A 57,671-nucleotide genomic window follows, 5' to 3' on the forward strand; every position below is an offset into this window, starting at 1 on the left:
TGGCACGTCGCCCGCTTTGCCTCGATGGCGCTCCCATCGTGTCGATGCATGTCAATTGGGCGGCATTTCTTGAAGAAGATCGGTATGTGAGAAGGCGCTGAACCCATACCTCCCACTCATCCCTCCACCGCGATATCTGTAGCTAGAAATCTCTATAGCTACAGATAATCGATTATCTGTAGCTATAATCATCGGTAGCTACACATCCGAACGCAGAAAGATGCCCACCATGGTCGAATGGCATGTTCCTGCACTTGGCCATGAAGAGCACGTATGGCATATCGCCGACGGCGACTATGTTTCCCGGTCGCAGCGCATGAAGGGCAAAGGTCCATACGAATCAGTCGTTCCCATTGCGTTGCGTGACCTGGATGTCAATCTGCCGTCAGCATTGGGCACTGTGATCGACGAGGCGAGTCAGGCATTGGCTAGATTCGATGCCTATGCACTGTGGAAACTTGGCGAACAAGTGCAGTCCCTCGGCCCGATGAGTGCGGTCCTGCTGCGTACGGAAGCTACGTCATCCTCGCAGATCGAACATCTCACCGTTGGTGCGAAGAATCTGGCGTTGGAGCTCCTTGATGAGGGAGACAGCCAGAATGCGCAGATCGTCATAGGTAATGTGCGGGCGATGGAATCGGCGTTGGAATTCAGCGGAGACATGACGCAGGAGAATTTGCTGCGCATGCATAAGGCATTGCTCAGCGCACAACCCGGCTGGGACGAATACGCCGGCAAGTTCCGAGAACAGCTCGTGTGGGTGGGAGCCAGCTCAAACTCACCGCGAGGGGCTTCGTTCGTGGCTCCACAGCCAGAACTGGTGCAACCGGCGATTGACGACCTGCTCACGTTCCTCCGGCGCGACGACATTCCGGTGCTTGCGCAGGCCGCTCTGGCCCATGCGCAATTCGAGACGATTCACCCATTTGCCGACGGCAACGGTCGAACGGGTCGTGCGCTCATCCACGCCGTGCTGCGCAGCAAGGGTCTCGCCGCACATCTGGTACCGCCGGTTTCCGCCGGCCTTCTCCGTGCTGCCAACACCTATTTTGATGCCCTTACCGCATTCCGTGAGGGGAATGCGGCTCCTCTGATTGCAGTGTTCGCTGAGGCGAGCCTTTTCGCCGCGCAGAGCGGCATCGATCTGATTGATCGTCTCGATGGGCAGATCGAAGCCGCCAAAACCGCTCTGCGGGGCACGCGCAGGGATGCAGCTGTGTGGAAGGTGTTGCCGTATCTGATTGCGCAGCCGGTGATCAACTCGCAGTATCTGCGTTCGACCATCGGATTGTCCAAACCGCAGGCCGAGCGTGCGCTGCGCGCGCTCGCCGATGCCGACATCCTCACTCCTCGCAACACCGCCAAACGCAATATCGTGTGGGAGCACCGCGGCATCCTCGATGTGCTCGACGGCTATGCGTCATCGCTGCGTCGGCAGTGAGTTTGCTCATCGCTACGGGAAGGCATGCATGTCGCTTTGGTCGAATGCATCGGCATGTTGTGTCGGAGAATGCACGATGCGGTTCTTCATGCTGGCGTATTCTCAGAATTCTGGGATTACAGAATGCCGACGTGATGATATCTCTATCGAGGAATCCAAAAGACAGAATTGGATGTAGTTCATAATGGTCGAATGATTAAGCTATCTTCATTTCCGCTCTGGCAGTCATAGCTTCGCTGTGTCTGAATAGGTGTGTGCACACCTATTTCCCGTTGCGTATGCAGTCCCTAACATCGGAAGAAGCCGTCGAGGTCTCGCTATGCGTTTTTGCTATGCTGGAACCACCAACGGGGACGTGATTGGCGAAGGAGCCGGCATGAAGGATACGCGTAACGCCTATGACGGCACGACCATCAGCGATCCCTTCGCGCTGCCCGAATTCGTCAACTGGCTGCGCAGGTCGACGCGCGACATCCCCTGCGTGCTGCTGTCCGAGGATGCGCAAGGCAAGCCGTACGTTCCTCTCGACCAGGTGCGGGCGACCGTTGGCTCGCGTGCGGTGACGGTGCTGCTCGCCAACGCCGTGCAGCAATCGGCGCGCAATCAGCTCGACACCGTCGATCCCTACCATGGTGCGACGCGCATCTTCCCTCCCGGCGACCAGTGGCGCGACGACTACCGGCTCGTTCCCTGCGTGCTGCCATCGGTGTCCAAACCGGCATATCTGGCGCGCATCGACGAGAAACTGAACGAGGTCATCGACGCAGCGCGCGAGCCGCGCGCCACGCATGCCGCTCGACCTGCCGCGCCGTCGTCCGTGCCGGTTTCGCGGCCGCCGAACAGTCGCGCCGATACGCCGGCCGAGGAGCCGAGTCTTGAGGATGTGCGCGGCCCCCGCCATTTGTTTCATATCGATCTCGCGCACGCTCCGCTGTGCCGCGAAGCCATCATGTCGTCGAGCCGCGAATACCCGTGCATCCTCGTCTCGCTCGCGTCCGAGGATGCACGGCCGTATCTGGACGTGGCGGCGTTGCTTGACGAGATCGAGGACGCCGCCGTCGTTTTCGTCATCGCCGATCAGCAGACCGAACAATGGCTGTGCGACCATCTGCCGCCTTGGGCGCTCGCCTATCATGGCGCATGCCGATTCTTCCCGCCGCGCAACGGTTCTGACCGTACGCATTCGAAGCTGTTCTATGTGCGTGGCCGCGAGGACAGCGCCGATGTCGTCGCCAAACTCGCCGAAATGGTGTGGAACACCGCATATGCGGATGGCTACAGCGTCGGCGCGGACGTCGACGATGCGAATGACGACGGCGGCGCCGTCGATGCCGTTCGCGAACGACACGGCGAACTCGTCGGCGGCGTCGTCGAAATGATCATCGATTCCACGGCGTATGTGCGAGCGAACGATGAGCCGATGCCGCGCAAGGCGACGATCGAGTTGCCGCCGACGCTGCCGGAGTCGATATCGACGGACGTGTTGCTGCGCAAAGGACAGCATCTGCATGGGTATGCCGTCGGCGAGGACGGGTTCGAAATCGTGCCCGATTGGATCGACGCCGAGGACGCGCTGTGCGAATATGCGCCGGAAGCCGTCGTTGCGGGGCTCGTCACGTATGTGTGCGCGGACATGCTCAAGGTCATGCTGTATCCGACGGTCGAGGTCGAAGTGCGCGGGGCGGATTTGTTCGCCGGCACGGCGGTGAACATCGACATGGATCTGCGGCAGGTGTTTTCACGTGAAACAACGATTGCGCTGCGCGTCGTCGCGCGCGACGACGATGACTGGCTGTTCACGCTGCCGGCATCGACGGACACGGTCGTCGAACCGCCGAATCTGCTGCCGGAAGGCCCCGCATGGCTGGACGTGACGGACGCGTTGGCGTATCTGTCACGTGCGTATGCGCGCACCAGTCTCGCCGATGTGCCGATCGAGACGTTGCTCGAATCGGTCGATACATTGGAGTCGGCGCGCACGACGATCCGCACGATGCACCGGCAGCTTATGGAGACACGGGACGCGAACGCCGAACTGACGCGAGCCAATGAACGTCTGCGCGACGAGAACGCCGAACTGGCACGGCGCAATCGCGCCTATGAGAAGGCAATCGAGGAGAACGAACCGCTCGCGCCGTTCAGCGGAAGGTTCGCCTCGATTCGTGAGGAGCTCGACTGGCAGCTGCAGGCGCAGTCGCTGCTGCAGTTCTCGGTCGAGGAACGCGAGCGGCATCCGCTGGCGCCGTGGTCGTATGGGGAGAAGTTCTTCGATTCGCTGGCGGAATGCGAGCACGGGGACATGTCACGCTGGGCGCTGATCCGCACGATGGTGCTCGTGCTCGCCGGCAAGGAGACGCTCAACGGGCTGCGGCAGCATCAGCTGCGCACCGGCAGGGGAGGGGATAACCCCGGGCGCAAGGATGAACAGGGCAATGCGATCTACCGCTGCAACGTGCACGGTCAGTATCGTCTGCATTTCTCGCGCGACGCCGCCGGGCGGGTCATGTTCCTGTCGGTGAACACGCACGACGACCTGCTGCTGTAGTGGCTGCGCGCAGGGTTCCGTTCACGATTCGCGGGGCCAGCGCTGCGCCAGACGCTGCTGGATCGGCAGTGCGGTGCGGCGGTTGCCGGTCAGAAAGGTCGCGTAGAAATCGATACGGTTGGCGGGGTCGTCAATCGCCACCGATGTGCGTGTGCACGAGGAATCGCCCGTTGACGTCATGCGACGAGCGCGTGAGGTTGGAATAGACGAACGGGAAGGCCGAATAGCGGCTGATCTGCTCGAGCGAACCCAGATCCTGCTGGTACAGGAACTGCGCGCCCGGAATACGCTGTTCGATGAGTGTACGCCACGGGCCTATGTCGGAGGCGACGATGAAGCTCATGCCGGCGAGGTCGGCGAAGGTGACGCTTGCGCGTTGCGCGAGCGGATTGAAGTTGTTGATCGCGACGCCGAGGAATTCGCGACCCAGATACAGCGAATCGACGCGCGGGTCGTCGATCTTGCGGTCGGTGATGACGATTGTCGCCTTACGCAGCAACAGCTCGTCGAGCACTGCGTCCGGGTCGATCAGATCATGGCGGATCGTCAGTGGGTCGGGTGTGGAGGAGTCGGCGGACGGGTGGCGATGGCCGGCCGTGAAGGCGTCGGACGCGGCTTCGGCGTGTTCCAGGTGCCGGACCTCGCGGTGTGCGAGCAGGCTGTTTCCGATGCGCTCGCGACCGGCTACCGGCTGATTGACACGGCGGCCGCGTATATGAACGAGGAGGCGGTCGGCGCGGCGATTGCGAAGAGCCCGGTGGCGTGCGAGGACATCTTCGTGACGTCCAAGCTGTGGGTCGACCACTTCACCTATGAGAAGGCGAAGCAGGGCATCGACGATTCGCTGCGCAAACTCGGCCTCGACTATCTCGACCTGTATCTGCTGCATCAGCCCTATGGCGACGTCGCCGGCGCGTGGCGTGCGCTCGAGGAGGCGCAGCAGGTCGGCAAGATCCGCTCGATCGGCGTCTCCAACTTCGCGCCGGACCAGCTGATCAACCTTGAACTGATGAGCAACGTGAAGCCTGCCGTCAACCAGATCGAGGTCTCCCCGTGGTATCAGGAGCAGGATGAGGTGCGCGTCGCTCAGGAGCAGGACGTGCAGGTTGAGGTCTGGGCGCCGTTCGCGGAGGGCAAGTATCACATCTTCACTGACCCGACGATCGCGCAGATCGGCGCGAAGTACGGCAAGTCGAACGGTCAGGTGATCCTGCGCTGGCTGCTGCAGCGTGGCATCGTCGCGATCCCGAAGTCGGTGCACAAGGAGCGCATGGAGGAGAACTTCGATGTCTTCGACTTCGAGCTCAGTGAGGAGGATATGGCGACGATGGCCAGCCTCGACAAGCATGAGAGCCGGTTCTTCGACCATCGCGATCCGACGGCCATAGTGACCATCTTCGGCCAGAGCCTGCGCGCGCTGCGTTCGTGAGCGAAGCGCCCACACGAACCGTTCAAGGACGCGCAGATCACCCGCGAAGCGGTCGCGAAGTTCGCCGCCGAGCTGCTGACCGGCAAGCAGGATTACCATCGCGAAAGCCTCGGCATCGGCGAACCCGGCACCGAATGGGCGGCGCCGACCTTCCGCTGAGCTGTGATTGAACAGCCGAACCGTTCGGACGCGTCGCGTTCGAACGGTTCGGCCGGTCTGAGGTCAGTGTGAATGGGTGCGGCCCGGACATCTTCGTGGGAAGATGTCCGGGCCGCACCCATTCACCGGTGGCGTCTATCTCGATGTTCCATGATCACTGTTCCACGTGAAACATCGCGTCGTCGTCGGCCGAACCGGCGGATCAGTCGACGAGGAACGAGCGCATGAACCACTGGAACTGCTCGAGCTTCTGCACGTGGTCCTGCATGATGTTGCTGCTCACGAAGTCGAGGTCGTCGAGTTCGGCGACGGCGGTGCGGTCGGCCTTGATGAACGAGTCGTAGTACTTGTCGAGCGCACGCAGATAGTCGAGCGTGTTCTGGCGGCCTTCGAGTTCGAACTTGTCCCAGGTGCGGTAGCGCACGATGTCGTCGGGGCGACCGGAGGGCGAACCGCCGAGCGCGGCGATGCGTTCCGCCGTCTCGTCGGCCATCGCGAGCACTTCGTCGACCTGCGGGTCGAGCATCTCGTGGACGGCGATGAAGTTCGGGCCGGCGACGTTCCAATGCGCATGCTTGAGCACGAGCGCGGCCTCCTGCTCCTGGCTCAGACGCTCCTGCAGGATGCCGATGATCTTCTCCGAGGAGGCTTCGTCGAGGCCCGGGATGATGAATGACAGTGCCATGGTTGTTCCTTTCGGTATGTTGGCGGATGTTCTGCCTCGAGCTTACGTGCCATTGCCGTATGTTGGCTGAGTGTGAGCTGTTAGCCTAACTCTTATTCTCCTCATCCCCTTTTGATGCGCTGGCTTCATGATCGTCCTGCTTGCGCACTTCGATCGTTTCGATCCTGCGGCCGTCGACCTTCGTGACGGTCATCGTGTAGCCGCCGTCATCGGAGGTGTAGGTGTCGCCGACCTCGCCCATCTTGCCGGTATGCGCAAGGAAGTATCCGGCGACCGTCTCGTATGGGCCGTCGCTCAATTCGATGCCAGTCAGGTCGGCGAAGTCCTCGATCGTCATGCTGCCGTCTACGGTGGCGACGCCGTTGACGAACACGGTTCCGTTGCCATCGTTCTTCGTGTGGTCTTCAGGCAGGTCGTACTCGTCGCGGATGTCGCCAACGAGTTCCTCGGTCATATCCTCGAGTGTGACGATGCCGTCGGTGCCGCCGTACTCGTCGATGACGGTGGCCAGGTGGATGCCACGCTGCCGCAGCAGCGCCAGGCTCGGCAGCAGCTTCGACGTGCCCGGCAACGCGATGCCCTCGCGCGTCACGTCGGCAACGGTCATGCCGTCGGGATTCTGCACGTCGAGCAGGTCGCGCACATGGACGAAGCCGAGGATGTCGTCGAAGTCCTTGCCGGAGACGGGGTAGCGGGAATACGGCATGTCGCGGACGAAGGCGGCGGCCTCGGCGAGCGGCATGTCGGCGTTGAGGAACGCGACATCGGCGCGCGGGCGCATGACCTCGGCGACGATCTTCTCGGACGCGTCGAAGACGTCGTCGAGAATCGTGCGTTCATCCTTCGTCAGATTCGAGTTCGAGCTGACGAGGACGCGCAGCTCCTCGTCGGAGACCTCGGATTCGGTTTCGTTCGGATCGAAGCCGAGCAGGCGGACGATGCCGTTCGTATTCTTGCCGATGAGCCAGATGATCGGCTTGCAGATCGTCGCGAACACCGAGATTGCCGGGACGACGGCGCGGGCGATTTGCTCGTTGCGCTGCATCGCGATGCGCTTCGGCACCATTTCGGAGATGACAATCGAGCAGTAGGAGATGATGAGCGTGAGCACGATCGTCGTGAGCGGGGCGGCGACCTTGGCCGGGACGCCCCAGCTTTCCACGACCGGCACGATGAACGGGGAGATCGACGATTCGCCGAAGGACGCGGACAGGAAGCCGGAAAGCGTCACGCCGATCTGCACGGTGGAAAGGAACGTGTTCGGGTCGCGCGCGATCTTCGCGACGCGGGCGCCGCGCGCATCTTCCTGTTCCATCTGGTCGATCTGCGAACCGCGCAGCGAGACGAGCGCGAGCTCAGTGCCGGCGAAGACGGATCCGAGCAGCAGGAAGACGAAGATGAGCAGAATGTTCAAACCTAAAGACATGTCTCAAGCGTAAGGCATTGGCAGGGCAATCGGCCGCCCAGAGCCTATCTGCGATTTTGGGGTGGGTCATCCGTGAGACTGCGCCCTTTGGTGTTCCATCCTTATCGCTTTTGTTCGCATATGGTGGGTTTGGATGCTGTTCGCGGCGGTGTCTCACGGATGACCCACCCCAAAATCGCAGATACGCCTAGTCGCTTGGAAGTGTTGCGACGGCCACTGGGCTTGCTGTTCGGTAACTGTTCCTGAGGAGCGAGAATGAGGGGCGCAACGTTCATGCAACGATTGTGGAACAGTGTGGGAAACAGTTTGGTTATCCACATTTCCACAGATTTATTGCCGCTGGTGGCATCGAGTCGGCCGGCATGCTTGAGTGACCGGTATGAGCGAATCGAATCAGGCCAAGCGATTGCGCGAGGCTCGCGACGAAATGCTGCGCATATGCGTCGAGGCGCAATCGAAGCTCCAGCATTCTCCGGTGTTCTGCCGGATGACGGCGTTGGGATTGTTGGAAGTCGAGCCGCCCCGTTTGATGCGTCGTTCGGGAGGCGGTGAGGATATGCGCCCGGAGCGCGTGGTCGCGGGGCAGAATGCGCATCATACGCTTGCCGGCATCCATGATGTGCAATGGAGCGGGCCGATCCAAACACAGGTGGTGGCGGATGCGGTGTGCTGCACCGCGCCCGAATGCACATGGGTGATGATGGCGCCGATGCTGAGCATGCTGGAAGTGGTCGTGCTGGGTGACAGCATGATGCGGCGCGACGCTGCACTCAAACGCACATCGGCCATGGGATTCGAGCAGTACCTCGACCAGTTGCGGGAACGATGCAAAGGAATCAAGGTCAAAGGATTCCGGGCATGCTGCAAGGCTCTGAAGCTGATTCGCGAGGATACCGATTCCTCGATGGAGAGCCGCGTGCGTGTCACGCTCGATCAATATGGTCTCGGCGTCCCGGACGTGAACCATCCCGTGGTGCATCCAATTACCGGACGGATGCTGCATTTGGACATGGCCTATCCGGAACTGAAGATCGCCATCGAATACGATGGCCGGTTCCATGCCGATCAATGGGAAGCGGATGTGGAGCGCCGGCGAATCCTTGACGAGCTAGGCTGGGATGTCATTCAGGTCACCGCCGTCGATATGCGCACCGAAGGTGACCGTCATGCGCTTGCGATGCGCGTCGCGCAGCACATCGGCATCCGCTTGGGACACAAGATCCGTGTCCGTGCTCCATTGACGGTGGAACAGCTCACCGATGGCCGTCGTGCTTCAGAAGCCGCTTGGAAACGCTGGCTTTGAGTAGTCTCCGGGCGCTATCTGCGATTTTGGGGTGGGTATTCTCTGGGACTACGCCTCTAAACGCGTCATTCCTATCGCTTTTGTTCGTATATGGTAGGTTTAGGGGCTATTAGAGAAGGAGTCTCAGAGGATGCCCACCCCAAAATCGCAGATACGGCTGATTGACCGGCGACCGTCGGCCGACCGCCGGCCAATCGTCGCGCTCAGAAGCTGAGCACTTCGACCAGGCCGGAGTCCAGACGATAGCGGGCGCCGACGATCATCAGCCGTTCATGGGCGAGCGCCTCTCGGATGATCTCCGAATGCGTCACCAGATGCTCGATTGTGCGCGCGATGTTCACCTGCTCATAATCCTCGGTCGAATCGAGCCCCGCCATCTGGGCCTGCCAGACGGACAGGCCGACGTTCTTGAGGAGCTGCGAATCGGAGGAGAGGATGACCTCGTCAAGGTCCTCCATCAGCTGTTCGCGCACCGCCGGCGACTCGTGCTCGTCCTCCTTGGAGAGCTTCTTCACGAGCGCGTCGAGCTCCTTGACGCCCTGCTCGACGGCCGCGCAATGCTGATGGCCAAGCACGACGAGCAGGCTCACATGCATCGTGCCGACGGCGTGTTCAAGCGACTGCAGCACGGCGTCGTCGATGATCTGCCCGGCCGTGCGCACCGTGAACATGTCGCCCAGTCCCGCGTCGAAGATGATCTCCGGCGGCACGCGCGAATCCGAGCAGCTGAGCACGGCCGCATCCGGATTCTGCGCGTCAATGAGCGATTCGCGCGTCTCCTTGTCCTGCCACGGGTGTGTGGCGTTGCCTTCCGCGAATCGGCGGTTGCCGGCGAGCATGCGGCTCCATGTGCTGTTCGCGGTCGTCTCTTCGGTGTGCTCGGTCATCGTGTCTCCTCTGGTCGTCGCGGTTCGTGCGTTACGGTAAATCATAGGGTCTTTGTCATCAGCGGATTGTTCACCGTGCGCAATCGGCGCCTGCGCGCCGCCGTATGGGCGTGGCTCAAGGCGTTGCGATGCGGGCGTCGACGAGCGGCCGGACGCGGGGCTGCCTTGGGCGGCGTGGCTCGTGCCCCGCAAAGCCGGGTGGTTACGGTTTTGCGTCATCAAGGTAATGATTTTCCGACACGCCTAAATTTGTTTAGTAAAGTCGGTAAATGGTAGAGTATGTGACATGACCGGTGCAGCGCAGTACCGATCGCGACAACCGCAGAGCACGGCGTCGGGCATGACATCAGGAATGACGCCATGGTTCACGCCAGACATAACGTCGATATCGCAATGGAGAGAACGACATGACGAGTACATCCAGCGAGACGGCACCGCAGCCGCCGGTAATGTCATCAACGTCCATCAAGGAGCATGCCATGCAGAGCGCAATCGGAACCGGTCCGCAGGAGCAGGCGCAGCGCCGGCGCGCGCGGCGTCAGAAGATCTGCTTCGCCTTCGGCAACCTCGGCCAGTCCGCGTTCTACAACGCGATGAGCACCTTCTTCATGACCTACGTCACGACCGCGCTGTTCGTGCGCGTGGACAAGGACGTCGCGGCCCGCATGATCGCGCTGATCACGTCGTTGGTCGTCGTCATCCGCATCGCGGAGATCTTCCTCGACCCGATCATCGGCAACATCGTCGACAACACGCGCACGAAGTGGGGCCGTTTCCGTGTATGGCAGTTCATCGGCGGCATTGTGCCGTCCGTGCTGCTCGTCGTCATCTTCAGTGGTCTGTTCGGACTCGTCAACGTGAACACCACATGGTTCATCACGCTGTTCATCATCACCTTCGTCGCGCTCGACATCTTCTATTCGGCGCGTGACATCTCCTATTGGGGCATGATCCCGGCGCTGTCCAGCGACTCGCATGAGCGCGCGGTGTACACGTCGCTCGGCTCGCTGACCGGCTCGATTGGCTACAACGGCGTCACCGTCATCGTCATTCCGATCGTCAGCTACTTCACCTACCGTTTCACCGGCGAGTACGCGCAGGGGCAGTCCGGATGGACGGCCTTCGCCGTCATCATCGCCGTGCTCGGGCTGCTCACCGCCTGGTCCGTCGCGTTCGGCACCCGCGAAAGCTCGAGCAACCTGCGTACGAAGGAGGAGCATTGCGGTCCGCTGGACGCGTTCAAGGCCATCGGGCGCAACGACCAGCTGCTGTGGACCGCGCTGAGCTACCTGCTGTACGCCGTCGCCAACGTCGCCACGACCGGCGTGCTGTTCTACCAGTTCACCTATGTGCTCGGCACCCCCGAGCGCTTCGCGATCGCCGGCGTCATCCCGGTCGTCACCGGTCTCGTCACGACGCCGCTGTACCCGGTCCTGAACCGGCGCATTCCCCGCCGCTGGCTGTATGCCGCCGGCATGGCGCTGATGATCGCCGCGTATGCGATGTTCATCATGGCGCCACGTAACCTTGCGGTCGTGCTCGTCGCGCTGTGCCTGTTCTATCTGCCGCAGCAGACCATCCAGATGACCGCGATCCTGACAATGACCGATTCCATCGAATATGGCCAGCTCAAGACCGGCCGCCGCAACGAGGCGGTCACGTTGAGCGTGCGTCCGATGCTCGATAAGATCGCGGGCGCCTGCTCCAACGGCATCGTCGGCTTCGTGGCCGTCGCCGCCGGCATGGTCGGCACCGTGTCCGCCTCGGATATGACCTCCTCGAACATCCATACCTTCACGACCTGGGCGTACATCATCCCGTCCGCCGGCATCGTGCTCAGCCTGCTCGTCTTCCTGCTCACCGTCCGCATCGACGAGAAGAAGCATGAGGAGATCGTCGAGCAGCTCGAGGCCGAACTCGCCGAGAGCAGCGACGTCAACGCCTGACATCCGATATCCGATACCGATCAGAAAGGAACAATCATGACCGCATGCGAAAGCCCGATCGCCACCAAGCCGCGCCGCGTCCATCGTTGGCCGCAGCCACTGCCCGGCAACGATGCGCGGATCTGGTACGGCGCCGACTACAACCCCGACCAGTGGCGGAGGAATACTGGGACGAGGATGTGCGTCTGATGACGCAGGCCGGCGTCAACATCGTCTCGCTGGCGATCTTCTCGTGGGCCAACATCGAGCCCGAGGACGGCGTCTTCACCTTCGACTGGCTCGATCGCATCATCGCGAAGCTCTATGCGGCCGGCATCGCCGTCGATTTGGCATCGGGCACGGCCTCGCCGCCGATGTGGCTGACCGCCAAGCATCCCGAAGTGCTGCCTCGCGACGAGCGCGGCGACGTCGTCTGGCCCGGCGCCCGCCAGCACTGGCGTCCGACGAGCCCGGTGTTCCGCGAGTATGCGCTGCGTCTGTGCCGGCGGATGGCCGACCATTACCGCGACAACCCCGCCATCGTCTCCTGGCATGTGAGCAACGAGTACGGCTGCCATAACCGCTTCGACTATTCGGACGACGCGATGCGCGCATTCCAGGATTGGTGCCGCGCGAAGTACGGCACGATCGACGCCGTCAACGAGGCATGGGGCGCGAACTTCTGGTCGCAGCGCCTCAACGGGTTCGACGAGATCCTGCCGCCGCGCTACATCGGCGAAGGCAACTTCACGAATCCGGGACGTCTGCTCGACTACAAGCGCTTCAGCTCGGACGCGCTCAAGGAGTTCTTCTGCGCCGAGCGCGACGTATTGGCTTCGATCACGCCGAACATCCCGATCACGACGAACTTCATGGTCAACTCGTCGGAGAGCACGATGGACTATGACGATTGGGGCCGCGAAGTCGATTTCGTCTCGAACGACCATTACTTCACGCCGGGCTCATGGCATCTTGACGAGATGGCGTATTCGTCGTCGCATGTGGACGGCATCGCGCGCAAGGAACCGTGGTTCCTGATGGAGCAGTCCACGTCCGCCGTCAACTGGCGCGGGCTCAATCCGCGCAAGGAACCGGGCGCGCTCGTGCGTGATTCGCTGCTCCATCTGGCGATGGGCGCGGACGCGATCTGTTACTTCCAGTGGCGGCAATCGCGCGCCGGGGCCGAGAAGTTCCATTCGGCGATGCTGCCGGTCGCAGGCGAGGATTCGCAGATCTACCGCGATGTATGCGAGCTGGGCTCCTATCTGCACGATCTGGCGGACGTCACCGGATCGAAGGTGACCGATTCGCCGGTCGCCATCGTCTACGACGTCGAATCGGTATGGGCCGCCGAGCACACGACGGTGCCGAACCAGGCGGTGCAGGGGTGGACCGAGCCGCTGGACTGGTTCGGCGCGTTCGTGGAATACGGCATCCGCGCCGACGTGACGCCGGTGCATGGCGATTGGGATACGCATGACGTCGTCGTCATCCCGTGCGTCTATCTGTTCGACGATGCCACCGCCGCGCGTCTGCGCGACTTCGTGGCGCGGGGCGGCAAGGCGATCGTGACCTATTACAGTGCGATCGCCGACGAGCACGATCGTTTGTTCCTGGGAGGATGGCCCGGACTCATCGGCGATGTGGCCGGCGTGCGCATCGAGGAGCATTGCCCGCTGGGTGACCGCTTCGCCGGCGCGCTCGACCATCTGGATGTCAGCAATGGCGCCGTCGTGCATGGCCTCGCCGATGTCATCACGTCGGTCGCGCCCGATACACGGGTGCTTGCGACCTTCGAGGCCGAGGACATGACCGGCATGAACGGGCGCCCCGCCATCACCGTCCATCCGTATGGCGACGGCATGACGGGCTATGTGGGCGGCCGGCTCGGCAAGGACGGCATCGTGGCGAGCCTGCCGCAGCTCTTCGCCGCGATGGGCATGTTCCCGGATGCCGCGGCGGCCGACGGCGACGTGCTGCGCGTGACCCGCGCGCAGTCGGACGGCAGGGCATACGAATTCGTGTTCAACCGCAGGCGTGAGGCGGTCACCGTCGCAGTGCCGCATGGCGAAACGGCGGTCATGTACCGTGCGGAATCGAACGGAGCCACGGCGGTGCTGCAGCCCAACGGCGCGATCGTGATCCGCCGCTGATCGGCGCGCGGACGCCGGCATGGTGACCGTGGGCGGGTGCGATGTCACGGTTCGCACACGCCCACGGTCACCATGCCCCGCGCGCCATGAGGCGCTATGATTGGTAAAGTAGTTTACTAATCATGCATGCCGAGCGGAGTGAGGTGACGATGGCGACACGCAAGGAGATCGCCGCATTGGCGGGGGTGTCGCAGGCCACGGTGTCCCGTGTGCTCAACGGGGACGCCTCGTTCAAGATCAAGCCGGAGACCCGGCGTCGCATCATGCGGGCGGCTGCCCAGCTGGGATTCGCCAATGTGCCGATGCGCACCATCGCCGTGCTTGACGTGCATCCGCAGGTGGAGGGACTCGAAGACGAGTATTTCCAAGCGCTGCGTCAGGAAGTGGAACAGGTGGCGCACGAGCAGGGGATGACGCTCACCTACTTCGAGGACGCGGCGGAGCTCATCGCCGGCGCCGATGATTATGACGGCTTCCTCGCGATCGGTCCGGGGCTGATCGAACGCGAGGATCTGGAGCGGCTGCATGAATCGCTGCCGTACGGGGTGTTCATGGACACGAATCCGGCTCCGGCCTGGTTCGATTCGGTCCAGCCTGATCTGAGCCAATGCATGCTGGACGCGTTGGACGCCTTCATCGATGCGGGGCGCAGACGCATCGGGTTCATCGGCGGCCGCGGGTTGATCATGGGGCTGCACAACCATAAGGAGGACATCCGCTCGATGGCGTTCGTCGATTGGAGCGAGCGACTGGGGCTCGACAATCGCGATCTCGTCTACGCCCATGGGCCCGTCACCGTGGACAACGGACGGGCATCGGCCGAACGTATGCTGGAGGAACATCCCGAAGGCGACCGGCCGGACGCCATCATCGTGGCGACCGACCCGATGGCCGTCGGCGTGCTGCAGGCCTTCGCGAGCGCAGGGGTGAAGGTGCCGGATGACATCGCCGTCATCAGCGTGAACAATCTGCCGATCGCGCAGTATACGGCGCCGCCGCTGAGCACTTTCGATATCGATCAGCATGAGCTCGTGTATGCGGCGTTGGAGACGCTCAAAGACGCGATTGCGCGCAATCGCTCCTGTCGTCATCATCTGCTGATTTCGGCCACGCTCGTGCCGCGGGGGAGTTTCATCCCCGCGGCACGATGACCGCTACGACGGCGGTCGCCGCGAGATTCATCAGTCGGCGAGATCGTTGCCGGCCACGAAGACGTTGAGGTCGGTGCGCATCAGTTCGCGGGTGTCGGCGGCGAAAAAGCCCTTGTCGGCCGGGAAACGGTCGGCCTTGACGCGGTCAGCGTTCACCCATTCGACGAGCACCTGCTCGATGACCTCCGGCAGTCCGATGCGCGACGCGGCGACGATCAGCTCGTCGCGGTTGTCGTCGGTGTCCTTCATTTCGCTTAGGCCACGCAGCGCGTCGAGATTGTCCTGAAAGTCGGCGATCGTCTTGTTCTCGAACAGCACCTGATACCACTGGTACAGCGCTTCGCCGGTGCGGGTCATGTCTGCGGTCGTTTCCGCCATGATGATGCTTCCTTTCCTGATGCATTCCATGTGTTCACCGACATCCTAAGTGTCCCCGCCATCCCCGTTGTCTCTCTTCGCCCCCGGTGTAACGGAGATGATGCACATCCGACGGACTCCGCACTGCATGCCATCTGCGTGTGTAAATGATACTTTCTATCATTTACGACGTCGTTTCGGTGGTGCAGTCGCATTCATTCCAAAAGGCAATCGCCATGCGGGCCGATTCTCGCTCGTGCTCAATCTGCGCTCTGCGCTTGTGATCCGGATGAGGCCTTCACTGGAACGAGTCATCGCGCACAATAGGGGAGGGCCGTGGGCTCGGATTATTACCGAGGCCACGGCCCTCCCCTATTGCGGAAGTTGGATTCCTGGTATCAGCCGGTGTTCTGGAGGCCGGCGGCGACACCCGAAACGGTGCACAGGATCAGGTAGATGAACCCTGCCTGCTGGCTCTTCGAGAGCTCTTCCTTGTCCACCTTCTTACGCAGCGAACGCAGCGCGAGCACCTGGGTGACCGACAGCGCGTCCACATACGGCGAGCGGATGCGGATCGCCTGGCCGAGCACATGGCGATGCTGCAGCGGCCATTCATCGCCGACGATGCGCAGCACCCAGCGGCGCGTAAGCTCCATCTCGTGCAGGACCTTGTCTCGCAGATCGTCGCGGTCGCCGAGTGCGAGATACATCTTCGCGATGCGTTCGTCGGTCTTTGCGAGCGACATCTCGATGTTGTCGATGAAGGTCGAGAACAGCGGCCACTCCTGATACGCCTTGCGCATCGTGTCGAGATCGCCGAAGGCTTCGCACGCCGAGCCCAGGCCGTACCATGCGGCGAGGTTGATGCGCGCCTGCGCCCACGAGAAGATCCACGGGATCGTACGCAGATCGTCGAGCGACTTCGCACCCAGGCCACGCTTCGCCGGACGCGAGCCGATCGGCAGCAGGCCGACCTCGGTGAGCGGCGTGACCGTGGAGAACCACGGCGCGAAGTCCGGCGTGTTGAGCAGATCAAGGTAGGTTTCATGTGAAACCTTGTTGAGCTCGTCGGCCATCGGGGCGAACTTCTCGGTCATCTCCGTGTTCGTCTTCTCGACGCTCGGAGCGGACTGCAGCAGTGTCGCGGCGGCCACGGATTCAACGTGACGGATCGCGAGCACCGGATTGCCGTAGCGGGCGAAGATGACCTCACCCTGCTCGGTGAGCTTGAAGCGGCACTTGACCGAACCCTTCGGCTGCGCGAGCACGGCGCGGTTCGCAGGGCCGCCGCCGCGGCCGACGGCGCCGCCGCGGCCATGGAACAGCGTCAGGTCGATGTCGTTCGCCTCGGCCCACGTGGCGATGCGCTCCTGCGCTGCGTGCAGCGCGAGCGTCGCGGTGGTCGGACCGGCGTCCTTCGACGAATCGGAATAGCCGAGCATGACCTCGAGCTTGCGGCCGGTCTGCTTGAGACGTGCCTGCACTTCGGGGATCTTGATCATTTCGTCGAGCACGCTCACCGAATTCTCGAGATCCTCAAGCTGCTCGAACAGCGGGATGACGTCGATGACCGGCGCATCCTCCGGGTTCGAGAAGGCGAGACGATTGAGCTCGTAGACATCACGCACGTTCTTCGCGCTCTTCGTGAACGAGATGATGTAGCGACGCGCGGCCTTGACGCCGTTGCGCTTCTGGATCGCGCCGAGTGCGCGGAAGGTGTCGAGCACCTCGACCGTCATCGGCTGCAGTTCACCGCGCTCGCCATGCAGGCCGTGTTCGCGGATGTCGTCGAGCGCGCGGGCATGCACGACCGAATGCTGACGGAACTCCATCTCGACCATATGGAAGCCGAAGGTCTCGGTCTGCCAGATGAGATCCTGCAGCGGGCCGTAGGCGGCGCGCTTGTCGCCGGCTTCGGCGAGCGAACGCTGCACGACGCGCAGATCGGCGAGGAAATCGTCGGCGCTGTGGTACATCAGGTCGGTGTCGCGCTTGATCGTATAGTGCAGACGATCGGCCATGACGAGCATGACGGCGCGGTGCAGCTCCTTCGTCGAGATGAGCGATGCCTTGCTCGTGAGCCGCTCGCTGATCTCCTTCTGCTGGTTCCACAGCGTATGCAGTTCGTCGCTCGGCGGCGTCGTCTCCGCTTCCATCGTCAGATTGCGGCCGACGTTGCGCGTCGCCTCCTCGAGGGCGGCGAGCACATGGTCGGAGAACTTGCGCGCCACCTGACGGCTCACCTTCGCGGTGACGTTCGGGTTGCCGTCACGGTCGGAGCCGATCCAGCTGCCCGGATGGAAGAACGCGGGGCACGCCGGTTCGACGGTGCCGGCCTTGTCGCCGAGGACCCAGTCGTCGAAACGACGGTAGACCATCGGGATCGTGTGGAACAGCGTGTTGTCGAAGATGTCCAGGATCGTGTCGGCTTCCTCGACCGGCGTCGGCTTCTTGAGTGCGATCGGCGAAGTGCGGAACAATGCGTCGATCTCGTTGTAGAGACGGCGGTAGCATTCCTTCTTGTCCGATCCGCCCAGCATGTGGTACGCGGCGAGCTGGTCGGCGACGCGGCGGATCTTGCCTTCCACGGCCTTGCGGCGCGCTTCGGTCGGATGCGCGGTGAAGACCGGATGGAACTCAAGACGGTTGAGCAGCTCCTTCGCCTTCGCGGGGCCCATCTCGGCGATCAGCTGGTGGTAGGCCTTCGTCATCTCGTTGACCGGATCGATCGCCAGGGAGTCGTCCACCTTCGCCTCACGCTCGTGCAGGACGGAGACGCGGTAGTTCTCCTCGCACAGATTCGCGAGATGGAAGTACGTGGTGAACGCGCGCGCAAGCAGCTGCGCGTCGTGCAGGTTCATCGCGTCGATCGTCTTGACGGCCATCTCCAGATCGTCGCGCTCGGGGTGAGTGTCGGTGAGCACGCCGGAGAAACGTTCCGCGCTCGCGTCGACGGCGTACTGGCGCACGGTGTCGAAGGTGTTGAGCAGCGATTCGTCATATTCGGAAAGCACGCCGCGCAGGATTTTGAGACACAGATCCATGTCCTCATGCAGCGTGGGGGGCAGCTCACGCTCTTCGGGGGTTTTCGTCCCCGTGCCGGACGTGACGATGGCCGCGTCCGCAGGCGTGATCTGTTCGTTATCAGTCACATTGACCTCCTTCTAAGAACATCAGGTTGCTCGGTCTTCCGGCCATCCGCGGCTCCTCCGCGGTTGTGTTGATCGGACGTTGCGAGCCCACAGCCTTGAGTTCTCTTCGGTTGCACGCCCATTGTAGGCGCGGGGAATCGACAGTTGCGTTACATGCCGTTGGTTTCGGTCATGATGTGAGATGTCATGCGCGATTCCGTATCAATGACGACGTGAGCCCATTCCAGCTGATTGATGGCGCATTGCTTCATGGTATTGGTGCTCTTGCGGAGCTGCATCCACGTATCGAGGACGGCCCATGGGGTGACGTTCTTGGTGGAGGGCTTGTCTGCGCAACCTTCCGGTGAGGGCCTCGTGCCGATGACATCAATGGCGCGCTGCAATGGTTTCGAATCGGCTACGTCGGTTGCGATCCCTGCAGCTTCTTCCCAATATATTTCGTATGAAGCATAGGTTGATTGTGCGTGCGAGAGAAGGATGTAGAATACGGCGAGCGCGGCGATGTAGATGGCGACGAATCTGTAGATGTACGTGCGGATTTGTCGCCATCTATGCTGTGATAGGTGGAGCCTGCGCATCAGTCGTACCTCCTATATTGCCATATCGGAGCCCGTGTCGGGTCATGTTGTCGTGACCGTTGTTATGTGCGTACTGTAGTGATTGCGTCAATTGGATTCTGGTTTATGTTGTGCTGCGAAAGCTGATTGGGGGAATGTTAGGATGATGCTTGCAACTATGGCGGTTATAGATAGATTTTTATTTTTCATAATATCTCCCTTCCCTTACTGAGTGTATATAGCGATGATGTCAAGATTTAATTTTATCTCATTATTTGAGGCAAATACTTCAATTTTCAAACGTGTCACTCTTCTTCGCAGGAGCGTCTAATGTTTTGGGTGATGATTCGAAAAAATGACTGATTGCGTTGCTTTGCAGATATGGTCAGCCAAGAGGCTGCATCGGTGAAATGACTTGCATGTTCTACATTGGAGGTATGCAGGAAGAAGTAAAGAGCGGCGCCACGGCCGCCGGGAGATACCATTCCCATTCGATCCCGCTCGACATGGAGGACATCGAGCGCGATTGGGACAAGCCGATCCAGGAGGCCGGCATCGCCGCGAAGGCGAGCGTCATCGTGCGCGTCGGCATGCTCGACCTTGGCGCCGGCACCGGTAGTTTCCGTGTGCGCGAGATGATGCACCGCATCGCGTATCCGCTCGGTGTGCATGTGCGCGCCGACGTCAACCTCACCGACATCGAGGCGGCGTGCACCGACGGCTCCGGGCGCATCACCGAAGTCGTCAACCTGCCGACGACCGGCATCAACACCGAGCGCATCTGGCTGCTCGAGCATTTCGCCGACTGGTTCAGCGTCAATCTCGGCACCGGCTCGATGTACCACCGCGAGACGAAGGTCTCCGCGGGTCTCATGCAGCATCTCGACATGCGGGACGCCTCGCAGGTTTCCGCGGACATGGCGAAACAGTTGCGCGAGGAACGGCATCAGGCACGCGTCGCCGAACGCGCGGCCGCCTCCGACGAGGCTGTTGAGGACGACGAGGCCGCGCTCGCCGGCAGCGCCGTCGACGCGGCGGCGACGATTGCGGATGCGTCGACTGACGTTGCCACGCAATCGACGGACAATGCGCAGTCGACGAACGCTGTGCTGTCGACGGATGATATGCAATCGGCGGATGACACGCAGCCGGAGATCAACGAGACCGTCATCGACGCGCTCGTCGCGGCCGACGGCCACGGCGACGACGCGCGAGGCAGCGCCGAACAGCTGGCGATGCCGCGCAAGCCGCGCACACGGCTGCGCGCGGTCGCCGGCGAGCGCACACGCGCATGGCGTGAGCGTTCGCAGCGCCCGCCGAAGAACGGGTACGCCGAGCATTTCGACCATGTCGGCGAACGTGCCGTCGCACGCAAGAAGCATGAGATCACGGTGCGCGACGTGCATAAGCGGCTCGATATGATCGAGCGTCGCAAGCCGCTGTATTCGCCGGCGCTGTCGGGACTCGCGTCGGCGTGTGCGTGCGCGTCCTTCGTGTTCCTGCTCGGCGGCGCGCCGTACGACATGATCGGCGCGTTCGTCGGCGCCGGCCTCGGCCAGTGGCTGCGACGGCGGCTGTTCGCGCATCATCTCAATCAGTTCTTCGTGACCTTCGTCTGCGTGGCCGTGGCGGCCTTCGCGTGCGTCGGCACGCTGCGTCTGATCGGTCTGTTCAATCCGGTGGCGTTGCAGCATGACACGGCGTACATCGGCGCGATGCTGTTCGTCATCCCCGGATTCCCGCTGATCACCGGCGGTCTCGACATGGCGAAGATCGATTTCCCGTCGGGCGTGCAGCGCGTGATGTATGTCGTGTGCATCATCCTGATGGCGACGCTCGCCGGATGGATGGTCGCTTCGCTCGTCCATCTCAACCCACAGGGCTTCGAATCGCCCGATCTCGCGCCGTGGGTGAACTGCTGCCTGCGCGCATTGTTCGCGTTCATCGGCGTGTGGGGATTCTCGATGATGTTCAATTCACCGCAGCGCATGTGTCTGGTGGCGGCGACGATCGGCGCGATCACCGACACGCTGCGTCTGGAATTCGTCGATTACGGGCTGCCGCCGGAGGCCGGCGCGTTCCTCGGTGCGATGCTCGCCGGTCTGCTCGCATCGGCGTGGCGTTCGGCGGTGCGCCACCGGCTGCTGCCGCCGCATCTGGGCTATCCGCGCATCTGCCTGACGGTGCCGTCGATCGTCATCATGGTGCCGGGACTGTATATGTATCAGGCGATGTTCCATCTGGGACAGTTCGAGACGCTGCTCGCGCTCGACTGGGCGTTCCGCGCGTTCATGGTCATCATCTGCCTGCCGATCGGTCTGGCGATGGCGCGCGTCATCACCGACAAATCCTGGAGGTACGACATGTGACGGCGAACGGCCGCACATATGGCATACGACGGCGGGGCGGCACTTGGGATTCCCAAGTGCCGCCCCGCCGTCGTCGTATGTTGACGTGCGTGCGATGCACGCGCGCATGACAGGAGGTCGCCGCGTCAGCGGTCGTAGCGCATGCCCATCGCCTCGCGGACCTCGTCGAGTGTCTCGTTGGCGATCGCGTTCGCACGGCGGTTGCCCTCATGCAGGATGTCGCGGATCGTGTCCATGTCCTGCGCGAGTTCGGCGCGGCGCTCGCGGTGCGGCGCGAGGAACTCGTTGACCGATTCGGTCACGTACTGCTTGAGCGCGCCGGCGCCGGCGTTGCCGATCTCCTCGGCGATCTCCTGCGGGTCGCGGCCGGTGACGAGGCCGGCGGTCGTCAGCAGCGCCGAGACCTGCGGGCGGTGCTCCGGGTCGAAGGTGATCATGCGTTCGGAATCGGTCGGGCTCTTCTTGATGAGCTTCGCCGTCTCCTCGGCGGTCGCGCCGAGCATGATCGAGTTGCCGTAGGACTTGCTCATCTTGCGGCCGTCGAGGCCGGGGATCTCCGGGGCGTCGGACAGGATCGCGGCCGGCTCCGGGAAGATCGGGTGCTTCTTCGCGTAGCGTTCGTTGAAGCGGCGGGCGATTGTGCGCGTGATCTCGACGTGCGGCAGGTTGTCCTTGCCGATCGGCACGACGTTCGCCTTGCAGAACAGGATGTCGCAGGCCTGATGCACCGGGTAGGTGAGCAGCAGGCCGGTGAGCGCATGGCCGGAGGATTCCATCTCCGACTTCACGGTCGGGTTGCGGTGCAGCTCGGCCTCGGTGACGAGGGACAGGAACGGCAGCATCAGCTGGTTCTCGGCCGGGATCGCCGAATGCGTGAAGATCATCGTCTTCTCCGGGTCGATGCCGGCGGCCATGTAGTCGAGGACGAGGTTGAGCACGTTGTCGTCGATGTGCTCGGTCGTGTCACGGTCGGTGATCACCTGATAGTCGGCGATGATGATGTTCGTGTTGACGCCGCGGTTCTGCATCGCAACGCGTTCCTTGATCGAGCCGAAGAAGTGGCCGAGGTGCAGGCGTCCGGTCGGACGGTCGCCGGTGAGCATCGTGAACTTGTCCGGATGCTCCTCGAGCTTCTTGAGCGTTTCCTCGGAACGCTTTCTCGCAGCGAGGAAACTCGCGCTCATCTCATTGCCGGCCGCAGTCAGGCGCGCCTCTTGTTCTTCAGCCATACGTAGTAATCCTTGTGCCGTTCGAATCGTTGGTTTTCGGTGGTTTTCATCGTAGAAATCTGAGCAGACAACAAAAGAGGGGCGGAGAAGTGGTACTCTCTTATGTGATGAATTGATAGCAAACAGTTAATCCAGGGGGTCAGATGGGCCGCGGACGTCAAAAAGCCAAGCAGCAGAAGATAGCTAGGAAGCTCAAGTACCTGACCACTGACACGGATTATGACGAGCTTGCGAAGGAGCTGGGGGCGCGGGAACCAGGTTCCGGTTCATTCGATCCGTTTGCCGATGTGGAGGCGAAGTACGCCCAAGACGCGGATGTTGACGAGTTCGAGGATGAGGAGACCGTCGTGTCCGCTGCATCCGAGGACGACCTTGATGACTATGCGCAATGGGCGGCCGAGGCCGCCGCGAAGGCCACAAGCGGAGAGATGCCGGTGACGCCAGTGTCCAAGCCGCACAAGCCTATTCCGATGCCAGTGCCGGGTGCCTTCAAGCACGCCGATCATGCGAAGCATGCGGACTCCGCGCAGCAGCAGTAGGAGTCCAGTGCCGGTCCGTTGAACGGACGAATCGAGACATATCGCAGGATGTGCGGGTGTGCGTGGACCCTGGAGGTTCACGCACACCCGCACATCTGTATTCGGCGGTGGGGGTAGGGGCGTGCGTTCCGCCGCGATGGCCGGATGTGCGGATTAGCCGAGCGGGAGGATCGCCGACAGGTCGTCGCGTTCGCCGACCGCGCTGATATGGCCGGCCTCGCGTTCCTCGTCCCAGCTGGTGATGCCGCTGGCGACGCGCAGCCAGACGGCCGGTTCGAGTTCGATGACGTCCGGCGGCGTCAGATTATGCGGATCCGAGGCGGGGCCATCGAGGATCTTCACGGCGCCCCACGGCGCGACGCGCACCTCGACGCCCGGGCCCGGCGCCTTCAGCTCGAGCATATGCAGCGAATAGCGGACGGCGAGCGCCATCGTCGGGCGTGGCAGCGCGGGGGCGATGTCGGTCGCCGCTTCGGTGCCGACGAGCGCATGCGCGGCGTCGCACCAGGCGTCGTAGGCGTCCATGCCGGCGGGGATGTCCTTCTTATGGATAGCAGCCATGCTTCGTATTGTGCGCGCACGTTGCGATAAGTCAGTATATATAGGTATCGCCGATCGCTGCGGGTGCAGGTCGCGGCGGCGTTACTGAAATCGGACTGAACGACACGCGGGGCGTGCGCGCGGGCGGCGGACGCGCAGGCGGCTATGACGGCTGCTGGCCCCATCTGAAGCGCTTGCGCAATGTGGAGATTGCGGTACAAAAAGCGTGTGATTGCAGTCGTAACCTTTGGTGAAGTCGACGTTATGCTATGATTTGCTGTTTGAGAACGTATGCAAAAACGGACAGAAGAGCTTGTATCGCGGATTTCCGGCAGGACAGGTGATTTTGCCCGTGGGCGTTCATAGTGAAGATAACGTTCAGAGGAGTCATAGATATGACCGAACTTACGGCACCGAAGTCCTCGGTTACCGCAGCTCAGTTCGCGGATGAGATCCGCAACGAGCTCAAGTACACGCAGGGCGTTACGCCCGAACAGGCGAAGCCGGCCGACATCTACGTCGCCACGGCCACCGCCGTGCGCAAGCACCTTATGGATTCTTGGATGAAGACCCAGCAGGACATGATCAACGGCAACACCAAGGCCGTCGGCTACCTGTCCGCTGAGTTCCTGATGGGCAAGCAGCTGCGCAACGCGCTGCTCAACTCGGGCCTCACCGACCAGTTCTATGCTGCGGTCAAGGAGCTGGGCTTCGACGCGCAGGAAGTCATCGACGCCGAATACGAGCCGGGCCTCGGCAACGGCGGCCTCGGCCGTCTCGCCGCCTGCTTCATCGATTCTCTCGCGTCGCTGGGTGTGCCGGCCTTCGGCTATGGCATCCAGTACCGCTATGGTATCTTCCGTCAGGAATTCGACGAGGAAGGCCGTCAGGTCGAGCGTCCTGACTACTGGCTGACCAACGAGGATCCGTGGGGCCACATCGACTACGCGCGCGACCAGCGCGTCAACTTCGGCGGCGAAGTCGTCGAAGAGGCCGGCAAGCGCGTGTGGAAGCCGGCTTGGGCGGTCCGCGCGATTCCTGTCGACTACATGGTTCCGGGCTACGAGTCCGGCCGCGTCAACACGCTGCGCCTGTGGCAGGCACGCTCCTACGACGAGTTCGACCTGCTCACCTTCAACAAGTCCGAGTACCTTGACGCGGTCAAGCCGCAGGTCAAGGCCGAGGACATCTCCAAGATCCTGTACCCGGAGGATTCGACCGAGGTCGGCAAGGAACTGCGCCTCGAGCAGCAGTACTTCTTCGCCTCCGCTTCGCTGCACGACGCGATCCGTGTCTTCTACGGCGACGCCGAGAAGCCGGATCTGACGACGTTCCCGGACAAGATCACGTTCCAGCTCAACGACACCCACCCGGTCATCGGCATTCCGGAGCTCATGCGCATCCTCATCGATGAGTACGGCTACGACTGGGATACCGCGTGGGACATCACGACGAAGACCTTCAACTACACGTGCCACACGCTGCTTCCGGAAGCGCTCGAAGTGTGGCCGGCGTCGCTCATCGGCAAGCTGCTGCCGCGTCATCTCGAGATCATCGAGAAGATCAACGACCAGTTCATGCACGAGCTCGAAGGCCTCACCGACGACGAGGCGAAGATCGAGCGCATGCGCATCCTCACCGCGGGCGAGAACCCGTCGGTGCGCATGGCGTACCTCGCCTCCTACGCCGGCTCGCACGTCAACGGCGTCGCCGAGCTGCATTCGCAGCTGCTCAAGGACGTGACGCTGCGCGACTTCTCGGACATCTATCCGGCGAAGTTCACGAACGTCACGAACGGCGTCACCCCTCGCCGCTTCATGAAGCTCGCGAACCCGGGCCTGTCCGCGCTCATCACCGAAGGCCTCGGCACCGACAAGTGGCTCGAGGACCTCGAACTGCTCAAGAACCTTGAGCCGCTCGCCCAGGACGACGAGTTCGTCAAGAAGTTCGCGAAGGTCAAGTACGACAACAAGGTTCGCTTCGCCGACTTCGCGAAGTCCGAGTACGGCTTCAAGCTCGATCCGACGACGATGTTCGACACGATGATCAAGCGTCTGCACGAGTACAAGCGCCAGGCCCTCAAGATCCTCGAGGTCATCGCCACCTATGCGGACATCAAGTCCGGCAAGGTCAAGGTCGAGGACGTCACGCCGCGCACCGTCATCTTCGGTGCGAAGGCCGCCCCGGGCTACTACCTCGCCAAGATGACGATCCAGCTCATCAACAACGTCGCCAAGGTCATCGACAACGATCCGGACGTCATGGGCAAGCTCAAGGTCGTGTTCCCGTGGAACTACAACATCCGCGTCGCGCAGATGCTGATCCCGGCGACCGAGCTCGACGAGCAGATCTCGCAGGCCGGCAAGGAAGCGTCCGGCACGTCGAACATGAAGTTCGCCCTCAACGGTGCGCTCACCGTCGGCACGCTCGACGGCGCGAACGTCGAGATCCGCGAGCGCGTCGGCGCCGACAACTTCTTCCTCTTCGGCATGACCGTCGACGAGGTGGACAAGATGTACGAGAGCAACTACGATCCGGCGAAGTTCTACGAAGCGGATCCGCGCCTCAAGACCGCGATCGACATGGTCGCGGACGGCACCTTCTCCAACGGCGACAAGGAGACCTATGCTCCGCTCGTCTCCGATTGGCTGACCAAGGATTGGTTCATGACGCTCGCCGACTTCACGGCGTACCACGACATCCAGTCCCAGATCGAGACGCTCTACGCTGATCAGCTCGAGTGGAACCGCAAGGCGATCCTCAACGTCGCCAACTCCGGTTACTTCAGCTCCGATCGTTCGATCGAGGACTACCTCGACCGCGTCTGGATGACCGGCCCGCTGCCGACCGAGAAGTGAGGCATGCAGCCGCGAGGCTGATTGCAGCATAGAAGACGAACGGCGGACGGCACCTTCGGGTGTCGCCCGCCGTTCGTCTTTGTGTATGCGTCCATCCATATCGCCATGTCGATGCATATAATCGTCCGTCCGTATGCGCCATGCCGTCGCCGCGACGACAGTGTCGGCGGCACGGCGGCACGGCGGCACGGCGGCGCCGGCGACGATGTTCGGATGTCGATATCGCTGCCGCAGTCGTCATCGATACGAAAAACCGCGGTGTGCACGTTCCAACAATCGTGCACACCGCGGTTCGCTGATGTCAGCAACGCGTAGTTCGCGTACGACGCCGCCGCACAACGCAGTGCGGCGGTCGCGATCAGGCTGCGTCGGCGGCCGGAGCGACCTTGTCGACGTCGTCCTCAGTCTTGTCCTTCGCGAGCGTGAGGTCGACAGGCGATGAGCTGTTCTCCCACGGCTCCTCCCACGGATCGTAGTCCGGGTTCTGCTGCTTGTAGATGTAGACTCCGACGACCGCCGCGAGCAGCGCACCGAAGAGCAGCGCGAAGAATTTCCAACCGCTAGAGGACTTATGTTCCTTCATGACGGCTCCTTTCCGATTACCTGGTCGACTGGTTTCCCCAGACAACTCTGTTCACCATCATAGGACCTTCGCCGCGTTCGCGCGACTTCGGTTGTGCTCATGGCAAGTCCCTGCGCCTCAACGCGAAGGCGGCATGCATGGCCGGTTCCATGACGGTCGCGCAACGGTCGCATGGCGACCGCGCGACGCGCGTCGTAACGCGCACAGCGGTGCGCGTCGCGGCACGTCACCCTGCGCTACAGTGTGACCTATGCCCAACAATCGTTTTTCGTTGTTCCCCGATTCCCCGTCGATGCGGCAGGTGTTCTCGCTGCGGTCGCTGCGTTACCGCTGGCGCAACGGCGAACCGGTCGTCACGTCGGCGATCATCGTCGTCTGCGTCGCGCTGTGGATCGTCGAGTTCGTCCTCAATCTGGTGAGCCGCCCGGCTTTGGCGGATCTGCTGCAGTACGGCGCGATGCAGCCCTACCGGGCGGCGCGTGAGCCGTGGATGTTCGTCACGTCGATGTTCCTGCATTCGCCGACGTCGATCTTCCATATCCTGTTCAACATGCTGACGCTGTGGTGCGTCGGGCCGTTCCTCGAGCGGCTCATGGGACACTGGCCGTATCTGATGCTGTATATGATCGCCGGCATCGGCGGCGGCGTCGGCATGGAGCTGTGGGCGGCCTTCGGCCGTGACCCCTCCGGTTGGATCACTTATTCCTATGGTGCGTCCGGCGCCCTGTTCGGCCTGTTCGCCGCGTGCCTCGTCGTCTACCGGAAGGCCGGCGCCGATATGCGGTCGATGCTCGTGTGGATGGCGATCAACTTCGCGATGCCGCTCGTCGTGCCGAACATCGCATGGCAGGCGCATGTCGGCGGCTTCATCTTCGGCGGCCTGCTCACGTTGCTCGTCGTCGACGGTCCGCGTGCATTGCGCGGCAAGTCGACGTTGGCGCGCACGTCGATCTACGGCGGCGCGTTGCTGCTGCTCGAAGTGATTATCGTCGTCATCTGCAACCAGAACAACATCTACGCGATGATGCTGTGAGCGTCGTGTGGCGGCTGATTTCGCATGCCTCTAGTGTCGCTGCGCAACTTACAGCGGTGTAGTTTTCCACAAGATGTGGAAAACACTGTGGATAATTCGGGGATAGCATGAGGAAACAGACCGAAGTTATCCACATAGATATCCACAAATGTTGATATCTATGGTTTCCCCACCGGTGGGGGATGTGGATAACAGTTATCCACATCCCCTCTGAACCGTTGAAATCAAGCCATAAATAGGGATTAGGCAAGGGGATGCCCCCTATATGTAGTGCGTCGAAAGTTATCCACATTTCACGTTATGTCAGAAATTGAAAGCACAGTGGACATCCCCTGCCACTGTTCCTCCTCAAGGACTCCCACCCCCGTAGGGCCGGTACCGCAAGTCGGATACATCGGCCGTCCGATAGGTCAATCGTGTTGTTGCTCTAAGGCAATGGTCAGCATCCGCGCGCAGACGTCGTCCATCCTCTGCGCGTGTTCCCGGAATGGGTGGTAGAGCCGGGGCTGACCTCGGAAAGACCTAGCGACCATTATCCGTTCGGCGATGAAGCACTGTCAACCGTTCTACCCATTTTGAGTAGATGGCGGCTCCTGATGCCTGTAATCTCGGCGTTTATCGATCTGCCTCCCGCAGTTCTGTGCATGACTGCATCGGCGTAGTTCCCCCCGCGTACAGCCCCTTCATACGGCGTTCCGTAGGTGTCGCACCAGAAGGCTGCCACCCAGCGACCCTCAGGCGGCATTCCGTAGGTGACCTTACGTATGCAATGCCGTCTGCAGCTCTTCAGACGGCAATATCCGTCTAGCCAGATGCCGGCCGTCACTGCCGGCAGCTGCGGTCGACGCGTCGCTACAATGCGCTGTATGGGCAACGACAACGCTATCCGCGACGACGACATCGCGCCGCGGATCAATGAGGCGACGCGTGCGTTCATCATGGCGCACCGGGATGAGGACATACGTGACGTCGCGCTCCACGCGAAACGCGACGGCGACGTGGACGTGCCGTTCGCGCTCGACCAGATCGCCGGCCGACGCATCGCACGCACGAAACTGCCGCGCTGGGCGGCGACCGACGGCATCATCTACCCGCCGCATGTGCCGATGGAACAATGCTCGTCGCAGCCGGCGGCCGAATACAAGGCTCGGCTCGCGGCCGAACTCATCGCCGGACAGCCGCATCCGACGCCGCTCGTCGACCTCACCGGCGGCTTCGGCGTCGACTTCTCCTTCATGGCGCGCGCCTTCGACGAGGCCGTCTACGTCGAACGGCAGCCGCAGCTGTGCGCGCTCGCGACGCATAATCTGCATGAGCTCGGCATCGACAACGCCCATGTCGTCTGCGGCGACGGCGTCGCGTTCCTGAAGACGATGCCGCCGGCGACGCTCATCTACGTCGACCCGGCACGGCGCGACGCGCACGGCGCACGCACCGTCGCGATCGCCGACTGCACGCCCGACGTACTCGCGCTGCGCGACGAACTGCTCGCCAAAGCGCCGTTCGTCGTCATCAAACTGTCGCCGATGCTCGACTGGCGGCAGACGATCGACGATTTCGGCGGCGCCGTGCGACGTCTCGACATCGTCGCCGTGCACAACGAATGCAAGGAGATTCTCGTCGTGCTCAGCCGGGAGCGTACCAAGCGGCCGCTGATCCGATGTGTGGACGACGACGCATCCGTCGAGTTCCTCGCCGGCGATGACGAGCGGCCGAGCGTGGCGCCGGTGTCGACGCTGCCCGATATGCGTTTCCTCTACGAACCGAACGCGGCGATCATGAAAGGCGGCGCCTTCGCGACGCTGCAGCGGCGTTGGCCGGCGGCGCAGATCGGCGTCAACAGCCACCTGTTCGTCGCCGGCCGATGGTTCGGCGATTTCCCCGGACGCGCTTTCGTGATCGACGATATCGGCACGATGAACAAGAAGGATGTGCGGCGACTGCTTGGCGGCGTGAAAAAGGCGAACGTCGCCGTACGCAATTTCCCGCTCACGGCCGCGCAGCTCGCGAAGAAGCTCAAACTGTCTGACGGCGGCGACGTCTATCTGTTCGCGACGACCGATGCCGGCGGCCGGCACATTCTCATCCGCGCGCGCAAAAACAGCTGAGCGGTGGCGGTTGCGGATGTGCAGATGGCAGTATGTGGGCGGTGCACCTACAGAATGCCATCCGGTGAGCTGCGGGTGGCATTGTATGGGTGAGATCACCTACGGAATGCCGTTTGAGGGTTGTTGGGTGGCAGTTTATTGGTGTGACACCTACGGAATGCCGTTTGAGGAGTCGCAGATGGCAGTCTTTTGGTGTGACACCTGCAGAATGCCATCCGGGGAGCTGCGGGTGGCATTCCGTAGGTGTGGCTACGCGCGGAATGCCGTTTGAGGGTTGTTGGGTGGCAGTTTATTGGTGTGACACCTACGGAATGCCATTGAGAGGCTATGGACGGCATCGTATGGGTGAGGTCACCTGCGGAATGCCGTCGGGCAGGCTACGGGCGGCAATGTACGGGTGGTGGAGGGTGTCCGGTGGGCGGGCCAGAGGGGAGTTGCGGCAGCGTCGGAAGGGCAACAAAAAAGGGCGTCGGAAGACGCCCTGATCAGCCATGTGCCACGGTCTCAACGCCACCAGACCATCATGATGAAGCCTGCGAGCATGAAGCCGAACGCGACCAGCAGGTTCCAGGAGCCGATCGCCGGGATCGGATACGTGTAGTTCGTCAGATAGAAGACGACGGCCCAGATGAGGCCGATGATCATCAGCGCGCAGAACACCGGCACGAACCAGCTCGGGTTCGCCTTCGTGCCCTTGATGCTCTCCTCGACGCGCTTCGTGTTCTCACGCTGACGCTGCATCATGCGGCGCATCTGCGGCGTCATGTCCTTCTCGTCGACGGTCTGGTCGAGGATCTCCTCGATGCGGCCGACCGGGATCTCGTCATTCTCGACGTAGGTGGCGGCCTGCGCCAGATCCATCGGCTTCTTCTCGTTCCTCACGTGCGACTCGTCGTTCGACTTCTCGGCGGCGCCGTGTTCGTCGACCTGGCCATCCGTGGGTGTTTTGTGCAGCTCTTCGTCAGCCATTTGTCTTATCTCCTTGCATAGGCTAATTAGGTATCATAGTGGTTGCTCACGAAAGCGGCCACCAGCGTCGGCCATCATGAGCAAAATCATCATATTTTCGCGCGTCGCCGCGAAGACGGACCATATGGTTCGGCGGCGAGGTTCGTAAGGAGACGGATATGGCCAGGCATAAACCGAAGCATGGCACCGGCAAGTCGTTCATCGGCAGCGTCTCCGTGCTGCTCGTCGTCACCTTCGCCGGCTTCCTGCTCATCACGAACATGCGCGTCAACCGCACGACGACCGTCTCCTCGGACACCGCCGAACTCGTCGAGAACCGCGTGCGCAAGGTGGACGCACTGCAGGCCGACGTCAAGGAGCTGTCGTCGCAGGTCGACAAGCTGAGCGCGCGGGTGAAGTCCGACCAGTCGCCGCCGTCCGAGGACGCCGGCTCGAGCACGATGCTGCCCGCCGTCGAAGGTCCGGGCGTCACGGTGACGCTCAACGATTCGTCGATGTGGAAGAACGCCGTCGATTCGTCGGGGGCGACGGTGGACAGCGATAAGTACGTCGTGCATCAGCAGGACGTCGAGGCCGTCGTCGACGCGCTGTGGGCGGGCGGCGCGGAGTCGATGCAGATCATGGACCAGCGTGTGCTGTCGACGTCGGCGATCATCTGCTCGGGCAACGTGCTGCTGCTGCAGGGCCGCAAATACTCGCCGCCGTTCACGATCTCCGCGATCGGTCCTCCGACGCTGATGATCCAGGCGCTCGACGATTCGCGCGCCGTGCAGATCTATCGGCAGTATGTGGACGCGTACGGTCTCGGCTACGACGTGCAGACGGAAAGCAAACTCCACTTCGACAGCACGACGATGCTCCTGCAGCCGCTGCAGTACGCGCATGTGCTGCAGCAGCCGAACAAGGACGGCGACGGCGAACATGCCGACGACGCCGCGAACGGCGGCGCACACGGCGGCAATCAATAGTTCCATTTTGTGATATAGTCCGCGGATGCGATCGTCAGATCGTCCGCGGCGGCCGATCAGGCAGAACGAACGGGGGAAGACACCACCTATGGCACACAGTCAACATGCGGCGCCGCGCCGCACACGCAGCGTCGGACGTTCGATCGTCACGATCGTCGCGGAGCTGCTGCTCACCTTCGCCGCGATCTGCGGTCTGTACGTGGCGTGGATGCAATGGTGGACCGGCGTGCAGTCGGACCATGTCCAGCAGGAGACGCGCGCGCAGGTCGCGTGGGTGCAGCCGAACGACGGCGGCACCTTGAAGATCGCGCAGCCGCAGGACGGCGAGCCTCCGGTGCAGCCGAAGGAGGCGCTGACCGGCGAACTCATCGCCCGCGTCTACATCCCGCGCTTCGGCGACCAATGGGAGCGCAACCTCGTGCAGGGCACCGACCTCGCCGAACTCAATCAGCACGGCCTTGGCCACTATGTGGACTCGCAGATGGCCGGACAGGTCGGCAACTTCGCGATCGCCGGACACAGGAACGGCTACGGGCAGCCGCTCGGAGACGTCGACAAGCTCGAGAAGGGCGACGCGATCGTCATCCGTTCCAAGGACTACTGGTACGTCTACCACTACACGAACTACACGATCGTGACGCCGGACGAGGGATGGGTCATCGGGCCGAATCCCGAACATCCCGACGAGCAACCGACGAAGCGGCTCATCACGATGACGACCTGCGAGCCGAAGTACACGGCGCCGACGCACCGCTGGGCGAGCTTCGGCGAGTTCGCATACTGGGCCAGGGTCTCGGACGGCATCCCGAAGGAGCTGGCGAAGACCGACGCCAACGGCGCCGTCGAGTTCATCAACAACGAGCGGCAGTCGTTCGCGTCGTCGATCACGTCGCTTGCGCCGTGGGTGTGGGGTGCGCTCATCGTCTACGCGGTCGTATTCCTCGCGGCGGCCGTCGCATGGCGTTGGCCGGCGCTGCGCGCGATCCATGAGGGCAGCAGGCCGCTGCCGGACGTCGACATCTACGGCTGGCTGCTGCGCCATCAGCCCGGAGCCGCGCCGATCCGCTGGCTGCTGATGCTGCTGCTCGTCTTCGCCGCCGCGGCCGCGCTGTTCCAGTGGGGCTTCCCATGGGCGGCCGCGAACATTCCGTTCCTGCAGCAGATGTCCAACTACGTGGCCGTGTAGCGCGCCGTGCGCCCGCTACACCGGCTGCACTACACTTGACTACGTTTGGCATTAGAACAAGCCCGTACGCCAGCGAGAGGACCTTTCATGACCGATTCCGCGCATATCCTCGTCGTGGACAACTACGATTCCTTCGTGTACACGATCGTCGGCTATCTCAAGACGCTCGGCGCGACCGTGACGGTCGTGCGCAACGACGCAATCGACCCGGCCGACGCCGCCGTCCTCGACGGCTATGACGGCGTCCTGATCTCGCCCGGCCCCGGCGCGCCGGCCGACGCGGGCGTCAGCGAGGACATGATCCGTCTGTGTGCGGCGACGCGCACGCCGATGTTCGGCGTCTGCCTCGGCATGCAGGCGCTCGCCGAGGTCTTCGGTTGCACGGTGAGCCATGCGCCGACGATCATGCACGGCAAGACGAGCCTCGTCGAGCACATCGACGACGAGATCTTCGCGGGCGTCGCGAATCCGATGACGGCGACGCGCTACCATTCGCTCGCCGTCGAACCTGATTCGGTGCCGGCCGACGTGCTCGAGGTGACCGCGTGGACCGTCGACGACCACATCGTGCAGGGCATCAAGCACCGTGAGCTGCCGCTGTACGCCGTGCAGTTCCATCCCGAATCGGTGCTCACGCAGGACGGCTACCGTCTGTTCGCGAACTGGCTCGCCGTCTGCGGCCAGCCGAGTGCGGTCGACAAGAGCCTGGGCATGCAGCCGAAGCTCACGCGTTGAGCATACGCCGACCGTCGCGGTTGCGACGAAGGCAACGCAATGGGCGGCCCCGGATCCCTCACGGATCCGGGGCCGCCCATTGCGTGCCCGTTCAGCGTGCGCGCGGTTGATGCGCGTCAGCCCTGACCGTGGTCGCCGTCGTTCTGGCTGCCGTCGGAAGGCGGCGCCGACGAGGAGGAAGAACCCGACGGCGACGGCGACGGCGACGGCGACGGATTCGACGACGGCGCCTTCGTCTTGACGGTGACTTCGGAACCCTTGTCCACGCTCGTGCCGGCGGACGGGCTGATCGATTCGACGATTGCGTCGTCCGACGAATCTCCATCCACCTTGACGCTCAGATTGGCCGCTTCGAGCGCGGCGCGCGCGCTCGCGAGCGTATCGCCGGCGTTGACGTTCGGCACGGTCACCTGCTCACGTCCGGTGGACACCCACACCGTCACCGTGCTGTTCTGCGCGACCGACGTGCCGACGTCCGGCGAGACGCGGATGACCGAGCCCTTGTCGACGCTGTCCGACGACTCCTGCATGACGGTGACCGTCAGACCCATCTGGGAGAGCGCGGACAACGCCTGGTCCTGCGGTTTGCCGATGATGCCGTCCGGCACCTTCGTCATGCCCGACGACACCCACAGGCTGATCGTCGAACCCTTGAGCTGCGACGTGCCGTAGGCCGGGTCGGTGCGCGTCACATGGTCCTTCGCGATTGTCGCGCTGTCCTCGGTCTGCACGCTCGATTCGACGACGAATCCGGCGTCCTCGAGCGTCGAACGCGCCTGCTCCTGCGTGTACCCGGTCACGTCCGGGATCTTGACCGAACGCGGACCCGTCGAGAACCACACTTCGACGGTGCTGCCCTCGGCGACGCGCTTGCCGCCGGCCGGCGTCTGCTTCGTGAACATGCCCTCCGGCTTCGTCGAGTCGGCGTCCTGCTTGACGTTGATGTTGAGGCCCAGATCCTCGAGCTGCTTGCGTGCGCGCGCCTCGGTCGTCGTCTCGTTGAAGGTCGGCACCGTCACGAACTTCGTCGCGTTCTGCGCATGGTCCCACCACAGCCATCCGCCGATCGCGATGCCGAGGATGACGATGGCCGCGGCGATCGACGCGATGACGACGTTGCGCTTGTGCTTCTTCTTCGCGATTTCCGCACGGCGGTCCGCACGCGTCTTGAGCGGCCCGGTCGACCCGTCCGGATTGATCCGTTCGAACTGTCCGGTGACCGGATTGAAGACCTGCGTGGCCGGAGCCTGCTGGGCCGTCATCGGCTGCGTAGGCGGCAGCTGATGCTGCGCCTTCGTCTCCGACAGGTCGGTCAATGGATTGAAGGCCGTCGCGGTCGGCACGCCGCCGTTCATGAACGCGATGATGTCGTTCTTGAATTCGGCGGCCGTCGCATAGCGGTTCTGGCGGTCCTTCGCCATCGCCTTCGCGCAGATCGAATCCCACGCCGTCGGCAGTCCCGGCACGATCGTGCTCGGACGCACGGCCACTTCGGAGACATGCTGGTAGGCGATCGCGACCGCCGAATCGCCGGTGAAGGGCGGGCGGCCGGTGAGCATCTCGTAGAGCACGCAACCGGCGGAATACAGGTCGGAGCGCATGTCGACGGTCTCGCCGCGCGCCTGTTCGGGGGAGAGGTACTGCGCGGTGCCGACGACGCCCTGCGACTTCGTCATCGTCGTCGCCGAATCATCGAGCGCGCGGGCGATGCCGAAGTCCATGACCTTGACGATGCCCTGCTCGGAGATCATGATGTTGCCGGGTTTGATATCGCGGTGGATGATGCCCATCCGATGCGAATATTCGAGCGCGCTGAGCACGCCGATCATCACATGCTCGGCGTCGCGCTGCGACAGCGGACCGTTCGCCTTGATGATGTCACGCAGCGTCTGGCCCTTGACGTACTCCATGACCAGATACGGCAGATGCTCGGTCTGGCCGTTCTCGAAGGTGATGACCTCCTCGCCCGAATCGTAGATGTTGACGATGTTCGGGTTGTTCATCTGCGCGACCGAATGCGCTTCGCGGCGGAAGCGCGTCAGGAAGATCTCGTCATGGGCGAGGTCCGGGCGCATGATCTTGATGGCGACGGTACGGCCGAGCCGCGTATCGACGGCCACATGGACCTCGGCCATGCCACCGCGTCCGATGAGCTGGCCGAGCTGGTAGCGGCCACCGTCCAGTGTCGTGGGCATGCTACTCATTGCTGCTCCTTCCGCCCAGTACTGTGGTTGTGTCGTGGGGAACCCGCCTGTGCAAACGGATGCATCGCGTTCGTGGTGGGATCGTGATGGGGGGCGCTCGCGACGCGGCGCGGCACGCGCTTGCCGGACGTGACCATCGTCGCGTCGATCGCGCTCGTCTGCTGGTCGAGCAGCCTGCGTTCGATGCGCGACAGGATACGGGCCACGGTCAGCGCGTCCTGCGGACGGTCGAGCGGGTCCTTTGCGAGCATCGACATGACGAACTGCGACAGCTGGAAGTCGACGGTCGCCGGCAGCGGCGGCACCGGGTTGTTGACATGCGCGGCGGCGATGTCGACCGGCGTCGCGCCGGTGAACGGACGGTGTCCGCACAGGCCTTCGTAGGCGACGACGCCGAGCGAGTAGATGTCCGACTGCGGCGTGGCATGCTGGCCCTGCGCCTGCTCGGGGGAGATGTACTGTGCGGTGCCGACGACCATGCCGTCCTGCGTGATCTGCTCCTGGTTCGTCGAATACGAGACGCCGAAATCGGTGATCTTGACCTCGCCGTTGCTCGAGACCATGATGTTGGCCGGCTTGACGTCGCGGTGGATGACGCCGTGCGAATGCGCGACGAAGAGGCCGCGCGCCGTCTGGGTGAGGATCGGCAGCAGCTGCGTCGGCTCCATCGGGCCGTCGATCTCATGGAACAGGTCGGCGAGCGACTTGCTCGGCACGTACTCCATGATCAGGAATCCGATGCCGTCATGTTCGTAGTATTCGAACAGCGCGGCGATGTTCGGGTGTGCGAGATTCGCCGAATTGCGCGCCTCGGTGCGCAGCCTGCGCAGCTTCGACTCCTGGTTCGTCGTGTCGGTGCGCAGCGCCTTGATCGCGACCGGGCGGCCGAGCTGGATGTCGTAGCCTTTCCAGACCTCGCCCATGCCTCCTTGTGCGAGACGCGAATCGAGGCGGTAACGCCGGTGAATGAGCTGTCCCTCGATGAGTCTCATTGGGTAAGCGCCTCCTTCATTACTGCGGTCATGACCGGTCCCGCCGCAAACGAGCCATAGAGATCGACGTTGTGCACGACGACGGCGACGGCGATCTTCGGATCGTCGGCCGGCGCGAAGCCGATGACCCAGCCGTCGATCGAATCGTTGTCGGCGCCGATCTGCGCGGTGCCGGTCTTCGCGGCGACGCGGATGCTGGGGATCTCCAGATTCGTGTCCTCGTCGGTGACGACGGCCTCCATGCCTTCGGTGAGCTGCTTCGCCGTGTCCTCGCTGAATGCCGTGCTCATGACCTGAGGCTTCGTGTCCGGCAGTACCGACAGGTCGCTGAAGCGCACACGGTCGACGAGCGTCGGCTTCATGACCTTGCCTTTGTTCGCGACGGCCGCGGCGACCATTGCGTTCTGCAGCGGCGTGACGACGGTGTCGCCCTGCCCGATTGACGCCAGTGCGAGACGGTCCGGTGTGACCTGCTGCGGGAAGCGTGACGCGACGGCGCGCATCGGCGTGCCGTCGGCGGCGGAACCGTCGATCGTGATCGTCGAATCGAAGCCGAACTTCTTCGCCATGTCGGAGACCGTGTCGTCGCCGAGCGCGACGCCGAGCTGCGCGAAGGCCGTGTTCGACGAATACGCCATCGCGTTCTTCAGCGAGATTGTGCCGTCGGAGCCGTCGCCGGCCGGCGACGAGTTCGTCAGCTGGGTCTCGGTGCCTGGCAACGTGTAGCTCGCGCCGGCCGGGATCTGCGAATTGATGTTGTATTTGCCCGAGTTGATCGCGGCGGCCGCGACGACGGTTTTGAACGTGGATCCGGGCGGATATAGCTGGCTCGTCGCGCGGTTGATCATCGGGCTGGCCTGTCCCTGACTCAGTTCGGCGTAGTGCTTGTTCGCCTCGCCGCCGTCATGCGTCGCGAGCAGGTTCGGGTCGTAGCTCGGCTTGCTCACCATCGCGAGGATGCGGCCGGTGCTCGGCTCGAGCGCGACGACGGCGCCGTCGTCGTCGCCGAGCGCGTCGTAGGCGGCCTTCTGCAGCTTCGTGTCGATTGACGTCTCGATTGAGGCGCCGCGGTTCTCCTCGCCGGTGAACAGGCCTTTGAGACGCTGCCAGAACATCGCGTCGGACTTGCCGGTCAGCAGCGTATCCTCGGACGCCTCGATGCCGCGGTCGGCTTTCTGCGTGACCGAGAAGTAGCCGGTGACCGGCGCGTAGAGCGCGCCGTCGGCGTACGAACGCTGGTACTTGTATTCGTCCTGCGACGCGTCCGATTTGGCGAGGATGGTGCCGTCGGACGCGAGGATCGCGCCGCGTGCCGCACTGTTCGTGTAGTAGAGCGTGCGCACGTTGCGCGTGTCGCTGGCGAGCGCGTTCGAACGGACCGTCATGATCAACGACGACGAGATGCCGAGGACGACGAACAGCACGAGAACGGCGGTGAACAGCTGACGTAGCGTCTTGTTCATCAGGCCTCACCTCCCGGGTGTGCATCGTCGACCGCGCGTTGCGGCAGGTTGACGTAGGAATGGGTGTTGATCGGGGTGACGATCTGCGTGATCGGTCCGTCGCCGTCGTTCGCGGCGGTCGACGAGGATACGGCGGCGTCGTTCGCGGCGGAGCTCGCTTCGGCCCGCTGGCGGCTGCGCAGCACCGACAGCGCCTCCATGCGGAAGGTGTCGCTCAACTCGTCGGACTGCGGCTTGTTCGCCGCGTTCGAGATGATGATGAGCAGCGCGGCGAGGAGGTAGTTCGCGATCAGCGATGAGCCGCCGGCGGCCATGTACGGCATCGTCAGGCCGGTGAGCGGGATGACGAGCGTGATGCCGCCGACGACGGTGAAGACCTGGAAGGCCATCGTGAACACGAGGCCGGAGGACAGCAGCTTGCCGAAGCCGTCCTTGATCTTCATCGCGATGATCATGCCGGCCGCGATGATGAGCAGGTAGAGCATGAGCACGGCGAAGACGCCGACGAGACCGAGCTCCTCGCCGGTCGACGCGTAGATGAAGTCGGAGTTCGCCAGCGGCGTGACGGTCGGGTAGCCCTGACCGAGGCCGGTGCCCATCAGACCGCCCGAGGCGAGGCCGAACAGGCCCTGCACGATCTGGCTCGAACCGCCCGGATAACGCGAATAGATCGCCGGGTCGAAGGGATGCAGCCAGGCGTCGACGCGGTAGCCGACATGCGCGAAGATGTGCGCGGCGACGACACTGCCGGCGGCGAAGGCGAGGAAGCCGATGATGATCCAGCTCACGCGTCCGGTGGCGACGTACAGCATCGCGACGAACATCGCGAAGAACATCAGCGACGTGCCCAGATCATGCTGCAGGATGAGCACGCCCATCGACGCGATCCAGACGATGACGATCGGGCCGAGGTCCTTGAACCGGGGCAGCTGCAGCGGTCCGAGCTTCTTGCCGCCGACGGCGAGCTGGTCGCGGTGGTTGAACAGATAGGAGGCGAAGAAGAACGCGAGGAACAGCTTCGCGAACTCACCCGGCTGCAGCGAGTACGGTCCGATGCCGATCCAGATGCGCGCGCCTCCGATCTCACGGCCGAGGCCGGGGATCATCGGCGAGAGCAGCAGCACGAGGCCGATGACCATGCTCACATAGGAGAATCGCCGCAGCACGCGGTAGTCGCGCATGAACACGAACAGCAGGTCGCAGCAGACGAGCGCGAGGCACAGCCAGATCATCTGGCGCGTCGCGACGCTCGTGCCCATCGCCGCGTCGCAGCGCGCGATCATCAGGATGCCGATCGACGTGAGCATCAGCACGCAGGCCATGATCGACTGGTTCGCGTACGGCTGGAACTTGCAGATGAGCGCCCACGTGACGATGAACAGCACGGCGATGACGCCCATCAATACGAGCGCCGTCGCCGGCGGCCGCCCCTCGGTGCGTGCGAACATCTGGAAGACGCCGATGGCCGTGATGGCGAACGCGAAGAGGATCTGCAGCAGATAGCGTATCCGGGTCTTCGTCACTTCGAATCCTTCTCCTCGGCCGTGGCGGACGGCGACGCCGACGACGAAGCGGACGGCGACGGCGTCGCCGTGCCCCTCTTCGTTTGCTCAGGCGCGTCCTTCTGCGTCTTCGCGGCGGCCTTGCGGCGCGCTTCCTCGTCCTTGCGCTGCTGCTGAGTCTTCCTGAGCTCCTGTTCGATCTGGTCGGCCTTCGCGACGGCGGCGTCGTAGTCGTCGACGTTGATGCCGGCTTCGAGCTGGTTCTGCCAGCCCTCAGGCAGCTCGCTGAACGTCAGGTTCGTCTGCTCGACCGGATGCGACAGCTTGATGCCGAAGATGTCGGTGGGCACGCCCTGATAGATCGCGACGGTGTCGCCATCCTTCGCGAGAAAGTACTGCCTTTGGCTCCACATGTACGCACCGCCGGCGATGCCGCACAGCGCGAGCACGGCGATGATGACGGTGATCGTCGCGGCGACGCGTCCGCGGAAGCGACGCGAACGCGCGGCCTTCTTCTTCTCGAGCTGCTCATGGTGGATCGCGGCGGCGACCTCCGGATCGTTCGGGTCGGCGCTGTACCGTCCGTTGCTTTTGCGCACAACCGGAATCTCGCCGGTGTCCGGATCCTGCAGCTCGCCGGTTTCCTCACGCACTTCGCTCGTGTGGCCGACGCTCGGCTTCGCCGGTATGCCGCCGACCGCCGTGTCGTCATCGGACGGACGTGACTGGATGAGCGCTGCCGCGCGTTCCGCCGGTGACGATTTCGCGATGAGCGCGGGCGCGGCGGCGACCGGTTCGTTGACGATGTCGGCGATCGCGTCGAGCGAGGCGCTCGCCGCACCGCCGATGAGCGGCGTCTGGTGCGGGACGTCGAAGGAGTCGGCGTTGAGCGCGAGCGTCGCGTCGGCGAGGACGGCCGTCACATTGTCGGTGCTGCCGGCGCGCAGCGCCATCGAGACGAGCCGCTGCGCGCATTCCTCCGGATCGGTCGCCGCGAGCATCGTCTCCTCAATCGTCGAATCCTCGAGAACGCCGCACAGGCCGTCGGAGCACAGCAGCAGACGGTCGCCGGGATAGGCGACGCGGATCGAGATGTCGGGCCGCGCGTCGATGTCGAAGTCGCCGAGCACGCGCATGACGACGTTGCGCTGCGGATGGTTGCGCGCCTCGGATTCGCTGATGCGCTTCGTGTCGATGAGATGCTGGACATAGCTGTGGTCGCTCGTCAGGCGCATCAGCGCGCCGTCGCGCAGCAGATACGCGCGCGAGTCGCCGATGTGCGCGAGCACCCAGTAGCCGGAGACCAACGTGATCGCCGTGATTGTCGTGCCCATGCCGGCGAGTTTGCGTTCGCGTTTCGCCTTGCCGACGATTGCGTCGTGCGCGGCGAGCGTCGACGTCTCCATGATTGCGGTCGCGCGTGCGACGTCGCCGCCGGCGCTGTCCTTCTCGATGTGCGCGAGCGAACGGATCGCGATCGTCGATGCGGTGTCGCCGCCGGCGTGGCCGCCCATGCCGTCGCAGATCGCGACGAGGTGGGCGCCCGCGAACGATGAGTCTTGGTTGTTGGAGCGGACGGTGCCGACGTCGGAGACGGTCGTCGAATACATGTACAGCGTGCTGTGCTCTGCGGAGGTCATCGGCTCACCTCAGTTCGAAGGTGGTCGCACCGATGCGCACGGGCATGCGCGGCGCGAGGATCGTGGGCGCGGTGATGCGCTGCTGGTTGACCACGGTTCCGTTCGTGCTGTGCAGGTCCTCGATGGCCCACTGGTGCGAGCGTTCGTCGGGATAGACGCGCGCATGGTGCGACGAGACGAATTCGTCGTCGAGCACGACGGTGTTCGAAGCCGCGCGTCCCAATGTGATGACGGATGAATTCAGCGGCACCGAGGTGCCGGCGAGCGGGCCGTCGATGATGACGAGCAGCGTCGGCTGCTTGTCCGCGGCCGTCGCCGGCATAGCGCCCGTCGCCGGATGGTTCGGCGTCGAGCTGGCGGGTGTGGCCGCGACCGGCGCATCGGCCTTCCTGCGGACCTCGCGTTCCTTTTTGCGGCGTGCGCGCGACTTGCGTGGGCTGTAGGAGGCCACGTCGCGGTACAGAGAGCGGGCGATGCTCCAGACGAACACCCACAGCAGGATGAGGAACGCGTATTTCAGTACCGCGAAGGTAAGTTCGGTAATCATAACGGCAATCGGTGTCCCGGTTTACTCCTGGTCCTGCGACGACGCCCAGTAGAGGATGCGCGTACGGCCGATCGTGATCGTGTTGCCGTCGAGCAGCGTGGCCGCCGGCACCTGATGGCCTTCGACGTAGGTGCCGTTCGTCGAGCCGAGGTCACGTGCGATGACGCCGTTGTCGGTGATGTCGATCTCCAGATGCTTGCGGGAGATGCCCGGGTCGTCGATGACGATGTCGCAGCCGGAGCCGCGTCCGATGATCGTCTTGCTCTTTGTGAGCAGATACTGGCTGTTGTTCACCTCGAGCATCGGGCAGTCCTCGGCCTGCGCGTCGGTCGTGACCGGGACGGCGTTGCCCTGCACGGATTCGCTCGTGAGCTTGAAATTGCCCTTCGACAGTTCGAGGTCCTCCTCGAACACGACGACGACGGGGCCTACGAACGCGTAATGCTGGCTCTTCGCGTACTTCGTGAGGTTGTCGGCGAGTTCGTTGGCGAGCGCCTCCGAACCCCACTGTTCGATGCGGTCGAAATCGGGGGTGCTCAGCTTGAAGCGATACTCGTTCGGCGCGACCGTGCGTTCGCGACCCACCGGCATGGCCGATTCGTCGATCTCGCGTTCGAGCGCGCTCGTCAGGTCGACGGGCTGCAGGTCCTTGGAGCCGAATTTCGCGAACACTCCGTTGACCGCGCCTTCCACGCTTTTCTCAAAACGGTCAAGAACGCTCATAGTAGTCCCTTTCTTGTTCCTGTCCCATCCTACGCTTGGTCGCGAACCGCGCCGGCCTTTGTGACTGCCGGACGAATGCCCGTCCGCGTCGGACGTCGCCGTGGACAGCACTGCATGACGCGCCGCGCACGTCATTCGCATATGACTCATGATATATGAATACGTCTGTTCCATCCTTTATACGGATACGCGATGACCGACGTCGCGCGCGGCGGCGACGGTCGCCGTGCGCGACGGCACGCGTTCAGCCAATGCGCAGGGTCGCGGTGCTAGCGTAATGCGGTATGACGCAAACCACTGTGCACACGAATGATCCCCGCTCCGTTGATTCCTCGATTCCCGACTACGCCGCCGCGAAGGCGCGCACGCTGCGCTTCAGCTGCGGCGCCCCGCGCAGCCCGCGCCTGCTCGGCGACGGCTCGCGCATGCTGTTCCTGCGTTCCGACGGCGCCGAGGACACGGCGACGTCGCTGTGGATGGGCGAGGCCGACGGCACCGAGACGCTGCTCGCCGATCCGCGCGCACTGCTCGCCGACGCCGACGCCGAGGACGTGCCCGCCGCCGAGCGCGCACGCCGCGAACGCGCGCGTGAAGGCGGCAGCGGCATCGTCTCCTATGCGGTCGACGCGGCCGGCCGAGTCGTCGTCTTCACGATCAACGACCAGCTGTTCGTCTCGACGATCGCCGACGATGTCGCCGAAGCCGAGACGACGGCGCTCGACGTACACGCCGCCGACGGCACTGGCGAACCGCTGCACCCGATCCTCAACCCGCGCGTGAGCCCCGACGGCACGCGTATCGCCTATTCGACCGGCGCGGCCGTCATCGTCGTCGACGCCGCAACCGGCGAGGCCGGCGTCGCCTACGCGGTGCCGCAGGACGAGCGCGCCGACGTGCGCGCCGGCATCGCCGAGTTCGCCGCCGCCGAGGAGATGGACCGCTACGACGGCTTCTGGTGGGGCCCCGATTCGCGCACGTTGCTCATCGAGCGCTTCGACTCGTCGCCGGAGCCGCTGTGGACGATCAGCGACCCCGCACACCCGGACCGCCGCGGATTCGACCACCGCTATCCGCGCGCGCTCACGCACAACGCGATCGTCGAACTCTACGCCGTGCATCTGGGCGACGACCGCCTGAACGCGGAACGCACGGCGCTCGTCGACTGGGACAACGACACCTACGAATATCTGGCCGTCGTGCGTTGGGACACCGGGCATATGCCGCTGCTGCGCGTCCTCGATCGCCTCCAGCAGCACGAGCAGATCCTGCACATCGACGTACCGAAGGAGCAGGACTGGAAGCGCTACGCGCCCGTCGAGGACGGCGTCGTGCCGCTGATGCCGGTCACCGTGCTTGAAACGCACGCCAACGACCGGTGGATCGACGTCATCGGCGGCGCGCCCGCCTACACGCCGTCCGGCGCGCTCATCTGCTCGGTCAACGACATGGAGCACGACACAAACCGCCTGACCGTCGACGGCCGTCCGTTCACGCCGGTCGGCTGGCAGGTGCGCGAAGTGCTCGACGCCGACGACGAAACGGTCATGTGCGTCGTGCAGCGCACGCCCGAGCAGGCGCCCGACGTGCCGAAGCAGTGGGCGTCGACGGCCGACGACCACGATGCGCGCAGTTTCGACGTGGTCGCCTTCGACTATGACGGCGACGTGTATCCGGTCACCGACGAACCGGGCGTGTGGAGCGCGACGCGCGCCGGCGACGGCCTCGTCGTCACCGGTCGCGACATGGCCGATCCGCGCCTGCAGATGACGCACTACTATCGCGGCGAGGCCGTCGCCGTCGCCAACAACGCGGCGACGCCGGGACTCGACATCAACGTGCGCTTCGTGCGTCTCGGCGAACGCAGGTTGCACGCGGCGATCGTCGCGCCGACCGGCGTGAAATACGCGGACGTGCAGTCGCTGCCGGTGCTCATGCACCCCTACGGCGGCCCCGGTTTCCAGCAGGTCACGCTCAGCCAGTCCGCGTACTGGGACGCGCAGTGGTGGGCCGAACAGGGCTACCTCGTCGTCATCGCCGACGGCCGCGGTACGACCGGCCGCGGGCCGGCATGGGACCGCGAGGTGTACAAGGCGATGAAGCAGGTCACATTGGAGGACCAGGTCGACGCCGTGCACGCGCTCGACGACGCGGTGCGCCATATCAACGACGCGGCCGCCTACGGCAGGCACGCATCGGGCGCCCGCGCGCATGTGCTGCCGCGCCCGGAGCTCGACCGCGTCGCGATGATCGGATGGTCGTACGGCGGCTTCCTGTCCGCGCTTGCCGTGCTCGACGCGCCGGAGACCTTCGCGGCCGCGTGCGCCGGCGCCCCGCCGACCGACTGGACGCTGTACGACACCTGCTACACCGAGCGTTTCCTCGGACTCGACGAGGCCGACTACGTGCGCAACAGCATCATCGACGACGCGCCGGCGCTGCGACGCCCGCTGATGCTCATCCACGGCTTCGCCGACGACAACGTGACGATTGCGCATTCGCTGCGGCTGAGCCAGACGCTGATGGCGGCCGGGCGCGACCACACGTTCCTGCCGCTGACCGGCATCACGCATATGACGAACGACCCGACCGTCGCGCGCAACCTGCTGCTGCTCCAGCGCGACTTCCTGGAGCGCGCGCTGAGGCGCTGAGCCCCGTCGCCGCGTTTCAACGCTTGGCGCCGTAGATGCCGGAGGCGATCTGGTCGGTGAAGACCTCGTTGACCTTCGGCCGCACGACCTTCATCGACGGCGTCAGGCACTTGTTCTCCTGCGTGAACGTGACCGGCAGCACGATGAACTTGCGCACCGATTCGGCGCGCGAGACCTCGGCGTTCGCACGGTCGACGTACTTCTGGATCTCGGCGGCGACCTCCGGCAGCCCGGCGGCCTGCTCGATCGTCAGGCCCGCCGGCAGCTTCTGCGTCGGCAGCCAGTTCTCCAGACCCTCCTGGTCGAGCGTGACGACGGCGCCGACGAAGGGGCGGTTGTCGCCGACGACGACGGCGTGCTCGACGATCGGACAGGTGGCGATCTCCTGCTCCATCGGGATCGGCGCGACGTTCTTGCCGCCGGCCGTGATGATGATGTCCTTCGCGCGGCCGGTCAATGTGATGTGGCCTTCGTCGTCGAGCGACGCCAGATCGCCGGTCTTCAGCCAGCCGTCGGCCGCGAAGGTCTCGGCCGTCTTCTCGGGGAGATTGTGGTAGCCGCGGAACACGTTCTGGCCCTTGACTTCGAGTTCGCCGGTCGCCGAGATGCGCACCGACGAGCCGGGCACCGGCTGGCCGACGGTGCCGATGACGTTGTCGTGCACACGCGTGAACGCGAAGGGCGCCGCCGTCTCGGTCAGGCCGTAGCCCTGGATCATCGTCAGGCCGATGCCGTTGAAGAACGTCGCCAGGCGACGGTCGAGCGGCGCGCCGCCGCACGCGAGGTACTTGATGCGCGGGCCGAAGGCGCCGCGGATCGAACTGTAGACGAGACGCTCGTAGAACGCATGCTCGGCGCGCTGCTTCGCGTCCGGGCGCTCGCCGCGCTGCTCCATCTCGCTCCATTCGCGCGCGAATTCGGCGGCCTTCGCGAAGATGCGGCCCTTGAAGCCGGTGCCGGCCTTGCGCGACGCCGCGTTGTAGACCTTCTCGAAGACGCGCGGCACCGAAAGCACGAAGGTCGGTTCGAAGGTCTGCATGTCGTGCGGCAGCGTCTTCGTGCTCGGCAGATAGCCGATGACGCCGGCATCGGAGGTGAACACGAAGTACTGGATGAATCGGGCGAAGCAGTGGGCGAGCGGCAGGAACAGCAGCAGGCGCGCGTTGCCCTCGAGCATCTCCGGGACGCATTCGGCGGCCGCACGTGTGATACTCACGAAGTTGCGGTGCGTCAGTTCGGCGCCTTTCGGCGCGCCGGTGGAACCCGACGTGTAGACGATCGTCGCCAGATCGTCGGCGCCGACGCCGGCGATGCGTTCGTCGAGCTCCTCGTCGGAGATCATGACGCCGAGCCCCTTGAGCGCGGCGATCGCGTTCGCGTCGAGCATCAGGATGCGTTCGAGCTTCGGGCAGTGGTCGAAGACGGAGTCGAGGCGGTCGAAGCGCTCCTGGTTGTCGGCGATCGCCAATTTCACGTCGGAGTCGTTGAGGATGCGTTCGGCCTGGATCGCCGAATCGGTGTCGTAGATCGGCACCGTCACGGCGCCGACGGCGGCGAGCGCGAAGTCGAGCAGACCCCATTCGACGCGCGTCGCCGAGAAGATCGTCACGGCGTCGCCCTTCGCGATGCCGAACTGGATCAGTCCCTTCGCGATCGCGCGCACCTCGTCGTTGAACTGGCCGGCGGTGAGCGTGCTCCACGAGCCGTCGGGCTCCTTGTTCTCTGTGAGCGGGGAATCGGCGCCGGAACGCTCGAGGCGGTCGGTCAGCAACGTGTAGATCGTTTCATTGTCGCGGACGGTGAGCGCATGGCCCGGCGTCGTGTACTCGGTGAGCATGGGAAATCCTTCGAATCCTTCGTAGCAGCCTTCGGAACGCGGCCGTCCGTGCGGCCGCCTCGGCTATCCTACGGTACCGTAGGGAATGTGCGCCTCGTATGAATCGACAACACACGCCGGCTGCGCTTTGTAGGGAACGCACAATCGGCGCCGCGCCGCGAAGCGCGCGGGCCGTTTAGGATGGTCGGTATGGAAATTGCAATGGTCGACGAACGGCATGTGCAGCAGGCGATGGCGCAGACGGCGCTTCCCGCCATGGACACATGCGCGCATGAAGGATATCTGGAACCGGCGCAGACGGATTGGGCGGGGCGTCCGCTGCCGCGGCTGCGCACGCCCGGCAGACTGCACTACGTGTGCTACGACGTGGCCGAATTCCAGAAGCTCGGCATCCCGGGGGCGTCGCGCGATGACCACGGCGCCGTCGTGTTCTCGCACGGCTTCTCCGAGTTCGCGGCCAAATACGGCGAGCTCGTCTGGTACTTCCTGCTCGCCGGATTCTCGGTATGCGTGCTCGAGCACCGCGGCCATGGCTATTCGGCGCGCGACGTGACCGATGACGAGATCGTCTACATCGACGACTGGCGCCGCTACGCCGCCGATCTCGCGAAGTTCACGAAGGAGGTCGGCGGCGCCTACGCACACGGCGGAAGGCTCACGTTGTTCGCGCATTCGATGGGCGGCGGCATCGCCGCGGCGATGCTCGAACGCTATCCGAACATCGTGGACAGGGCCGTGCTGTCGTCGCCGATGATCAAGGCGAACACCGGCGCGCCGAACTGGCTCGCGGCCGCCGTCTGCGGTGCGGCGTGCGACCTCGGGCACGCGAAGTCGATGGCGCCGGGACAGCACAGGTTCACGCCAGTGATCGACTGGAAGGACGAGCAGGGGGCGTGCGCCGCGCGGATCGAATGGTTCAAGAAGCTGCGCATCGCGAACACGCACTACCAGACGACGGCGGCCGCGAACGAATGGGTACGTCAGGCTGTGCGCATCTCGCATGCGATCCTCGACCCTCACATGTGCGAGCGCATCGACGTGCCGGTGCTGCTGTTCCAGGCGGGCGCCGACCACTGGGTCAGCAATCCGGCGCAGGACGTCTTCGTGCAGCGCGTGGGACGCGACGGCGGCCGCATCAGCAAGGAACGCGTCGACGGGTCGGTCCATGAGATCTTCTCGATGCCGAACGCCGTCGTCGCGCCGTATCTGCAGCGGATCTTCCGTTGGCTGCAGTCGGAGGAGACGGTGACTGTGCTGCCGTAGCCTGCGCCCGCAGCGGACGGCGTTGCGCCGGCCATCGGTGCGTTAGAATCACCTCGGGAAAAGCGGCGCGCGCGCCGGCAGCACGGCCGCGCATAGGAGAAAAGCGGGGCGTATAGTGACGCGGAACGCACGCGGTGATCGGAACGGCTCCAACGGCTCCGGAGACTCCGACGGCGAGCTCGGCGGTGCGTCGACGCGGCAGCCGGCGGACGATACGCGCAGCGCGCAGGAGCAGGTGCAGGACCTGCTGAACCGGTCGGCGCATGAGGAACGCGCCGACGCGGCACAGACGCTCGCCGACGAGACGGTCGCCACGCAGTCGCTCGAGCAGACGCCGAAGCGGATGATGGTCGGCGTGATGTACACATTGCTCGGCGGCGCATTGTGGGGCATCAACGGATCGGTCTCGAAGATCCTGATGGAGGGATACCACATCGCGCCGCTGTGGCTCGCATGCGTCAGGGAGATCGTCGCCGGCCTCATCTTCCTCGGCTGCGCGGCGGTCGGTTCGCGGCATGCGCTCGCCGCGGCCGTGAAAAGCGTGCGCGAATACCCGATGTACCTGTTCACGGCGCTCACCTGCGTCACGCTCGTGCAGGTCGCGTATCTGTTCTCGATCCATTGGACGAACGCGGGCACGGCGACGGTGCTGCAGACGGTGAATCTGCTGATGGTGCTCGTCTACGTGTGCATACGCGGCAAACGCAAGCCGACCGTCAAGGAGATCGTCGGCGTCACGCTCGCGTTCTCCGGCGTATGGCTGCTCGCGACCGGCGGCAAGGTCAGTTCGCTCGCGCTGCCGCTGCCGGGACTGCTGTGGGGACTCGCGGACGCGTTCTCATGCGCGTGCCTCGCGATCATCCCGGTCATGCTCATCGCGAAGTACGGCAACTTCGTCGTCAACGGCATCACGTTCCTGCTGTCGGGGCTGCTGCTGACGCCCTTCGTGCAGCCGTGGAAGGACGTGCCGCGGCTCGACGTGCGCGGCTGGGGGCTGCTCGCGTTCACGATCGTCGTCGGCACCTTCGTCGCGTTCTGGCTGTACATGGCCGGCGTCGTGCGCATCGGTTCGATGCGCGCGACGATGCTCAGCACGATCGAGCCGGTCATGGCGACGATCACGGCCGTCATGTGGACCGGCGCCGTGTTCACCGGCACCGATCTGGTCGGTTTCGCGCTCGTCATCGTGATGTCGTTCCTCGTGCAATGAACGCTGTGCGGTGAAGGTTGTGCAGTGAAGGTTGTGCAGTGAACGCTGTGCAGTGAGCGCGCGTCAGGCTGTGCCGGCTGCATAATCGGCCGTGGGCGCCGTGCGCGCGGCCATACAATCAGGAGTCGTTCGCGCATGTACGCAGAACGTACGGCGGCGGGAACGAGAAAGGATCGATTATGCTTTCGACGGCGCAGAATGTGGTCATGGTCGTGCTCAATGTGGTCGTGCTGATCGCGTTGCTTGTGTTCGGCGTGTTCGCCGTGTACAACAACCGGCCGAACTTCGAGCTGACGCCCGAGCATCTCTACGACCAGCAGAAGGGCCAGCAGTGGGGCATCTGGGTGTTCGTGTTCATCATCATCAGCTGGCTCGTGACGCTGCCGGGCGTGTTCTGGACGCTCGGCGACGGCTGGGTGCAGGCGCTGTGGTGGATCGAGCTCGCGTCGAACATCGCGTCGCTCGTGTGCTGCTGCGCGTCGATCTTCTACTATCATCGTCTCAACACGCGCCCGCACGACTGATGCGTTGATGCATCGCCATGCATCGGTGTTCGCGTGGAATACGCGGTAGCGCGGCATCGATGATTCGGCGCGGATGACATGGCGTAGGTGACATACGACAGTGGCGGCCGGAACTCAGAGAGGTTCCGGCCGCCACTGTCGTTACTGGATGCGCTTATCGGACGTGTCTTGCTGATCGCGTCATGTGATCGCCTTCAGCGTCGGCGATGCCGTAGGCTACTCCTCGCGACGGCGTGCGCTCAGCGTGGCGACGCCGCCGACGAACGCGAGCGTGAACGCCGTGATGAGCACGGCGTCGGTGCTTGCGCCGGTGGCGGCGAGCTTGCTGCTGGCGGTGTCCGTGACCTGCGCCGACTGCGGCGCCCTTGGCCTGCTGGGCGTCATCCACGGCGGCCTTGGCGTCGTCGGCGTCCTTCTGGGCGCTGGCGACCGCGTCACCGGTCTTGGCGACGGTGTCCTTGGCGGCCGTGAGCGCCTGATTGCGCTTGGTGAGCTCGTCCTTGGCAGCCTGCAGATCGGTGACCGTCTGCTTGGCGTCTGCGAGCCTCGCGGCGGCCGCATCCGCCGCCTGCTGCGCCTGCGCCGCCTCGGCCGCCTTGTCGGCCGCCTGGGCGTGCGCGGCGTCGCTGGCCTGCTTCGCCGTGTTGTAGGCGGCCTGCGCCTTGTCCAGATTCGCCTTGGCGTTCTGCATCGCAGCGTACTTGCTCGCCGCGTCGTCTTTGGCGGTCTTGGCCGCGTCGGTGTTCTGGTTCGCTTGGTCGAGCGCCTTCGCGGCGTCGTCGGCCTTGCGCTGTGCGGCGGTGAATGCGACGTCGGCGATATCGTAGGCCTTCTGTGCGTCGGTGAGCGTCGCGGAGGCCTGCGCGTACTTGGCCGACTGGGCGTCCGCCTGCTGCTGCGCGGCCGTCTTGGCGCGCTGCGCGTCCTCATGCTTCGTCAGTGCGCTGTCGTAGGCCTGTTCGGCGTCCGACTGCGCGGTCTGCGCGCTCGCGAGCGCATCCTGCGCGTCCTTGAGCTTCTGCTGTGCGTTGCGGATTGGATCGACGTACTCCTGCAGTTCCTGCTGATAGACGTCCGCGTCGGTGGGCGTCGCGTCGTCGACGCCGTCGTAGCTGATGGCGTGGCTGCTGTTCTCCATCGCGGAGGTCGGTACATGGCCAGCTCCTGGGTACTGGCTCACGCCGATGCCGGTGGCGGTTGCATTGGGATCGGAGCAGTTGAGGTAGTAGCCGATGGTTTTGTAGAGCTTAGGGTATTTCTGGTAGATCTGGTACGGGCTCATGGAGGCGAGACCCGGATACTTGCCGCTGAGGAGGGCATCTTCGTAGATGGCCTTCTCTGCCGTCCACCACCCGGCAAGAGGATCGCGGTATCCCCATGCCAAGTTCTCGGACAGATGAAGGTTGCTTGGCAGCACCTGATTATGCTTCATGACAAGCTTCGTGCCTGCATTCGCCTGCACCATCGCCGCGGCCATCGCGGCGTCGGAGATCTGCAACGGTGCGAGTCCTTCGTCGGCCCGCAGCTGGTTGAGCTGTTGGATGAGCGCCACCGCCTGGAGCATGTTGTCGAGACTCATGGCGTCCTTCGGGTTCCCTCTCTGCGTGTACTGCAGCCACGATCCGCCATCGGGCGGTGCGATCTGTTCCGGGTCGTTCGGATTCTTGGTGCTCAGCGCCGGATCCGTCAGCACCTGCTGCGCGAGCGTCGCATTGCGGTGCTCGGACCAGCCGAGCGCGCCCTTCTGCTCCAGATTGGTGGCATCGGCCGCCGCCTGCGTCGCGTCGTCGATGGCCTTCTGCGCGGCTTCGAGCCGCTGTTGGGCCGCCACCTTGTCCTGCCGGCCTTGTCGGCGGCCACCTTCTGCTCGGCGTTCTGCTTCGCGGTCGTCGCCGCCGCGAGTTCGTCCGCCGTCGTGGATTCGTTGCGTTCGGCGTCGGCGAGCGCGGCGTTCGCCCGGTCAAGCTCCTACCTGGCCGTATCCGCGTCATTGCGCGCGTTGCGCAGATCATCGCTGGCGTTCTGGTAGACGTCGTTCGCGTCGCTGAGCGCGGCGTTGGCCTGATCGGCCTGCGAACTCGCCGCCTGCGCCTGCTGCACCGCGCTTGCTGCCGTGTGCTGCTGCGGCTGCGCCGCCGGCTCGTCGGCGATGGCGACCATCGGTGCGCCGAGCGTGGCGACCGCGGCCATCGTGGCCACCGCCCCGTTCACCGCCTTCATCGTCGAGAACGGCCGGTTCTGCTCCTTGCCGCGCGGACGCGCGTGCTTTCCCTGTGTCATGATGGACCCCCTTCAGTGGTCTGGTGGCGACTCACGTCGTCGCTGCTCTTCTCAGGCAGCGTAATCCATCATAAAAGAAGAAAAAATAACACACGTGAGATTTGCAAAAATTACTTTCGGGCGACTATTATACGCGCTTCAATTGTTAATGCACTGATTTGTGTGAGATCGAGGGCGTCAATGTCCACATGGAACAACAGTGGTGTCATATGCGCGAAGGTGCGCAAGTCGTCAGGCGGCATCGTAAAGGTCCGCGAGACGGTGCTCGTCTCCAGAACGTCGAAATGTTCTCCGAACTGTTTGATTATTTGTTCGTTTGAATAATCGGTGTTGCGCAGCTGCTTGCGCGCGAGTTCGCGCAATTGTTCGTCGTGATGTACGCCGGGCACTGCTTTGATGACGATGGCGTCGTCCTTCATGACGCGGTGGAATTCCTCGGAATTCACCGGCGAAAAGATGTCGAGCATGCAGTCGATTGCGTGGCTGCGCACCGGCAGGTCGGCGAGGTTGCCGACGAACCATCTGACGGCCATGCTCGAATCCTCGCGTGCTGCTTGCTGGATCGAATCCTTCGAGATGTCGAAGGCGAGCAGATCGGCTTGCGGGTTCGCGCGCTGCACCGCGCGCGAGTAGAAGCCTTCGCCGCAGCCGACGTCCAGGATCGCGGGGCGCGCGTCGCCGCGCAGGCCGGCGAGGCCCATATCGGCGGGGACGCCGATATGCCGCTGGATGGTATCGAGCACGGCGTCGCGGATGTGGTCATAGTAACCGGCTTCGAGGATGCGTGCGCGGTTCGCGAACGATTCGCTGTTGTAGAACGGCGACTGCTTCGCGGCGGGCATGAGGTTGACATAACCCTGTTTCGCGATGTCAAAGGTATGGCGGTTGGCGCAGCGCAGGCTTGTGCCGTCCAGATGCAGCGTGTCGTGGCAGATCGGGCAGATAAAGTACCGTTCGCTGTCGCCGAAGCGCGCGATTCTCGCAGGATTCATGCCGCCATCGTAGCCGCGGAGGGCGTCAGGGGAGTGCCGGGCGTCATTGCAGGTCGGCGCGCTCCACGAGGCGTGCCATCTGGATGCGGCTCATGCACAGCCGGTCGCTTGCCGCCGACAGATGCGCTTTCGCCGTACGTTCCGAAATGAACATCCGCTGCGCGATCTGCGCGTTCGTCAATCCTTCGGCGGCGAGCATGACCGCTTCGCGTTCGCGTTCGGGCAGTGCGTCGAGCAGGTCGCGCGCCTGCTGTCGTCTGGCGTTCGGTTGCTGCAGATGCAGGTCGGCGATCAGCTGGCGTTCGCTTGCCGGATTGAACTGCGGCGCCCCGTCGCACACGCCGATGATGCGCCGGATGATGTCCTCCGGTGCATCGGTCTTCGAGATGAATCCCTCGGCGCCGGCCTCGACGGCGCGCTGCACCGTTTCGGTGGGACCGAGCGATGTCAGGATGAGCACATGCGGCGCATTGCCGCCATCGGCGCGGATCGCGCGCGTCAATGCGATGCCGTCCATGCTCGGCATCGCGATGTCCACAAGCACGACGTCGGGCATATGCGCCGTGATCTGTTCGAGGCATTCAGGGCCGGAGGTCGCGGTCGCGCAGACCTTCACCTGCTGCTGCGAATAATCGTTGAGGATGATGCGCATCGTCTGCCCGATCATCGGGTCGTCGTCGACGACGATGACCTCGATCGGTTTCGCGGCATGATCCTCCGTTGTAGTGTGCGCCATGTTCAGCCATCGTAATCGGCGGCGTCCCGTTCAGGGTCGGGCGGTCCACGGCAATGCGACGTCCACATGGAAGACATGATGGTCGTCGAAGCCGTAGCCGCAGTTGCCATGCAGCTGACGCACCCGTGCCGCAAGGCCGGTCAGCCCTTCGCCGTCACGGGCGGCATTGGCGCCGCGACGGCCGTCGGCACGGTGCTCTCCGGCATGGTGCTCCGGCGTTGTTGCGTCATGCGCGGCCGGAGCGGCCGCCGGACGCATTGTCTCCGTCGGAGATATCGGTGTCGAAGGCATCGGAGCGGACATCATCGATGTTGCGGATGACGTCGACGTTATGGATGACGGTGGCGTCGCGAGAGCCCGCGGCGGCACCTCGTTGCTCACGTGAATGTGGACTCCCTGCTTCGGCGACGCGTCCACCTGCAGGGCGACGGCCGTGCCGGCAGCGTGCCGCCTTGCGTTCGTCAGTGCCTCCTGCACGACGCGATAGGCGAGTTTCGAGACCTCGTCGTCCAGTGAACTCAGGTCGCGGATGTCGATCCACGAATCGATGCGCATGCCCGCTGCCCGTGAATCGTCGATCAGTTGATTGAGCGAGGTCCTCGTGAGCGACGTCTCGCAGGAAGGGGCGAACAGCGCGGCGGCCTGTTCGGGATGACGGAGCGTGTCGATGATCGTATGCGCTTCGTCGAGCGCTCCAGCCGCCTGCTTGCGGATGTCTCCCGCGGTCACGGCGATCGCATGCGCATCCTGCAGCACTGACGGCGGAGGATTGAGCTGTTCGACGCCCTGCTGCAGATGAGTCACGGTCGCCTGCAATGCGCTCGCGTTCAATGCGAGCAGCGACAGCGAATGGGCAAGCGTGTCATGCGCTTCGGCGGCGAGTGCGTCGGCGAACTGCTGGGAATCAAGGTTCTGCCGGAGCATCACGACGGTGTTCTGCGCGGCGTCCGCCTTGGCCTCCGCCGAGGTCGTGATGGCGCGTTGGCGTATATGCAGGCCGATGAGGACGCTCAATGCGACGCCGATGCCAGCGAAGACGCTCGCCGTCAGCATGATGACCGGACGGCCGACGAATAGCTCCGGCGCCGTGCCGTACTGGCTTCCGGTCCCGTTCCTCGTGAATATCGCCTGCCACAGCGACGCGTCCGGTCTGCGCAGCACGTCGCGCAGCTGACACCAGACGGTCACGGCGGCTGCGGCGGGCGTCGCACACCAGCCCAGCCGTTTGGAATTGCGCCGCGCGAGCAGTGATGCCAGCGCCATCAACGTCATCAATGCGTCGAAAGGAAACAGACACGTGCAGGCGCACGCCAGCCAGAACGTCATCGCCGGATGGTTCGAGCGCAGGAGCAGCAGCAAGCCGGAGGGCAGCGCCAGCAGCGTGCAGATGATGCACCACACGTAGTAGAAGGTGTTCGGAGTGCTGTCGACGCCGGCGAGGGCAGCCTGCATGAGGTTCGCGAAGCTGGCGAACGCCACCATCAGGATCGTGCACCATACGCGCGTGCGGACCGGGACGTCCATCGAGTCGATGGCGTCTGCGTGCCGGACGTCCGTATGTGCTGCCTGATCAAACATGCCACCATTATGGCCTTTGCCGTCATTGCGCGCCATTGGTCGGAGGGTCATATCCAGCTGGCTTGTGATGCCCGATGGGGCGAAGCGACATGCCCGTTCGTCCACTGTCGCGACGGGCCGTTCCTTCCTACAGTCGATAGCAGCACACATGCGATGCAAGGTGTGGCGAACGCGAAATACGCGGGAAGACAGGAAGGGAAACCATCATGACTACGGAACCCAAGAACGCTCGTCCGCCGCAACAGCCGACGAAGATGTCGGTATGCGGCATCATCGGTCTGGTGCTCGGCGTGCTGTCGATCGTGCTCAGCTTCATCCCGATCGTCAACAACGCGGCGGCCGTGCTCGGCGTCGTCGGCGCGGTGCTGGGCATCATCGCGATCGTCGGCACCTTCCGTGGCAAGAAGTCCGGCAAGGCGATCGCAATCGTCGGCACCGTGCTGTCGGTGCTCGCCGTCATCATCACGCTGAGCCTGCAGGCGTCGTTCAGCAAGGCGATCGACGACGCGACCGGCTCGTCGTCCGCCTCCACCTCGGCCTCGAGCGGCTCGAATACAGCGGATGCGAAGCAGTCAAAGCAGGACAAGGAAGGCGACCTCGACAACATGCATGTCAGCATCGTCTCCGCCGTGAAATCGGACAACGATTTCGAAGGTAAGCCGACCGTGCTCGTGACCTATGAGTGGAAGAACAACACCGACAAGAACAGCTCGTTCATGGCGCTCGCCAACGCCCAGGCCTTCCAGAACGGACAGGAGCTGGATACGGCCACCTACGGCATCGGCACGGAACCGGCCGGATATGACGCGAATTCGCTGGTCGCGGACGTCCAGCCGGGTGCGAGCGGCAAGACGACGATCGGCTACGTGCTCAAGGACGATTCGCCGGTCACCGTCGACGTCACCGATCTTTTCTCGCTCAACGACGACAAGATGGTCGAGCATAAGTTCGATCTGTGACGGAAAACGGGCAACAGCCGCCACCGTGTCGATGCGCGGCTGTTGTGACGGGCGCCGACCGTGGCGTATCCACCTCCGGGCGGATCCGCCGCGGCGTCTTTTTGTTGCCAAAATGTTGTCAAACCGACGTTCCGCGCGGCGGTGGCCTCGTTTGTCATGTGCTGACTCCGCTGCCGGATTGTTCTCAAATCGTTATCACAAGGCCCTTTTTCGACAAAGCAAAACGGCTGATTCCGTTGGGAATCAGCCGTTTCTTGCTAGTGCGAGCGGCGGGACTTGAACCCGC

43 protein-coding genes, 1 tRNA gene and 1 pseudogene (1 of these 45 cut by a window edge) are annotated in these 57,671 nt (G+C 63.7%); 20 read left to right on the forward strand and 25 right to left on the reverse strand.

What is annotated here, in order from left to right:
* Nucleotides 1-229 precede the first annotated feature (229 nt).
* The gene (locus BCHO_RS09665) at nucleotides 230-1,441 is read left to right on the forward strand and encodes a Fic family protein (protein WP_051354835.1); all 1,212 of its coding nucleotides are present in this window, start codon (nucleotides 230-232) and stop codon (nucleotides 1,439-1,441) included.
* 376 nt (nucleotides 1,442-1,817) lie between these two features.
* Entirely contained in the window at nucleotides 1,818-3,986 is a 2,169-nt protein-coding gene (locus BCHO_RS01530; RefSeq protein WP_024540363.1) for a hypothetical protein, read from the forward strand.
* A 130-nt stretch (nucleotides 3,987-4,116) separates the two neighbouring features.
* Here BCHO_RS01530 and BCHO_RS01535 read toward each other — a convergent pair whose 3' ends face one another.
* On the reverse strand, nucleotides 4,117-4,500 hold the full coding sequence (locus tag BCHO_RS01535) for a LysR substrate-binding domain-containing protein (protein ID WP_237743008.1): 384 nt from the start codon (nucleotides 4,498-4,500) through the stop codon (nucleotides 4,117-4,119).
* Between the two features lie 21 nt (nucleotides 4,501-4,521).
* Between BCHO_RS01535 and BCHO_RS01540 the strand changes: the two genes are divergently transcribed.
* Nucleotides 4,522-5,415 (forward strand): aldo/keto reductase, encoded by an 894-nt coding sequence (locus tag BCHO_RS01540; RefSeq protein ID WP_237743009.1) that lies wholly within the window; start codon nucleotides 4,522-4,524, stop codon nucleotides 5,413-5,415.
* 361 nt (nucleotides 5,416-5,776) lie between these two features.
* Here BCHO_RS01540 and BCHO_RS01545 read toward each other — a convergent pair whose 3' ends face one another.
* The gene (locus tag BCHO_RS01545; RefSeq protein WP_024540361.1) at nucleotides 5,777-6,259 is read right to left on the reverse strand and encodes a Dps family protein; all 483 of its coding nucleotides are present in this window, start codon (nucleotides 6,257-6,259) and stop codon (nucleotides 5,777-5,779) included.
* Nucleotides 6,260-6,344: 85 nt separating this feature from the next.
* Nucleotides 6,345-7,685: a hemolysin family protein gene (locus BCHO_RS01550; protein WP_024540360.1), complete on the reverse strand. Its 1,341-nt coding sequence runs from the start codon at nucleotides 7,683-7,685 to the stop codon at nucleotides 6,345-6,347.
* 379 nt (nucleotides 7,686-8,064) lie between these two features.
* On the opposite strand from BCHO_RS01550, the gene BCHO_RS01555 reads away from it, so the two are divergent.
* A complete protein-coding gene (locus tag BCHO_RS01555) occupies nucleotides 8,065-8,988 on the forward strand; it encodes a DUF559 domain-containing protein (RefSeq protein ID WP_024540359.1) in 924 nt (307 codons plus the stop codon).
* A 203-nt stretch (nucleotides 8,989-9,191) separates the two neighbouring features.
* Here BCHO_RS01555 and BCHO_RS01560 read toward each other — a convergent pair whose 3' ends face one another.
* Nucleotides 9,192-9,875, reverse strand: coding sequence for a carbonic anhydrase (locus BCHO_RS01560; RefSeq protein WP_024540358.1), 684 nt, complete (start codon nucleotides 9,873-9,875; stop codon nucleotides 9,192-9,194).
* A gap of 479 nt (nucleotides 9,876-10,354) precedes the next feature.
* On the opposite strand from BCHO_RS01560, the gene BCHO_RS01565 reads away from it, so the two are divergent.
* From BCHO_RS01565 to BCHO_RS01575, 3 genes and pseudogenes are all read left to right on the forward strand, one after another.
* Nucleotides 10,355-11,821, forward strand: coding sequence for a glycoside-pentoside-hexuronide (GPH):cation symporter (locus BCHO_RS01565; RefSeq protein WP_024540357.1), 1,467 nt, complete (start codon nucleotides 10,355-10,357; stop codon nucleotides 11,819-11,821).
* A 36-nt stretch (nucleotides 11,822-11,857) separates the two neighbouring features.
* A pseudogene (locus BCHO_RS01570) lies at nucleotides 11,858-13,953 on the forward strand (beta-galactosidase).
* Nucleotides 13,954-14,102: 149 nt separating this feature from the next.
* Complete coding sequence (locus BCHO_RS01575; protein ID WP_024540355.1) at nucleotides 14,103-15,104, forward strand: LacI family DNA-binding transcriptional regulator; 1,002 nt, start codon at nucleotides 14,103-14,105, stop codon at nucleotides 15,102-15,104.
* Between the two features lie 30 nt (nucleotides 15,105-15,134).
* Here BCHO_RS01575 and BCHO_RS01580 read toward each other — a convergent pair whose 3' ends face one another.
* The 3 genes from BCHO_RS01580 to BCHO_RS01590 form a co-directional block, all read right to left on the reverse strand.
* A complete protein-coding gene (locus tag BCHO_RS01580) occupies nucleotides 15,135-15,482 on the reverse strand; it encodes a hypothetical protein (RefSeq protein ID WP_024540354.1) in 348 nt (115 codons plus the stop codon).
* A 377-nt stretch (nucleotides 15,483-15,859) separates the two neighbouring features.
* Nucleotides 15,860-18,613 (reverse strand): phosphoenolpyruvate carboxylase, encoded by a 2,754-nt coding sequence (locus BCHO_RS01585; RefSeq protein WP_024540353.1) that lies wholly within the window; start codon nucleotides 18,611-18,613, stop codon nucleotides 15,860-15,862.
* Between the two features lie 149 nt (nucleotides 18,614-18,762).
* Nucleotides 18,763-19,191, reverse strand: a complete 429-nt coding sequence (locus tag BCHO_RS01590) for a hypothetical protein (RefSeq protein ID WP_024540352.1) — start codon at nucleotides 19,189-19,191, stop codon at nucleotides 18,763-18,765.
* Nucleotides 19,192-19,607: 416 nt separating this feature from the next.
* Between BCHO_RS01590 and BCHO_RS01595 the strand changes: the two genes are divergently transcribed.
* Entirely contained in the window at nucleotides 19,608-21,539 is a 1,932-nt protein-coding gene (locus BCHO_RS01595) for a threonine/serine exporter family protein (protein WP_029675270.1), read from the forward strand.
* 125 nt (nucleotides 21,540-21,664) lie between these two features.
* On the opposite strand, the gene trpS is transcribed toward BCHO_RS01595, so the two are convergent.
* Nucleotides 21,665-22,768: a tryptophan--tRNA ligase gene (trpS, locus tag BCHO_RS01600; RefSeq protein WP_024540350.1), complete on the reverse strand. Its 1,104-nt coding sequence runs from the start codon at nucleotides 22,766-22,768 to the stop codon at nucleotides 21,665-21,667.
* Between the two features lie 143 nt (nucleotides 22,769-22,911).
* On the opposite strand from trpS, the gene BCHO_RS01605 reads away from it, so the two are divergent.
* Nucleotides 22,912-23,307, forward strand: a complete 396-nt coding sequence (locus BCHO_RS01605; RefSeq protein ID WP_024540349.1) for a DUF3073 domain-containing protein — start codon at nucleotides 22,912-22,914, stop codon at nucleotides 23,305-23,307.
* A 153-nt stretch (nucleotides 23,308-23,460) separates the two neighbouring features.
* Here the strand turns inward: BCHO_RS01605 and BCHO_RS01610 are convergent, their stop codons facing one another.
* Nucleotides 23,461-23,868, reverse strand: a complete 408-nt coding sequence (locus BCHO_RS01610; protein WP_024540348.1) for a sterol carrier family protein — start codon at nucleotides 23,866-23,868, stop codon at nucleotides 23,461-23,463.
* Between the two features lie 374 nt (nucleotides 23,869-24,242).
* Here BCHO_RS01610 and BCHO_RS01615 point away from each other — a divergent pair, with 374 nt between their 5' ends.
* Complete coding sequence (locus BCHO_RS01615) at nucleotides 24,243-26,705, forward strand: glycogen/starch/alpha-glucan phosphorylase (protein WP_024540347.1); 2,463 nt, start codon at nucleotides 24,243-24,245, stop codon at nucleotides 26,703-26,705.
* 358 nt (nucleotides 26,706-27,063) lie between these two features.
* On the opposite strand, the gene BCHO_RS01620 is transcribed toward BCHO_RS01615, so the two are convergent.
* Nucleotides 27,064-27,288, reverse strand: coding sequence for a hypothetical protein (locus BCHO_RS01620; RefSeq protein WP_024540346.1), 225 nt, complete (start codon nucleotides 27,286-27,288; stop codon nucleotides 27,064-27,066).
* Between the two features lie 250 nt (nucleotides 27,289-27,538).
* Here BCHO_RS01620 and BCHO_RS01625 point away from each other — a divergent pair, with 250 nt between their 5' ends.
* Both BCHO_RS01625 and BCHO_RS01630 read left to right on the forward strand, forming a co-directional pair.
* The gene (locus BCHO_RS01625; protein WP_024540345.1) at nucleotides 27,539-28,321 is read left to right on the forward strand and encodes a rhomboid family intramembrane serine protease; all 783 of its coding nucleotides are present in this window, start codon (nucleotides 27,539-27,541) and stop codon (nucleotides 28,319-28,321) included.
* Between the two features lie 866 nt (nucleotides 28,322-29,187).
* Nucleotides 29,188-30,429, forward strand: a complete 1,242-nt coding sequence (locus tag BCHO_RS01630) for a THUMP-like domain-containing protein (RefSeq protein WP_051354831.1) — start codon at nucleotides 29,188-29,190, stop codon at nucleotides 30,427-30,429.
* A gap of 504 nt (nucleotides 30,430-30,933) precedes the next feature.
* On the opposite strand, the gene crgA is transcribed toward BCHO_RS01630, so the two are convergent.
* Nucleotides 30,934-31,398, reverse strand: coding sequence for a cell division protein CrgA (crgA, locus tag BCHO_RS01635; protein ID WP_024540449.1), 465 nt, complete (start codon nucleotides 31,396-31,398; stop codon nucleotides 30,934-30,936).
* 158 nt (nucleotides 31,399-31,556) lie between these two features.
* Here crgA and BCHO_RS01640 point away from each other — a divergent pair, with 158 nt between their 5' ends.
* The 3 genes from BCHO_RS01640 (at nucleotide 31,557) to BCHO_RS01650 (ending at nucleotide 34,287) form a co-directional block, all read left to right on the forward strand.
* A complete protein-coding gene (locus BCHO_RS01640) occupies nucleotides 31,557-32,366 on the forward strand; it encodes a DUF881 domain-containing protein (RefSeq protein WP_024540450.1) in 810 nt (269 codons plus the stop codon).
* Nucleotides 32,367-32,454: 88 nt separating this feature from the next.
* Entirely contained in the window at nucleotides 32,455-33,552 is a 1,098-nt protein-coding gene (locus BCHO_RS01645) for a class E sortase (RefSeq protein ID WP_024540451.1), read from the forward strand.
* An 87-nt stretch (nucleotides 33,553-33,639) separates the two neighbouring features.
* Nucleotides 33,640-34,287: an anthranilate synthase component II gene (locus BCHO_RS01650; protein WP_024540452.1), complete on the forward strand. Its 648-nt coding sequence runs from the start codon at nucleotides 33,640-33,642 to the stop codon at nucleotides 34,285-34,287.
* A 116-nt stretch (nucleotides 34,288-34,403) separates the two neighbouring features.
* Here BCHO_RS01650 and pknB read toward each other — a convergent pair whose 3' ends face one another.
* The 7 genes from pknB to BCHO_RS01685 are packed head-to-tail and all read right to left on the reverse strand — an operon-like array spanning nucleotide 34,404 to nucleotide 43,358.
* The gene (gene pknB / locus BCHO_RS01655; RefSeq protein ID WP_024540453.1) at nucleotides 34,404-36,491 is read right to left on the reverse strand and encodes a Stk1 family PASTA domain-containing Ser/Thr kinase; all 2,088 of its coding nucleotides are present in this window, start codon (nucleotides 36,489-36,491) and stop codon (nucleotides 34,404-34,406) included.
* A complete protein-coding gene (locus BCHO_RS01660) occupies nucleotides 36,488-37,483 on the reverse strand; it encodes a serine/threonine-protein kinase (protein WP_024540454.1) in 996 nt (331 codons plus the stop codon). The genes pknB and BCHO_RS01660 overlap by 4 nt, the downstream gene beginning before the upstream one ends.
* Nucleotides 37,480-38,946 (reverse strand): peptidoglycan D,D-transpeptidase FtsI family protein, encoded by a 1,467-nt coding sequence (locus BCHO_RS01665; RefSeq protein WP_024540455.1) that lies wholly within the window; start codon nucleotides 38,944-38,946, stop codon nucleotides 37,480-37,482. The genes BCHO_RS01660 and BCHO_RS01665 overlap by 4 nt, the downstream gene beginning before the upstream one ends.
* Entirely contained in the window at nucleotides 38,946-40,469 is a 1,524-nt protein-coding gene (locus BCHO_RS01670) for an FtsW/RodA/SpoVE family cell cycle protein (protein WP_024540456.1), read from the reverse strand. The genes BCHO_RS01665 and BCHO_RS01670 overlap by 1 nt, the downstream gene beginning before the upstream one ends.
* Complete coding sequence (locus BCHO_RS01675; protein WP_029675319.1) at nucleotides 40,466-42,088, reverse strand: PP2C family protein-serine/threonine phosphatase; 1,623 nt, start codon at nucleotides 42,086-42,088, stop codon at nucleotides 40,466-40,468. Before BCHO_RS01675 ends, BCHO_RS01670 begins: the two co-directional genes overlap by 4 nt.
* A gap of 4 nt (nucleotides 42,089-42,092) precedes the next feature.
* Nucleotides 42,093-42,635 (reverse strand): FHA domain-containing protein FhaB/FipA, encoded by a 543-nt coding sequence (locus tag BCHO_RS01680; RefSeq protein WP_029675320.1) that lies wholly within the window; start codon nucleotides 42,633-42,635, stop codon nucleotides 42,093-42,095.
* Between the two features lie 21 nt (nucleotides 42,636-42,656).
* On the reverse strand, nucleotides 42,657-43,358 hold the full coding sequence (locus tag BCHO_RS01685; RefSeq protein WP_024540459.1) for an FhaA domain-containing protein: 702 nt from the start codon (nucleotides 43,356-43,358) through the stop codon (nucleotides 42,657-42,659).
* A gap of 284 nt (nucleotides 43,359-43,642) precedes the next feature.
* Between BCHO_RS01685 and BCHO_RS01690 the strand changes: the two genes are divergently transcribed.
* On the forward strand, nucleotides 43,643-46,006 hold the full coding sequence (locus BCHO_RS01690; RefSeq protein WP_051354842.1) for a prolyl oligopeptidase family serine peptidase: 2,364 nt from the start codon (nucleotides 43,643-43,645) through the stop codon (nucleotides 46,004-46,006).
* Between the two features lie 16 nt (nucleotides 46,007-46,022).
* Here BCHO_RS01690 and BCHO_RS01695 read toward each other — a convergent pair whose 3' ends face one another.
* The gene (locus BCHO_RS01695; protein WP_024540461.1) at nucleotides 46,023-47,843 is read right to left on the reverse strand and encodes an AMP-dependent synthetase/ligase; all 1,821 of its coding nucleotides are present in this window, start codon (nucleotides 47,841-47,843) and stop codon (nucleotides 46,023-46,025) included.
* A gap of 189 nt (nucleotides 47,844-48,032) precedes the next feature.
* Here BCHO_RS01695 and BCHO_RS01700 point away from each other — a divergent pair, with 189 nt between their 5' ends.
* The 3 genes from BCHO_RS01700 (at nucleotide 48,033) to BCHO_RS01710 (ending at nucleotide 50,840) form a co-directional block, all read left to right on the forward strand.
* Nucleotides 48,033-49,106: an alpha/beta fold hydrolase gene (locus tag BCHO_RS01700; RefSeq protein ID WP_024540462.1), complete on the forward strand. Its 1,074-nt coding sequence runs from the start codon at nucleotides 48,033-48,035 to the stop codon at nucleotides 49,104-49,106.
* 343 nt (nucleotides 49,107-49,449) lie between these two features.
* Nucleotides 49,450-50,316, forward strand: a complete 867-nt coding sequence (locus BCHO_RS01705) for a DMT family transporter (protein WP_162146632.1) — start codon at nucleotides 49,450-49,452, stop codon at nucleotides 50,314-50,316.
* Nucleotides 50,317-50,495: 179 nt separating this feature from the next.
* On the forward strand, nucleotides 50,496-50,840 hold the full coding sequence (locus BCHO_RS01710) for a hypothetical protein (protein ID WP_024540464.1): 345 nt from the start codon (nucleotides 50,496-50,498) through the stop codon (nucleotides 50,838-50,840).
* 154 nt (nucleotides 50,841-50,994) lie between these two features.
* Here BCHO_RS01710 and BCHO_RS01715 read toward each other — a convergent pair whose 3' ends face one another.
* The 5 genes from BCHO_RS01715 to BCHO_RS01735 form a co-directional block, all read right to left on the reverse strand.
* Nucleotides 50,995-52,671 carry a hypothetical protein gene (locus tag BCHO_RS01715; protein ID WP_024540465.1) on the reverse strand — a complete coding sequence of 559 codons (1,677 nt, stop codon included), beginning with the start codon at nucleotides 52,669-52,671 and terminating at the stop codon, nucleotides 50,995-50,997.
* A gap of 137 nt (nucleotides 52,672-52,808) precedes the next feature.
* A complete protein-coding gene (locus tag BCHO_RS01720) occupies nucleotides 52,809-53,120 on the reverse strand; it encodes a hypothetical protein (protein ID WP_024540466.1) in 312 nt (103 codons plus the stop codon).
* Nucleotides 53,121-53,230: 110 nt separating this feature from the next.
* Entirely contained in the window at nucleotides 53,231-54,112 is an 882-nt protein-coding gene (locus BCHO_RS01725; protein WP_024540467.1) for a putative RNA methyltransferase, read from the reverse strand.
* Nucleotides 54,113-54,155: 43 nt separating this feature from the next.
* A complete protein-coding gene (locus BCHO_RS01730) occupies nucleotides 54,156-54,848 on the reverse strand; it encodes a response regulator transcription factor (protein ID WP_029675321.1) in 693 nt (230 codons plus the stop codon).
* Between the two features lie 30 nt (nucleotides 54,849-54,878).
* Nucleotides 54,879-56,372 carry a sensor histidine kinase gene (locus BCHO_RS01735; protein WP_051354843.1) on the reverse strand — a complete coding sequence of 498 codons (1,494 nt, stop codon included), beginning with the start codon at nucleotides 56,370-56,372 and terminating at the stop codon, nucleotides 54,879-54,881.
* A gap of 260 nt (nucleotides 56,373-56,632) precedes the next feature.
* On the opposite strand from BCHO_RS01735, the gene BCHO_RS01740 reads away from it, so the two are divergent.
* The gene (locus BCHO_RS01740; RefSeq protein ID WP_051354844.1) at nucleotides 56,633-57,385 is read left to right on the forward strand and encodes a DUF5067 domain-containing protein; all 753 of its coding nucleotides are present in this window, start codon (nucleotides 56,633-56,635) and stop codon (nucleotides 57,383-57,385) included.
* A gap of 261 nt (nucleotides 57,386-57,646) precedes the next feature.
* Here BCHO_RS01740 and BCHO_RS01745 read toward each other — a convergent pair.
* Nucleotides 57,647-57,671 (reverse strand) — tRNA-Leu (locus tag BCHO_RS01745) (it continues 58 nt past the right edge of the window).

Origin of the sequence: Bifidobacterium choerinum (assembly GCF_000741135.1) — a bacterium.
GTDB classification, from domain to species: Bacteria; Actinomycetota; Actinomycetes; order Actinomycetales; family Bifidobacteriaceae; genus Bifidobacterium; species Bifidobacterium choerinum.

What these genes read in the sequence shown, in the direction of transcription:
- BCHO_RS01560 (WP_024540358.1), bottom strand. Translation starts at nt 9,875, where the DNA reads ATGACCGAGCACACCGAAGAGACGACCGCGAACAGCACATGGAGCCGC.
- BCHO_RS01550 (WP_024540360.1), bottom strand. Translation starts at nt 7,685, where the DNA reads ATGTCTTTAGGTTTGAACATTCTGCTCATCTTCGTCTTCCTGCTGCTC.
- BCHO_RS01580 (WP_024540354.1), bottom strand. Translation starts at nt 15,482, where the DNA reads ATGGCGGAAACGACCGCAGACATGACCCGCACCGGCGAAGCGCTGTAC.
- BCHO_RS01530 (WP_024540363.1), top strand. Translation starts at nt 1,818, where the DNA reads ATGAAGGATACGCGTAACGCCTATGACGGCACGACCATCAGCGATCCC.
- BCHO_RS01685 (WP_024540459.1), bottom strand. Translation starts at nt 43,358, where the DNA reads ATGAGCGTTCTTGACCGTTTTGAGAAAAGCGTGGAAGGCGCGGTCAAC.
- BCHO_RS01735 (WP_051354843.1), bottom strand. Translation starts at nt 56,372, where the DNA reads ATGGACGTCCCGGTCCGCACGCGCGTATGGTGCACGATCCTGATGGTG.
- BCHO_RS01725 (WP_024540467.1), bottom strand. Translation starts at nt 54,112, where the DNA reads ATGAATCCTGCGAGAATCGCGCGCTTCGGCGACAGCGAACGGTACTTT.
- BCHO_RS01630 (WP_051354831.1), top strand. Translation starts at nt 29,188, where the DNA reads ATGGGCAACGACAACGCTATCCGCGACGACGACATCGCGCCGCGGATC.
- BCHO_RS01565 (WP_024540357.1), top strand. Translation starts at nt 10,355, where the DNA reads ATGCAGAGCGCAATCGGAACCGGTCCGCAGGAGCAGGCGCAGCGCCGG.
- BCHO_RS01590 (WP_024540352.1), bottom strand. Translation starts at nt 19,191, where the DNA reads ATGCGCAGGCTCCACCTATCACAGCATAGATGGCGACAAATCCGCACG.
- BCHO_RS01540 (WP_237743009.1), top strand. Translation starts at nt 4,522, where the DNA reads ATGGCGGATCGTCAGTGGGTCGGGTGTGGAGGAGTCGGCGGACGGGTG.
- BCHO_RS01660 (WP_024540454.1), bottom strand. Translation starts at nt 37,483, where the DNA reads ATGAGACTCATCGAGGGACAGCTCATTCACCGGCGTTACCGCCTCGAT.
- BCHO_RS01625 (WP_024540345.1), top strand. Translation starts at nt 27,539, where the DNA reads ATGCCCAACAATCGTTTTTCGTTGTTCCCCGATTCCCCGTCGATGCGG.
- BCHO_RS01605 (WP_024540349.1), top strand. Translation starts at nt 22,912, where the DNA reads ATGGGCCGCGGACGTCAAAAAGCCAAGCAGCAGAAGATAGCTAGGAAG.
- trpS (WP_024540350.1), bottom strand. Translation starts at nt 22,768, where the DNA reads ATGGCTGAAGAACAAGAGGCGCGCCTGACTGCGGCCGGCAATGAGATG.
- BCHO_RS01680 (WP_029675320.1), bottom strand. Translation starts at nt 42,635, where the DNA reads ATGATTACCGAACTTACCTTCGCGGTACTGAAATACGCGTTCCTCATC.
- BCHO_RS01695 (WP_024540461.1), bottom strand. Translation starts at nt 47,843, where the DNA reads ATGCTCACCGAGTACACGACGCCGGGCCATGCGCTCACCGTCCGCGAC.
- BCHO_RS01545 (WP_024540361.1), bottom strand. Translation starts at nt 6,259, where the DNA reads ATGGCACTGTCATTCATCATCCCGGGCCTCGACGAAGCCTCCTCGGAG.
- BCHO_RS01665 (WP_024540455.1), bottom strand. Translation starts at nt 38,946, where the DNA reads ATGAACAAGACGCTACGTCAGCTGTTCACCGCCGTTCTCGTGCTGTTC.
- BCHO_RS01710 (WP_024540464.1), top strand. Translation starts at nt 50,496, where the DNA reads ATGCTTTCGACGGCGCAGAATGTGGTCATGGTCGTGCTCAATGTGGTC.
- BCHO_RS01555 (WP_024540359.1), top strand. Translation starts at nt 8,065, where the DNA reads ATGAGCGAATCGAATCAGGCCAAGCGATTGCGCGAGGCTCGCGACGAA.
- BCHO_RS01690 (WP_051354842.1), top strand. Translation starts at nt 43,643, where the DNA reads ATGACGCAAACCACTGTGCACACGAATGATCCCCGCTCCGTTGATTCC.
- BCHO_RS01705 (WP_162146632.1), top strand. Translation starts at nt 49,450, where the DNA reads ATGATGGTCGGCGTGATGTACACATTGCTCGGCGGCGCATTGTGGGGC.
- BCHO_RS01675 (WP_029675319.1), bottom strand. Translation starts at nt 42,088, where the DNA reads ATGACCTCCGCAGAGCACAGCACGCTGTACATGTATTCGACGACCGTC.
- BCHO_RS01595 (WP_029675270.1), top strand. Translation starts at nt 19,608, where the DNA reads ATGCAGGAAGAAGTAAAGAGCGGCGCCACGGCCGCCGGGAGATACCAT.
- BCHO_RS01620 (WP_024540346.1), bottom strand. Translation starts at nt 27,288, where the DNA reads ATGAAGGAACATAAGTCCTCTAGCGGTTGGAAATTCTTCGCGCTGCTC.
- BCHO_RS01575 (WP_024540355.1), top strand. Translation starts at nt 14,103, where the DNA reads ATGGCGACACGCAAGGAGATCGCCGCATTGGCGGGGGTGTCGCAGGCC.
- BCHO_RS09665 (WP_051354835.1), top strand. Translation starts at nt 230, where the DNA reads ATGGTCGAATGGCATGTTCCTGCACTTGGCCATGAAGAGCACGTATGG.
- BCHO_RS01700 (WP_024540462.1), top strand. Translation starts at nt 48,033, where the DNA reads ATGGAAATTGCAATGGTCGACGAACGGCATGTGCAGCAGGCGATGGCG.
- BCHO_RS01610 (WP_024540348.1), bottom strand. Translation starts at nt 23,868, where the DNA reads ATGGCTGCTATCCATAAGAAGGACATCCCCGCCGGCATGGACGCCTAC.
- BCHO_RS01650 (WP_024540452.1), top strand. Translation starts at nt 33,640, where the DNA reads ATGACCGATTCCGCGCATATCCTCGTCGTGGACAACTACGATTCCTTC.
- crgA (WP_024540449.1), bottom strand. Translation starts at nt 31,398, where the DNA reads ATGGCTGACGAAGAGCTGCACAAAACACCCACGGATGGCCAGGTCGAC.
- BCHO_RS01645 (WP_024540451.1), top strand. Translation starts at nt 32,455, where the DNA reads ATGGCACACAGTCAACATGCGGCGCCGCGCCGCACACGCAGCGTCGGA.
- BCHO_RS01740 (WP_051354844.1), top strand. Translation starts at nt 56,633, where the DNA reads ATGACTACGGAACCCAAGAACGCTCGTCCGCCGCAACAGCCGACGAAG.
- BCHO_RS01730 (WP_029675321.1), bottom strand. Translation starts at nt 54,848, where the DNA reads ATGGCGCACACTACAACGGAGGATCATGCCGCGAAACCGATCGAGGTC.
- BCHO_RS01640 (WP_024540450.1), top strand. Translation starts at nt 31,557, where the DNA reads ATGGCCAGGCATAAACCGAAGCATGGCACCGGCAAGTCGTTCATCGGC.
- BCHO_RS01720 (WP_024540466.1), bottom strand. Translation starts at nt 53,120, where the DNA reads ATGACACAGGGAAAGCACGCGCGTCCGCGCGGCAAGGAGCAGAACCGG.
- BCHO_RS01615 (WP_024540347.1), top strand. Translation starts at nt 24,243, where the DNA reads ATGACCGAACTTACGGCACCGAAGTCCTCGGTTACCGCAGCTCAGTTC.
- pknB (WP_024540453.1), bottom strand. Translation starts at nt 36,491, where the DNA reads ATGAGTAGCATGCCCACGACACTGGACGGTGGCCGCTACCAGCTCGGC.